Annotated in this window: 55 protein-coding genes and 1 pseudogene (2 of these 56 only partly in view); 22 read left to right on the top strand and 34 right to left on the bottom strand. The window is 63.5% G+C overall.

Annotated elements, in window-relative coordinates; genetic code table 11:
• A protein-coding gene (locus I3253_RS08820) for a pyridoxal-phosphate-dependent aminotransferase family protein (RefSeq protein WP_197917285.1) crosses the window boundary here: on the top strand, positions 1-445 show its 3' portion. Its footprint begins 752 nt before the window's first position; 445 of the gene's 1197 nt are visible here — the last part of the coding sequence; its start codon lies off the left edge, out of view; its stop codon occupies positions 443-445.
• A 32-nt stretch (positions 446-477) separates the two neighbouring features.
• On the opposite strand, the gene I3253_RS08815 is transcribed toward I3253_RS08820, so the two are convergent.
• Positions 478-672 (bottom strand): histidinol phosphate aminotransferase, encoded by a 195-nt coding sequence (locus I3253_RS08815; protein ID WP_197917284.1) that lies wholly within the window; start codon positions 670-672, stop codon positions 478-480.
• Positions 673-748: 76 nt separating this feature from the next.
• Positions 749-1852, bottom strand: coding sequence for a pyridoxal phosphate-dependent aminotransferase (locus I3253_RS08810; protein WP_197917283.1), 1104 nt, complete (start codon positions 1850-1852; stop codon positions 749-751).
• A 117-nt stretch (positions 1853-1969) separates the two neighbouring features.
• Here I3253_RS08810 and I3253_RS08805 point away from each other — a divergent pair, with 117 nt between their 5' ends.
• Positions 1970-2761, top strand: a complete 792-nt coding sequence (locus tag I3253_RS08805) for a crotonase/enoyl-CoA hydratase family protein (RefSeq protein WP_197917282.1) — start codon at positions 1970-1972, stop codon at positions 2759-2761.
• Positions 2762-3072: 311 nt separating this feature from the next.
• Here the strand turns inward: I3253_RS08805 and I3253_RS08800 are convergent, their stop codons facing one another.
• Entirely contained in the window at positions 3073-6210 is a 3138-nt protein-coding gene (locus tag I3253_RS08800) for a valine--tRNA ligase (protein WP_197917281.1), read from the bottom strand.
• 131 nt (positions 6211-6341) lie between these two features.
• Here I3253_RS08800 and I3253_RS08795 point away from each other — a divergent pair, with 131 nt between their 5' ends.
• Positions 6342-7271: a zinc transporter ZntB gene (locus I3253_RS08795; RefSeq protein WP_197917280.1), complete on the top strand. Its 930-nt coding sequence runs from the start codon at positions 6342-6344 to the stop codon at positions 7269-7271.
• 18 nt (positions 7272-7289) lie between these two features.
• On the opposite strand, the gene I3253_RS08790 is transcribed toward I3253_RS08795, so the two are convergent.
• Positions 7290-7727 (bottom strand): Lrp/AsnC family transcriptional regulator, encoded by a 438-nt coding sequence (locus I3253_RS08790; protein WP_197917279.1) that lies wholly within the window; start codon positions 7725-7727, stop codon positions 7290-7292.
• Positions 7728-7834: 107 nt separating this feature from the next.
• Between I3253_RS08790 and I3253_RS08785 the strand changes: the two genes are divergently transcribed.
• The 3 genes from I3253_RS08785 to I3253_RS08775 all read left to right on the top strand — a co-directional run bounded on the left by I3253_RS08785 (position 7835) and on the right by I3253_RS08775 (position 12398).
• Positions 7835-8965: a type III PLP-dependent enzyme gene (locus I3253_RS08785; protein ID WP_197917278.1), complete on the top strand. Its 1131-nt coding sequence runs from the start codon at positions 7835-7837 to the stop codon at positions 8963-8965.
• A 72-nt stretch (positions 8966-9037) separates the two neighbouring features.
• The gene (locus I3253_RS08780; RefSeq protein ID WP_197917277.1) at positions 9038-11335 is read left to right on the top strand and encodes a xanthine dehydrogenase family protein molybdopterin-binding subunit; all 2298 of its coding nucleotides are present in this window, start codon (positions 9038-9040) and stop codon (positions 11333-11335) included.
• Positions 11313-12398: a DUF2235 domain-containing protein gene (locus tag I3253_RS08775; RefSeq protein WP_197917276.1), complete on the top strand. Its 1086-nt coding sequence runs from the start codon at positions 11313-11315 to the stop codon at positions 12396-12398. Before I3253_RS08780 ends, I3253_RS08775 begins: the two co-directional genes overlap by 23 nt.
• Before the next feature lie 50 nt (positions 12399-12448).
• Here the strand turns inward: I3253_RS08775 and I3253_RS08770 are convergent, their stop codons facing one another.
• From I3253_RS08770 to I3253_RS08730, 9 genes are all read right to left on the bottom strand, one after another.
• Positions 12449-12814: a cupin domain-containing protein gene (locus tag I3253_RS08770; protein ID WP_197917275.1), complete on the bottom strand. Its 366-nt coding sequence runs from the start codon at positions 12812-12814 to the stop codon at positions 12449-12451.
• A 138-nt stretch (positions 12815-12952) separates the two neighbouring features.
• A complete protein-coding gene (locus I3253_RS08765) occupies positions 12953-13690 on the bottom strand; it encodes a nuclear transport factor 2 family protein (RefSeq protein WP_232236869.1) in 738 nt (245 codons plus the stop codon).
• A gap of 24 nt (positions 13691-13714) precedes the next feature.
• Positions 13715-14386 (bottom strand): nitroreductase, encoded by a 672-nt coding sequence (locus I3253_RS08760; protein ID WP_197917274.1) that lies wholly within the window; start codon positions 14384-14386, stop codon positions 13715-13717.
• An 18-nt stretch (positions 14387-14404) separates the two neighbouring features.
• Positions 14405-15511 carry a TFIIB-type zinc finger domain-containing protein gene (locus I3253_RS08755; RefSeq protein ID WP_197917273.1) on the bottom strand — a complete coding sequence of 369 codons (1107 nt, stop codon included), beginning with the start codon at positions 15509-15511 and terminating at the stop codon, positions 14405-14407.
• Between the two features lie 105 nt (positions 15512-15616).
• On the bottom strand, positions 15617-16735 hold the full coding sequence (locus I3253_RS08750) for an SPFH domain-containing protein (protein WP_197917272.1): 1119 nt from the start codon (positions 16733-16735) through the stop codon (positions 15617-15619).
• A gap of 31 nt (positions 16736-16766) precedes the next feature.
• Positions 16767-17687, bottom strand: a complete 921-nt coding sequence (locus I3253_RS08745) for a DUF2927 domain-containing protein (protein ID WP_332255666.1) — start codon at positions 17685-17687, stop codon at positions 16767-16769.
• A complete protein-coding gene (locus I3253_RS08740; protein WP_197917271.1) occupies positions 17684-18883 on the bottom strand; it encodes a toxic anion resistance protein in 1200 nt (399 codons plus the stop codon). The genes I3253_RS08745 and I3253_RS08740 overlap by 4 nt, the downstream gene beginning before the upstream one ends.
• Positions 18884-18906: 23 nt before the next feature.
• Complete coding sequence (locus I3253_RS08735; protein WP_197917270.1) at positions 18907-19776, bottom strand: 5-bromo-4-chloroindolyl phosphate hydrolysis family protein; 870 nt, start codon at positions 19774-19776, stop codon at positions 18907-18909.
• A gap of 192 nt (positions 19777-19968) precedes the next feature.
• Positions 19969-20163, bottom strand: a complete 195-nt coding sequence (locus I3253_RS08730) for a SlyX family protein (RefSeq protein ID WP_197917269.1) — start codon at positions 20161-20163, stop codon at positions 19969-19971.
• Between the two features lie 101 nt (positions 20164-20264).
• On the opposite strand from I3253_RS08730, the gene I3253_RS08725 reads away from it, so the two are divergent.
• From I3253_RS08725 to hisG, 4 genes are all read left to right on the top strand, one after another.
• A complete protein-coding gene (locus tag I3253_RS08725) occupies positions 20265-21068 on the top strand; it encodes a crotonase/enoyl-CoA hydratase family protein (RefSeq protein WP_197917268.1) in 804 nt (267 codons plus the stop codon).
• A gap of 206 nt (positions 21069-21274) precedes the next feature.
• A complete protein-coding gene (hisS, locus tag I3253_RS08720; protein WP_197917267.1) occupies positions 21275-22762 on the top strand; it encodes a histidine--tRNA ligase in 1488 nt (495 codons plus the stop codon).
• The gene (locus I3253_RS08715; protein WP_197917266.1) at positions 22762-23847 is read left to right on the top strand and encodes an ATP phosphoribosyltransferase regulatory subunit; all 1086 of its coding nucleotides are present in this window, start codon (positions 22762-22764) and stop codon (positions 23845-23847) included. Before hisS ends, I3253_RS08715 begins: the two co-directional genes overlap by 1 nt.
• Positions 23844-24533, top strand: a complete 690-nt coding sequence (gene hisG, locus I3253_RS08710) for an ATP phosphoribosyltransferase (RefSeq protein WP_197917265.1) — start codon at positions 23844-23846, stop codon at positions 24531-24533. The genes I3253_RS08715 and hisG overlap by 4 nt, the downstream gene beginning before the upstream one ends.
• 15 nt (positions 24534-24548) lie before the next feature.
• On the opposite strand, the gene I3253_RS08705 is transcribed toward hisG, so the two are convergent.
• The gene (locus tag I3253_RS08705; protein ID WP_197917264.1) at positions 24549-24980 is read right to left on the bottom strand and encodes a DUF1489 family protein; all 432 of its coding nucleotides are present in this window, start codon (positions 24978-24980) and stop codon (positions 24549-24551) included.
• Positions 24981-25114: 134 nt separating this feature from the next.
• On the opposite strand from I3253_RS08705, the gene I3253_RS08700 reads away from it, so the two are divergent.
• Together I3253_RS08700 and I3253_RS08695 are read left to right on the top strand one after the other, a co-directional pair.
• A complete protein-coding gene (locus tag I3253_RS08700; RefSeq protein ID WP_197917263.1) occupies positions 25115-27397 on the top strand; it encodes an adenosylcobalamin-dependent ribonucleoside-diphosphate reductase in 2283 nt (760 codons plus the stop codon).
• An 11-nt stretch (positions 27398-27408) separates the two neighbouring features.
• Positions 27409-27813, top strand: a complete 405-nt coding sequence (locus I3253_RS08695; RefSeq protein ID WP_197917262.1) for a (R)-mandelonitrile lyase — start codon at positions 27409-27411, stop codon at positions 27811-27813.
• 12 nt (positions 27814-27825) lie between these two features.
• On the opposite strand, the gene I3253_RS08690 is transcribed toward I3253_RS08695, so the two are convergent.
• The 6 genes from I3253_RS08690 to I3253_RS08665 all read right to left on the bottom strand — a co-directional run bounded on the left by I3253_RS08690 (position 27826) and on the right by I3253_RS08665 (position 32766).
• A complete protein-coding gene (locus I3253_RS08690; RefSeq protein WP_197917261.1) occupies positions 27826-28125 on the bottom strand; it encodes a hypothetical protein in 300 nt (99 codons plus the stop codon).
• Between the two features lie 176 nt (positions 28126-28301).
• Positions 28302-29246 carry a Gfo/Idh/MocA family oxidoreductase gene (locus I3253_RS08685; RefSeq protein ID WP_197917260.1) on the bottom strand — a complete coding sequence of 315 codons (945 nt, stop codon included), beginning with the start codon at positions 29244-29246 and terminating at the stop codon, positions 28302-28304.
• A gap of 10 nt (positions 29247-29256) precedes the next feature.
• Positions 29257-30111 (bottom strand): class III extradiol dioxygenase subunit beta, encoded by an 855-nt coding sequence (locus I3253_RS08680; RefSeq protein ID WP_197917259.1) that lies wholly within the window; start codon positions 30109-30111, stop codon positions 29257-29259.
• Positions 30111-30515 carry a protocatechuate 4,5-dioxygenase subunit alpha gene (gene ligA, locus I3253_RS08675; protein ID WP_232236867.1) on the bottom strand — a complete coding sequence of 135 codons (405 nt, stop codon included), beginning with the start codon at positions 30513-30515 and terminating at the stop codon, positions 30111-30113. Before ligA ends, I3253_RS08680 begins: the two co-directional genes overlap by 1 nt.
• Positions 30516-30532: 17 nt before the next feature.
• Positions 30533-31435, bottom strand: a complete 903-nt coding sequence (locus tag I3253_RS20695; protein WP_197917258.1) for an NAD(P)-dependent oxidoreductase — start codon at positions 31433-31435, stop codon at positions 30533-30535.
• Positions 31436-31551: 116 nt separating this feature from the next.
• The gene (locus I3253_RS08665; protein WP_197917257.1) at positions 31552-32766 is read right to left on the bottom strand and encodes a LysR family transcriptional regulator; all 1215 of its coding nucleotides are present in this window, start codon (positions 32764-32766) and stop codon (positions 31552-31554) included.
• A 128-nt stretch (positions 32767-32894) separates the two neighbouring features.
• Here I3253_RS08665 and I3253_RS08660 point away from each other — a divergent pair, with 128 nt between their 5' ends.
• The 6 genes from I3253_RS08660 (at position 32895) to I3253_RS08635 (ending at position 37566) form a co-directional block, all read left to right on the top strand.
• Positions 32895-33632: a PIG-L deacetylase family protein gene (locus tag I3253_RS08660; RefSeq protein WP_197917256.1), complete on the top strand. Its 738-nt coding sequence runs from the start codon at positions 32895-32897 to the stop codon at positions 33630-33632.
• On the top strand, positions 33629-34321 hold the full coding sequence (locus tag I3253_RS08655) for a 4-carboxy-4-hydroxy-2-oxoadipate aldolase/oxaloacetate decarboxylase (protein ID WP_197917255.1): 693 nt from the start codon (positions 33629-33631) through the stop codon (positions 34319-34321). Before I3253_RS08660 ends, I3253_RS08655 begins: the two co-directional genes overlap by 4 nt.
• Before the next feature lie 85 nt (positions 34322-34406).
• Positions 34407-35453 (top strand): 4-oxalomesaconate tautomerase, encoded by a 1047-nt coding sequence (locus tag I3253_RS08650; protein WP_197917254.1) that lies wholly within the window; start codon positions 34407-34409, stop codon positions 35451-35453.
• Complete coding sequence (locus I3253_RS08645; protein WP_232236865.1) at positions 35450-36337, top strand: amidohydrolase family protein; 888 nt, start codon at positions 35450-35452, stop codon at positions 36335-36337. Before I3253_RS08650 ends, I3253_RS08645 begins: the two co-directional genes overlap by 4 nt.
• Before the next feature lie 14 nt (positions 36338-36351).
• Positions 36352-36708 (top strand): protocatechuate 4,5-dioxygenase subunit alpha, encoded by a 357-nt coding sequence (locus I3253_RS08640; protein WP_197917253.1) that lies wholly within the window; start codon positions 36352-36354, stop codon positions 36706-36708.
• Positions 36709-36720: 12 nt separating this feature from the next.
• Positions 36721-37566 (top strand): class III extradiol dioxygenase family protein, encoded by an 846-nt coding sequence (locus tag I3253_RS08635; RefSeq protein ID WP_197917252.1) that lies wholly within the window; start codon positions 36721-36723, stop codon positions 37564-37566.
• Here I3253_RS08635 and I3253_RS08630 read toward each other — a convergent pair.
• On the bottom strand, positions 37563-38465 hold the full coding sequence (locus I3253_RS08630) for a helix-turn-helix domain-containing protein (RefSeq protein WP_197917251.1): 903 nt from the start codon (positions 38463-38465) through the stop codon (positions 37563-37565). The genes I3253_RS08635 and I3253_RS08630 overlap by 4 nt on opposite strands.
• Before the next feature lie 56 nt (positions 38466-38521).
• Here I3253_RS08630 and pobA point away from each other — a divergent pair, with 56 nt between their 5' ends.
• Positions 38522-39694 carry a 4-hydroxybenzoate 3-monooxygenase gene (gene pobA, locus I3253_RS08625; protein ID WP_197917250.1) on the top strand — a complete coding sequence of 391 codons (1173 nt, stop codon included), beginning with the start codon at positions 38522-38524 and terminating at the stop codon, positions 39692-39694.
• A 12-nt stretch (positions 39695-39706) separates the two neighbouring features.
• Here the strand turns inward: pobA and zapE are convergent, their stop codons facing one another.
• Complete coding sequence (zapE, locus tag I3253_RS08620) at positions 39707-40771, bottom strand: cell division protein ZapE (protein WP_197917249.1); 1065 nt, start codon at positions 40769-40771, stop codon at positions 39707-39709.
• A 140-nt stretch (positions 40772-40911) separates the two neighbouring features.
• Here zapE and I3253_RS08615 point away from each other — a divergent pair.
• Positions 40912-41715 (top strand): annotated as a pseudogene (locus I3253_RS08615) (MFS transporter); the annotation flags it as partial.
• A 190-nt stretch (positions 41716-41905) separates the two neighbouring features.
• Here I3253_RS08615 and I3253_RS08610 read toward each other — a convergent pair.
• The 7 genes from I3253_RS08610 to I3253_RS08580 form a co-directional block, all read right to left on the bottom strand.
• Complete coding sequence (locus tag I3253_RS08610; RefSeq protein ID WP_197917247.1) at positions 41906-42817, bottom strand: ornithine cyclodeaminase family protein; 912 nt, start codon at positions 42815-42817, stop codon at positions 41906-41908.
• Complete coding sequence (locus I3253_RS08605) at positions 42814-43437, bottom strand: HAD-IA family hydrolase (protein ID WP_197917246.1); 624 nt, start codon at positions 43435-43437, stop codon at positions 42814-42816. The genes I3253_RS08610 and I3253_RS08605 overlap by 4 nt, the downstream gene beginning before the upstream one ends.
• 74 nt (positions 43438-43511) lie before the next feature.
• Positions 43512-44465 carry a DMT family transporter gene (locus I3253_RS08600; protein WP_197917245.1) on the bottom strand — a complete coding sequence of 318 codons (954 nt, stop codon included), beginning with the start codon at positions 44463-44465 and terminating at the stop codon, positions 43512-43514.
• A gap of 142 nt (positions 44466-44607) precedes the next feature.
• Complete coding sequence (locus I3253_RS08595; RefSeq protein ID WP_197917244.1) at positions 44608-45066, bottom strand: YaiI/YqxD family protein; 459 nt, start codon at positions 45064-45066, stop codon at positions 44608-44610.
• Positions 45067-45100: 34 nt separating this feature from the next.
• On the bottom strand, positions 45101-45292 hold the full coding sequence (locus I3253_RS08590; protein ID WP_197917243.1) for a hypothetical protein: 192 nt from the start codon (positions 45290-45292) through the stop codon (positions 45101-45103).
• A gap of 60 nt (positions 45293-45352) precedes the next feature.
• Entirely contained in the window at positions 45353-46186 is an 834-nt protein-coding gene (fghA, locus tag I3253_RS08585; RefSeq protein WP_197917242.1) for an S-formylglutathione hydrolase, read from the bottom strand.
• 43 nt (positions 46187-46229) lie between these two features.
• Positions 46230-47159, bottom strand: coding sequence for an AEC family transporter (locus I3253_RS08580; protein ID WP_197917241.1), 930 nt, complete (start codon positions 47157-47159; stop codon positions 46230-46232).
• 378 nt (positions 47160-47537) lie between these two features.
• On the opposite strand from I3253_RS08580, the gene dnaE reads away from it, so the two are divergent.
• Positions 47538-51056, top strand: a complete 3519-nt coding sequence (dnaE, locus tag I3253_RS08575) for a DNA polymerase III subunit alpha (protein WP_197917240.1) — start codon at positions 47538-47540, stop codon at positions 51054-51056.
• Between the two features lie 245 nt (positions 51057-51301).
• Here the strand turns inward: dnaE and I3253_RS08570 are convergent, their stop codons facing one another.
• Complete coding sequence (locus tag I3253_RS08570) at positions 51302-52096, bottom strand: pseudouridine synthase (RefSeq protein ID WP_197917239.1); 795 nt, start codon at positions 52094-52096, stop codon at positions 51302-51304.
• A gap of 64 nt (positions 52097-52160) precedes the next feature.
• On the opposite strand from I3253_RS08570, the gene I3253_RS08565 reads away from it, so the two are divergent.
• Positions 52161-52616: a nucleoside deaminase gene (locus I3253_RS08565; protein ID WP_197917238.1), complete on the top strand. Its 456-nt coding sequence runs from the start codon at positions 52161-52163 to the stop codon at positions 52614-52616.
• Positions 52617-52629: 13 nt separating this feature from the next.
• Here I3253_RS08565 and I3253_RS08560 read toward each other — a convergent pair whose 3' ends face one another.
• The 4 genes from I3253_RS08560 to I3253_RS08545 all read right to left on the bottom strand — a co-directional run.
• A complete protein-coding gene (locus tag I3253_RS08560) occupies positions 52630-53805 on the bottom strand; it encodes a M24 family metallopeptidase (protein ID WP_197917237.1) in 1176 nt (391 codons plus the stop codon).
• 11 nt (positions 53806-53816) lie between these two features.
• On the bottom strand, positions 53817-54779 hold the full coding sequence (locus I3253_RS08555) for a nuclear transport factor 2 family protein (protein ID WP_197917236.1): 963 nt from the start codon (positions 54777-54779) through the stop codon (positions 53817-53819).
• A complete protein-coding gene (locus I3253_RS20430; RefSeq protein WP_332255665.1) occupies positions 54776-55441 on the bottom strand; it encodes an adenylate/guanylate cyclase domain-containing protein in 666 nt (221 codons plus the stop codon). Before I3253_RS20430 ends, I3253_RS08555 begins: the two co-directional genes overlap by 4 nt.
• A gap of 298 nt (positions 55442-55739) precedes the next feature.
• On the bottom strand, positions 55740-56059 hold the final stretch of the coding sequence (locus I3253_RS08545; protein ID WP_197917235.1) for an adenylate/guanylate cyclase domain-containing protein. The gene runs 655 nt beyond the window's last position; only the last 320 of its 975 coding nucleotides appear in the window; the start codon falls outside the window, past its right edge; its stop codon occupies positions 55740-55742.

Raw genomic sequence — 56059 nt, 5'->3', positions numbered from 1 at the left:
TCATCTTTACGGGTTGCGCGTGGCGCTGGACATGATCCGCGACGAAGGGCTGAGCCATGTCTGGGCCCGTCATGAACGGCTGGCGCGGGCCATCTGGGCTGCGGTGGATGCCTGGGGGCAGGGTGGACCGTTGCGGCTCAATATCGCAGACCCGGCGCATCGCAGCCATGCCGTGACTTCGCTGTCGATCGGTGCGCCCCATGGCACGGCGCTGCGCCGCTGGTGTCAGGATGACGCCGGGCTGACCCTGGGTATCGGGCTGGGCATGGAGACAGAGAGCGATCCCGGGAGCGACGGATTTTTCCGGTTCGGCCATATGGGGCACGTGAATGCGCAGATGATCCTGGGGCTGTTGGCGACGGTGCAGACAGGCATGGTTGCACAGGGCATACCGCACGGGCCGGGCGGGATCGAGGCGGCGGCCAAAGTGATTGCGGGGGCGTGACGCGAACCGCGCGGCGGGGCGTAAGCCCGGTATCAGGTTCGTGGACGGTGCGATTTCCGGCCTGGATCGATCCGGTTGATCCCGGCATTCAGGATCACGGCGATCACCATGATGGCGGGCAGACCCAGAAATACCCAGATGACGGCGAAAATCCACAAGAGATTGACCAGCCCCATCACGAGGCAGGTGTTGGTATAGTCCTCGACGCGTTGAATGGGACGAGACATGGCAATGACCTCCTGGCGAACAGGATAGCCGCGAATCACGCCCCCCAAGGCAAAATTTTCGTGAGCCGCCGTGAAATCAGCCAAGTTCCGCCAGCACGTCGCCAAGGGCGGCGTCGAACAGGGCCAGTTCCCTTTCGGGACCACAGCTGATCCGGATGCAACGGTTTTGCGGTTCGACAAAGGGCATCCGTACGAAGATGCCACGCGCCACAAGCCCGTCCAGAACGGCCTTGGCAAACTGGCCGTCACGGCCACAGTCGATGGCCACGAAATTGGTGGCCGAGGGCAGCGCGGCCAGGCCGTGTCTGGCGGCAATGTCGGAGATGCTTTCTTGCGCCGCGGCCACGTTTGTGCGGGTCCGGGCGAGCCAATCGGTGTCTGCCAAAGCCGCCAGCGCCCCGGCCTGCGCGGCGCGGTTCATGCCAAAATGGTTGCGGATCTTTTCAAAGGCGCGGATGAATTGCGCCTGTCCCAGCGCATAGCCCACGCGCGCGCCGGCCATGCCGTAGCCCTTGGAAAAGGTGCGCATACGGATCACGCGGGGATCGTTGATGTCGACCGGGGCGGCGGTGCCTTCGGGGGCCAGCTCGACATAGGCTTCGTCCAGAACCAGAACGCAGCCTTCGGGAATGGCATCAAGTTCGGACAGGATGTCGGCGCCTGTGCGCCAACTGCCCATCGGATTGTCCGGATTGGCGAAATAGACCAGCTTGGCGTTCACCTCGGCGGCTTTTGCCAAAAGGGCGGGCAGGTCTTCGCAATCGTCCCGGTAGGGCACGGTATGCAATGCGCCGCCAAAGCCCGCCACGTGGTAGTTGAATGTCGGGTAGGCGCCAAGCGAGGTGACGACCGCGTCGCCCGGTTCGATCAGGAGGCGGACGAGATAGCCCAGAAGGCCATCGATCCCTTCGCCCACGACGATGTTTTCGGGGGCGACCGCGTGGAAATCCGCCAGCGCGTGGCGCAGGTCGTGGTTTTCGGGATCGCCATACATCCAGATGCCGGTGGCCGCCGCCTGCATTGCGGCAATCGCCTTGGGGGATGGTCCAAAGATGTTCTCGTTGGCGCCCAGCCGGGCGTCGAACGGGTGGCCCATTGCGCGCTCCTGTGCTTCGGGGCCGACAAACGGGACGGTGGCGGGCAGGCTTTGGGCGAGTTTGGTGAATCTGGGTCCGGTCATGGGGGGAATGTGGCCGAAGGCCGGAGGGGCGGCAAGCAGGAATTGCCCCCACGTCAAAGTGGATTTTGCGCCCGCCCCCTGTGAGACTGAGGGCACCGCGATTGAAGGAGGCACCCCATGGCCCGCGTATCGGTCGAGATCGAAAACCACGTTGCCCGCGTAACGCTGACGCGGGGGAACAAGATGAATGCGCTGGACCCTGCCATGATGCAGGCGATTGTCGAGGCCGGCGAGGGCCTGATGGGCGATGAGGATGTGCGCGCCGTGGTGCTGGCGGGCGAAGGCAGGGCGTTCTGCGCGGGCCTGGACGTGATGTCGTTCGCGGCGATGGCGCAGGGCGACCCGGCGCAATTGCTGGAGCCGCGCACGTATGGCAATGCCAACCTGTTCCAGCAGGTGGTGATGGTGTGGCGCAAGCTGCCGGTGCCGGTGATCTGCGCCTTGCAGGGGGTGGCCTATGGCGGCGGTTGCCAGATCGCGCTGGGCGCGGATGTCCGGTTTGCCGCGCCCGGCACGAAGATGGCGGTGATGGAAATGAAATGGGGCATCGTGCCCGACATGGGCGGCATGGCGCTGTTGCCGCATCTGACGCGCAGCGACGTGATCCGGCGGCTGACCTATACGGCGACGCCGTTCGACGCGGAGCAGGCGCTGGGCTGGGGGCTGGTGAGCGAGATTGTGGAGGATCCGCTGGCGGCCGCGATGGATCTGGCGGAAGACATTGCCGGGAAGAGCCCGTCGGCGATACGGGCAGCCAAAACGCTGATCGGGTTTGCCGAAGATCACCCGGATGATCCGGACGCGGTATTGCTGGAAGAAAGCCGGGTGCAGGCAACGCTGATCGGCAAGCCGCATCAGATGGAAGTGATCGCGGCGAATTTGCAGAAGCGGAAGCCGGATTTCGGATAAGGGAGGGGGCCAGCCCCCTCGTTTGAAAATGCGGGCATTTTCAAACTTCACCCCCGGAGTACTTTTGGCAAAATGAAGAATTACGGGTTCCGCGCGGGGGCTCTTTTGGGGTTCTTGGGGCGGTCGTGGCGGCAAGTACCAGCTTCGCGATGCGGCGGACTGGTGTCTTGTTTTCAAGGACATGGCTTCAACTGGTGCGGGTGTTGCCCTGGTGCTCTGTGGCTTTGGTTTTCGTGATCAGCCGCCTGATCAGGATTTGAAAACGCGCATCACGCCTTGAACACTGGCATGATGCGCTGTTTTTCAAAGGCTCAGTCGAGCTCGGCGAGCTTGGCGAGCGCGGCCCTGAGCCTGGTTTCCTCTTCCTCGCGTGCGGCGAGGTTTTCGCGGGCCTCTTCCACCACGTCTTCGGGGGCGGAGGCGACGAAATTCGGGTTGTCGAGGCGGCCCCGAAGCCCCCCGAGCTCCTTGGCGAGTTTGCCGAGGGTTTTTTCCAGCCGGGCCTTTTCCGCGCCGATGTCGATGATATCGGCGAGAGGCAGGCCGAAACTTCCGCCCTCGACCGCAACGGTGATCGAGCCTTTGGGGAATTCGGGCGCTTCGGTCAGGCTGTCGATGCGGGCAAGTTTCATGATCAGCGCCTCGTTGCGCGCCCAGGCCGCCTTGCCGGACGCGTCCAGTTCGCTGACCAGCATGGGGATTTTCAACCCGGCGGGCACATGCATCTGGGCGCGGGCGGAGCGCACGTTGTCGATCACGGAGATCACCCAGTTCATTTCACGATCCGCTTTTTCATCAACGAAATCAGCGGCCTGGTAAGTGGGCCAGTCGGTGTGGACCAGCATCTTGTCGCGGGTTCCAAGGCTGCCCCACAGCTCTTCGGTGATGAAGGGCATGATCGGGTGCAGCAGGATCAGACACTGGTCGATCACCCAGCGCATGGTGGATTTGGTTTCGGCCACCACGGCGGGGTCGTCGGAGGCGAAGAGGGGTTTGGAGAATTCCACGTACCAGTCACAGACCTTGCCCCAGACAAAGGCGTACAGCGCATTCGCGGCATCGTTGAAGCGGTAATTCTCCAGCGCGTCATCGACGGTTTCGCGCAGTTTCGCGGTCTCGCCGATGATCCATTTGTTCGCGGTTTGGACCGTATCGGCATCCCGTCGGTATTGCGTCGGTATCACGTCGGCCTCAAAGACGCCGTTCATCTCGGCAAAGCGCGCGGCGTTCCACAGCTTGGTGCCGAAATTGCGGTAGCCCGCGATCCTTGCCATGTCGAGTTTCAGCACGCCCCCGAGAGCGGCCATGGCCGCCGAGGAAAAGCGCAGCGCGTCGGCGCCGTATTCGTCGATGATTTCAAGCGGGTCCATCACGTTGCCGGTGGATTTGGACATCTTCTTGCCCTTGGCGTCGCGCACCAGCCCGTGCAGGTAGACCGTGTCAAACGGGATGTCGTCGACCACGGCCAGTTGCATCATCATCATGCGCGCTACCCAGAAGAACAGGATGTCCTGCCCGGTGACGAGGGTGGATGTCGGGAAGTATTTTGCCAGTTCCGGCGTTTCGTCGGGCCAGCCCAGCGTGCCGATGGGCCAGAGACCCGAGGAGAACCAGGTGTCCAGTACATCCGGGTCGTGCCAGACCGGGTAAACCAGCCTGGTCGGGTCTTGTGTCATTTCGTATTCGGCGAGACCGGCGGCAAATGCGTGCACCGCGGCAGCGCGGTCTTCGACCTCGATCACTTGCGCGTGGTTGAGCGGTGTGGGCAGCGCGGCCTCGACATCGTCGAACTGTGCCTTGACCTCTTCAAAGCTGGCTGCGCAATGGTGGCGTTCGTCACCCAGCAGCAGCTTTTGCCGGGACAGCAGACGGCCCATTTCCACAAGATCAAGCGCGCCGTCGCCCTCGTCATCGACAAAGCCGTTGGCCGACAGATCGAACCCGTACCAGACCGGGATCTGGTGGCCCCACCAAAGCTGGCGCGAGATGCACCAGGGTTCGATGTTTTCCAGCCAGTGGTAGTAGGTTTTCTCGCCCGACTCGGGAAGGATCTTTACCGTGCCGTTGCGCACGGCATCCAGCGCGGGGCCGACAACCTTTTTGGCATCGACAAACCACTGGTCGGTCAGCATCGGTTCGATCACCACCTTGGAGCGGTCGCCAAAAGGCTGCATGATCGGCTTGTTGTCCACCAGCGGGATTTCCTCGGGTTCACCTTCGGCCCCGGCGGCGGGGTTGGGAACCATCACGGCAAGGCCTTCTTCGGTGATCTGGGTGATCACGGCGGTGCGCGCGTCAAACCGGTCCAGCCCGCGCAGATCATCGGGTACCAGATTGATCGCGTCGGCCTCGTTTTCCGAGAGTGTCCTCTCGCCCCTGGCAACGGCCATCGCGGTGGCGGCCTCTTGGGCGTAGGGTTTTCCGTCGGCGCGCATATGGCCCTTGGTGTCCATCAGGCGGTACATCGGGATGCCGCCCCGGCGCGCGACCTGGTAGTCGTTGAAATCATGCGCGCCGGTGATCTTGACCGCGCCCGAGCCGAAATCGGGATCGGGGTATTCATCGGTGATGATTGGGATCAGGCGGCGGTGTTCTTTCGGCCCCACAGGGATTTCGCACAGCTTGCCGACAATGGGCGCATAACGCTCGTCCGAGGGATGCACCGCGACCGCGCCGTCACCCAGCATTGTTTCGGGGCGGGTGGTGGCGATGGAGATATAGTCGCGCTCCTCGGTCAGGATCACGTTGCCGTCTTCGTCCTTTTCGACATAGGTGTAGGTCGCGCCACCGGCGAGCGGGTATTTGAAATGCCACATATGGCCGTGCACTTCGATATTCTCGACTTCAAGATCGGAAATCGCGGTTTCGAAATGCGGATCCCAGTTCACGAGGCGTTTGCCGCGATAGATCAGGCCCTTGTCGTACATGTCGACAAAGACCTTGAGCACGGCATCATGGAAATTGCCGCCAGCCACGTCTTTGGGCGCGCCGGGCGCGCCGGACATGGTGAAGGCCTCGCGCGACCAGTCACAGGAGGCGCCAAGACGCTTGAGCTGGTTGACGATCGTGCCGCCCGATTGCGCCTTCCATTCCCAGACCTTTTCAAGGAACTTCTCGCGGCCCAGGTCGCGGCGCGAGGGCTGGTTTTCTTCGGCGAGCCTGCGTTCGACAACCATTTGCGTGGCGATGCCCGCGTGATCCGTGCCCGGTTGCCAAAGCGTGTCATAGCCCTGCATCCGTTTCCAGCGGATCAGAATGTCCTGCAACGTGTTGTTGAAGGCGTGGCCCATATGCAGCACGCCGGTTACGTTGGGCGGCGGGATCATGATGCAATAGGTCGAGGCGCCCGGCTTGGCATTGGCCCCGGCGGTAAAGCACCCGGCCTTTTCCCAGGCCGCGTAAAGGCGGCTTTCGGCATCGGCCGCGTTGAAGGTTTTTTCCATAGCCATCGACTTGATCCCACATGATCCCTGAGTTGATGACCCATTATAGAATGGGGGGCGCAAGGAAAAGGTGGCGCGCCAATTTTCTTGACCAGAAGGGCAAGCTGGCGCCTAAAGTTGAAAAAACGGGGGCGGACATGACGACAGCGGCGATACGGGAATGGCGGGGCGGGCCGGGCGGCTTTCGCTGGCGGCACTTTGATCTTTCCCAGGACGAGGGGCGCGCCGGTCTGCAAGCCGTGGGTCTGGACGGGATGGTGCATCTTGCCCTGGTGGCCGAGGAGACAAGACCCAGATGCACGGTGCATGGCGACGGGGTGATCATCAACCTGCGGGGTGTGAACCTGAATCCGGGGGCCGAACCGGAGGATATGGTGTCCATCCGGCTTTGGGTGACAGAGCGTGAAGTTGTGAGTGCGCAGTTCCGCCGTCTGATGGCGGTGAGCGACGTGATGGAAGCGATGGACAGGGGCGGCGGAGCGGGGCGCGCGGCAGAATTGGTGGCGCAATTGGCGTTGCGGCTCGCGGATCGGGCCGAGCCGGTTGTGGCGGCGCTGAACGAAGACATTGACGCGCTGGAAAATGACGTTTCGGAGGGTGCCGAGGCGGGGGTGCGGGCAAAGCTGGCGGACCTGCGGCTCAGGGCGACAGTACTGCGACGCTATATGTTCCCGCAGCGCGATGCCTTGAGCACGTTGGAGATCGAGGCGCTGGGCTGGGTTGGACCGGCTGACCGGCCCCGGCTGCGCGAAGCGACAGAGCGGGTGACACGGTTGGCCGAGGAACTGGATGCCATCCGGGACCGGGCCGGGCTGGTGCAGGAGCGGATCGCGGATGCGCGGGCCGAGCGGATGAACCGCCAGATGCTGGTTCTGTCAGTGGTGGCAGCGTTTTTCCTGCCGCTGGGATTGCTGACCGGGTTGCTGGGCATCAACGTGGCGGGGATGCCGGGCACAGAAACATCATGGGCGTTTTGGGCGGTGAGCGGGCTGTTGGTCTTGCTGAGCGGATTTCAGGCCTGGCTGTTCTGGTGGATCGGGCTGATCGGACGGCGGCACGCAAAGTGATCCGCCATTGCGCACGGGTCAGGCTCTGTTGCGGGCAAGTTTTGTGCTGAGGTGGATCAGGCTTTCGGAGTTTCTCACGCCACGTGTCTCGCCGATCCGGTCCAGCGTGTCGTCCAGTTCGGCAGTGCTGTCGGCGGCGATGCCGACGATCAGATCCACCCGGCCCGAGCAGGTATGCACGGTTTCGACGGCGGGCAGCGAGCGCAGCCGTTGCAGGACGGACGGGCCAGCGCGCAATTCGATCGACACAAGTGCCGTAGCGCGGATCCGGGGGCGGGCGGTTTCGCCAAGGCGCAGGGTGTAGCCGGCAATGGCGCCGTTGGTTTCCAAACGGTCGATCCGCGCCTGCACGGTGGTGCGTGCCAGCCCCAGCTTGCGTGCCAGCGTGGCGACCGGTGCGCGGGCGTTTTCCGACAGCAGGGAGAGCAGGGTGCGGTCAGTTTCGTCTAATTGCATTCCACTTTCGTCATATTGAGTAAAGTCTTTTGCAGTATTACCAGATCGACACATGAAATCGACCAAAAAAGCCATGATCCTGAGCAAAACAGGACATGAGGTAGGAAATGCGCAATCAACCGGCCCTTTGGCCGTCGCCAGTTTGGCATCTGACCAAGTTTCAACCCGACGCGCCGGTACTGTATTTCGCGCCGGATGTCTTGCAGGCCACCGCAAGGCGGTTTCAGGACGGGTTTGGCGGGCTTGTGTCCTATGCGGTCAAGGCCAATGACGATACGGCGGTGCTGGACAATCTGGTCAGCGCCGGGATTACCGCGTTTGACGTGGCCTCGTTGCCGGAAATGGAGCGGGTGCGGGCGGCGTCCCCTGATGCCGTGCTGCATTACCACAATCCGGTACGCTCGGTTGCCGAGATTGCGGGGGCGGTGGGTCATGGCATTGCAAGCTGGTCGGTGGATTGTCCACGTGAGCTGGACAAGCTGGCGGATGTGCCGCGCGCCGGAACCGAGATCGCGGTGCGGCTGCGGATGCCGGTGTCCGGGGCGGCCTATGATTTTGGCGAGAAATTCGGCGCCGACCCGGATCACGCGGTCGCCCTGTTGCAAAAGGCCCGAGCGATGGGGTTTGCCACATCGCTGACCTTTCATCCAGGCACGCAATGCGCCGATCCCCAGGCCTGGGCGGTGTATATCATCGAGGCGGCGGATGTGGCGCGCCGCGCGGCTGTCACGCTGAACCGGATCAACGTTGGCGGTGGTTTCGCGGCGCATCGCAGCGGGGCGGCGCCCGATCTGGGTGCCATTTTTGACCGGATCGCGTTTGAAACCGAGCGTGCCTTTGGCCCGGATCACCCGGGACTGGTATGTGAACCGGGCCGCGCGATGGTGGCCGAGGCCTTTACGCTGGCGGTTCGGGTCAAGGCGGTGCGCGGCGACGCGATCTTTCTGAATGATGGGGTCTATGGCGCGTTGACGGAATTGCGCGACATCGGATTGCCCGACCGGGTTCAGGTGATGCGCGCGGATGGCACAGAGCTGACCGGCACGACACGGCCCCGCGTGGTATTCGGGCCGACCTGTGACAGCATCGACCGGCTGCCCCAGAAGATGCCGCTGCCGGACTCCACCGAAGAGGGCGACTATGTGCTGATCCGGGCGATGGGCGCCTATTCCGCGTCGATCTCGACCGGGTTCAACGGCTATGGAGATCAGGAAATCGTGACGGTCGCACGGTTGTAGGGCGCGGCCTATGGACTTCGCCTTGTGGGCGGTTACATTCCCCCTGAACGATCTGGCGCGAGGGAATGGTTCATGGACAAATTCGGCAAGGCCCAGTCGATACGGCGGGTGGAAGATTCGCGGTTTTTGACCGGGCAGGGGCGGTATGTGGACGACATCGCCCCCGAGGGTGCGCTGTATGCCTATTTCCTGCGCTCTCCGGTGGCCCATGCCGTGATCACCGAGTTGGACATTAGCGACGCCAGCGCGGCCGAGGGCGTGCATTGTGTGCTGACACAGGCCGATCTTGAGGCGGCGGGGATGGATGCCAGCCTGCCGGGGACGCAGGTCAAGAACCGGGACGGGTCGACGGGGGCGGGCCCCAAGCGGCCCGTGCTGGCCGAGGGACGCGTGCGTTATGTGGGCGAACCGGTGGCGGTTGTCGTGGCCGACACGCTGGCGCAGGCCCGCGATGCGGCCGAAATGATCCTTTTTGATTTTGACGATCTGCCCGCGCATATGGACCTGGCGCCGGGGGGCGAGGCGCTGCACGGCTCGGTTCCCGACAACCGTGCGTTTGACTGGGGCATGGGTGACGAGGCGGCGACCGAGGCGCGGTTTGCCAGTGCCGCGCATGTGGTGCGGCTGGAGGTGGGCGACAACCGGATCATCGTCAATTCGATGGAACCACGCGGGTGTTACGCCGAATGGGACGGGGGCCGGGTGCATCTGGCCACCAATGCCCAGGGGGTCTGGGTGCCCAAGGACCAGATGGCACGGGTTTTCAACATGTCGGCGGATCTGATCCGCGTCACCAACCCCGATACCGGGGGCGGGTTCGGCATGAAGGGCATGGTTTATAACGAGCCTTTCGCCGTGGCCCAGGCCGCGCGTGTTGTGGGCAGGCCGGTGCGCTGGATGGGCGAGCGCACGGAATCGATGCTCTCGGACAATGCCGGGCGGGATCTGACCTCGGTTGTCGAGATGGCATTTGACGAAGACCTCAGGGCCACGGCCTATCGGGTGCGCTCTGTATGCAATCTGGGTGCCTATAATTCGATGTTTGCCCAGGCGATCCAGACCCAGCTTTTCAGCCGCGTGCTGATGGGGGTGTATGACGTGCAGGACACCTGGTTGCAGGTGGATGGCATCTATACCAACACCACGCCGGTGGATGCCTATCGTGGCGCCGGGCGGCCCGAGGCGATTTATGTGCTGGAGCGGCTGATGGACCGGGCCGCGCGTGAACTTGGGGTTGATCCGCTGGAGTTGCGGCGGCGCAATTTCGTTCCGGCAACCGCGTTCCCCTACAAGAGCGCGACCGGGGAGACCTATGATGTGGGCGATTTCGACCGGGTTCTGACACGGGCGGCAGAGTTTGCCGATTGGGACGGGTTTGCCGCGCGCAGGGCCGCAAGCGCCGCGCGGGGCAAGCTGCGCGGGATCGGGCTGTGCTATTACATCGAGAGCATTCTGGGCGATCCGTCCGAAAGCGCGAAGGTGGAATTCAACGACGACGGCACCGTGTCGATTTACGTGGGCACGCAATCGAACGGTCAGGGGCATGAAACGGTCTATGCGCAGTTCCTGTCGGATCAGACGGGCATTCCGGCGGATCTGATCGAAGTGGTACAGGGGGACAGCGACCGGATTTCCCAGGGCGGCGGCACCGGCGGGTCGCGCTCGGTCACGGTGCAGAACACCGCGACACTGGCCACGGTGGACAGGATGATCGCCGCCTTCACGCCCTATCTGGCCGAGAAGATGGGCGTCGACGCGGGCGCGGTGCGTTTTGATGACGAACAGTTCCGCGCCGAGGGATCGAACCTGCATCCGACAATGATGGAAGCGGCCGAAATGGCGCGGCAGGACGGGCGGAGCGACTTGTTGAGGCACGAGGCGCGCACCACCCTTCCGGCGCGGTCATTCCCGAATGGCGCGCATGTCGCCGAGGTGGAAATCGATCCGGAGACCGGGCAGGTCACGCTGGACCGGTACAATGTGGTGGATGATTTCGGCAACCTGATCAACCCGATGCTGGCCGAAGGGCAGGTGCATGGCGGTGTGGCGCAGGGTGCCGGGCAGGCCCTGATGGAGCATGTGGTTTTCGACGAGGACGGGCAGCTTTTGACAGCGACTTTCATGGATTACGCCATGCCGCGCGCCGCCGATCTGCCGATGATCGGATTCACCACAGAGGCTGTGCCGTCAACGGCAAACGCGATGGGCATGAAGGGCTGTGGCGAGGCGGGAACCGTCGGGTCGATGGCGGCGGTGGCCAACGCGGTGCAGGATGCGTTGTGGGAGCGCGGTGTGCGGCAGGCGGACATGCCGTTCACGCCGCACAGGGTTTGGGAAATGTTGAAGGATGCCTCTGAAGCGGCTGCATGAACGGATACTGGGCTGGCTTGGCCGGGGGCTGAGCAGCGACCATTCCAAGGCTGTTGCCCGCCGTGGCCCGTTGACCCATGTGATCATTCTGGACGGCACCATGTCGACGCTGGAGCCGGGGCAGGAAACCAACGCGGGCCTGACGTTTCGGCTGTTGCAGGAGATGGGCGCGGAAATTTCGGTCTATTACGAGGCTGGCGTGCAGTGGCCGGGCTGGGGCAAGACGCTGGACGTGATGATGGGGCGCGGGATCAACCGGCAGATCCGGCGCGCCTATGGTTATCTGGCGTCGCGCTATCGTCCCGGAGACCGGATCGTGCTGATGGGCTATTCGCGCGGCGCCTTCGCGGTGCGCTCACTGGCCGGGGCGATTGACCGGGTGGGGCTGTTGCGGGCGCCTTGCGCGACCGAGCGCAATATCCGCACCCTGTACCGGCATTACGAAAGGACGCCGGACAGCGAGGCGGCAAGGGTCTTTGCGCGAAATTTCTGCCACGCGGATGTGAAGATCGAGATGGTCGGGGTGTGGGACACGGTCAAGGCGCTGGGCCTGCGGCTGCCGCTGCTGTGGCGGCTGACCGAGGAGCGGCACAGCCACCATAACCATCATCTGAGCCCGATCGTGAAGCGCGGGTTTCATGCGCTGGGGCTGGATGAAACCCGCGAAGTGTTCGCGCCGGTGTTGTGGGAATGTTCCGAAAGCTGGGACGGGCGTGTCGAACAGATGTGGTTTCGCGGTGCGCATGGCGATGTGGGCGGGATGCTGGGCGGGTTTGGCGCGGCGCGGCCGCTGTCGAATATTCCGCTGGTCTGGATGCTGGAAAAACTGGAGAGCTGCGACGTGGCGCTGCCGAGGGGATGGCGTGCCCGGTTCGAAACCAACCCCGAAGCGCCGATGGTGGGCACCTGGCAGGGCTGGGGCAAGATGTTCCTGTTCCGCAGACGGCGGGTGGTCGGGCTGGACCGGTCAGAGCGCATTCACGAAAGCGCGCTGGCCTTTGTGGAAAGCGGGGAGATCAAGGGCGTTCTGTCGTCCCCTGGCAGGGCGGGCCCGCGCGCGTGAGCACGCAGGCGGCCGTTGTGCCGCCCGGGGATGGCCGACCCGCGCGGCCTTCAGGCCAGTTGGGTAATGACCATCGTGGCCGGAACATCGCCTTCGGCCGATGAGATATGTCCGGCGCCGGTGGTGTCTTCCATCCAGAACAGATCGCCGGCGGTAAAGTCGCGTATTTCGCCCGATCCGGCCTCGACCCGGAACCGGCCTGACAGGATCGCCGCGATCTGGCGATTCGGCGAGCGATGCCGGATGCCTTTCCAACCGGCGGGCAGGGTCAGGAACACAAACCCGGTTGCCGCCAGCGGATCCGACATGTTCAGCGGCGCAGCGGGTGGAACGAAATTCACAAGCGGAAGATCGGCCACTCTGTCCTCGAAATAGGATATGCCGTCGGAGTCTTCGAGAAGAATGGAATACTGCATGTGCGACACTTTCGGATTCTTTCAGGTCGGGCCAGAATATCAGAACCTGCCGACGGCAGCGCGGGTTTTCTGATTGGCCGGCTTGATGCCGCGCCAATGGGGCGTTGGATCGGATTGTCAGGGTCCGGGCGCGCGTTCTCAGAACTTGCCGTTGTCGTTCTTCCATTCGCTTCGGGGCGGAATGGTTTCGATCGTGCCCCAGTGTTCGACGATCCGCCCGGTTTCAAAACGAAACAGATCGTAAAGGCTGGAATGCACGCTGTCGCGATACCCCTCGCTGACACAGAGCACAAAATTGCCCTCGGCCAGGACGCGGTGCAAATGGGTGTAGGAGAGAGACAGCGGGCCGGGGGCCGCGTCGGTCAGGGCTGCGTACAGGGCATCGGCACCGTCGGACAGATCGGGGTTGTGTTGAACGAGGGTCGCGGCGGCGCGGGCCTTCAGTTGGCCTTCATCCGCCGGAATGAGGGCGCGCAACAAAAAGTCACGGGCAAGCGACCGGTTTGCCTCGGTCCTGTCGAGATCGGAGATTGCGGTTTCGCCATCCAGCATACCGCGCCCGGCGGGGTTTGGCCCGCGCAGGGGCTGGATATTGTCCCAATGTTCGACCGCCTGCCCGTCTTCGAAGCGAAACACTTCGAAGGCGGCGCGCAGGCTGGAGAAATCGTAGAGGTTGTGGGCAAAGGCATAGTCGCCGTCCTCGAACACCCGGCAGAACGTGACCTTGGGCGAGGTTCTGGACAGCCGCGCGAACAGGGCGGCAATACCTTCGCGGCCCTCGTGGGTCTGGGGGTTGTGTTGTATGTATTTGTCTTCGTTCACAACCGCCGCCGCCATGGCGTCGCCGGTTTCGATGCCTTTGAGAAACCTGCGCAAAAGGTCTTTTTCGATGCCATGCCGTCAATCCAGCCAGGTGACGAATTCTTCCAGCGCCGCGCGTTCGGTGCGAAAGGCGTTGGCGGGATTGTCAGTGTCCGGGTAGCCAAACGAGATCGCGGCGAGGATTTTCTCGTCTGCGGGGATGGCGAAATGGGCGCGGACCTCATTCGCGTAAAAGGCCAGCGCGGCCTGGGGAACGGTGGCGACACCCTGTGCCGTCGCGCTGAGGCAGAAAGCGGTGATGAAGCCGCCGCAATCGAGCGCGCCATAGGTGCCCAGTTCGGCGGCGGTGGTGATCATCGCCAGATGCGGCGCGCCGAACAGCCGGTAGTTTTCGCGCATTTGCGCAGCGCGGCCCGCCCGGTCGCCGCGTTCGATGCCCACCGCCTGGTAAAGTTGCAGCCCGCAGGTGCGGCGCCGGGCCTGACGCGGGCCGGTATAGCCCGAGGGCGGTTCGAAATCACAACTGGACGCGGCGTTGTCGAAGGCGTCGAGCATCGCCGCGCGGAATGCGTTGGTGGCGGCGCCGGAAGTCACGCGCACCTGCCAGGGCTGGGCGTTGCACCAGGACGGCACGCGCCCCGCATCGCGCAGGATCTGTGCAATCACGTCGCGCGGCACCGGATCCGGGCGGAAGGCGCGGCAGGAGTGACGGGCGCTCAGAAGCTCTTGCAGAGCGGAGTGGGTGGTCATCGCGTGTTTCCGGTTCTTTTATTGCGTCTGGGCGATGATATAGCCGATTCCGGCGGCGACAATGGCCCCGAGCACAACCGCGGCCGCAATTTTCCAGGCCGACCACGGACGTTCGCCCTGAACCCGCCCGGTCTGGCCGTTGACCACGAAGCGGTAGGTCTTGCCCCGGTATTTGTAGGCGGCCAGCCAGACAGGCAGCAGGATATGCTTGAACGTGACATCGCTGACCGTGGTGGACACCCTGTGAATGCGCTGGCGATCGCCGCCGATGTCAAAGGCCACGTCGCGCCGGATCACGGCGTCCATATGCGCGCGCGCCTGATCGTAGCCGTCTTCGAGCGTGACGGTATAGCCTTCGGCCTGGAACCCGGCGAGGTATTCGGGGGCGTAAGGTTCCAGCGCTGACAGATCCCAGGGTTCCAATGCGTCGGTATATTTCTTGGGCAGGGCGCGGGAGGCCAGGACAAGCACATCGTCAAACCAGCGTTTGACCCGTCCGGATGCGGGGGACCAGCGGATTTTCTGGACTTGTTTCTGCACCTGCTTGCCATCCTGCATCACGGTTTGGGTGACATAGTAGATGGTGCCGCGTTCGCCCGAATAGCTGGACCGGGTGTCGGCGTCATAGGTCCAGTAAGGGACGTAGATGCCGTTCATCCTGCGCCCCTTGCGGGCATAGTCCTGCAAGCCGGAGGGCGCGAACCAGAGCCGTCCCAGCCAATCGTTCATGGCCTTGTGGGCGGTGCGTTCGTCCAGTTGAAAGGGCAATACCGCGCGGGGTTTGATCAGGCGGTGCAAACCGGTATCGACCACCACGGGCGTGGCGCAGAACGGGCATTCGGTGGCATGGGTATCGCCGTCGAAGGTGATTTGCGCGGCGCAGTTCGGGCAGGTCGTGACGCGTGTCTCGACGATTTCGGCCTGGGGCAGTTGATCGGTCAGGGCGGATTTGAAATCCAGTTCGGAGATCGCGGCGCTGCGGTCGCCCTGGTCGATCGGTTCTTCATAGCCGCAATGGTCGCAGATCAGTTTGCCCTGCCGGGGGGCAAAGCGGATGTCGGCGCCGCATTGCGGGCAGGGAAAGCCGTGGGTTTCCTGAGGGGCGGGGGGCGGTGTGGCCGACATGTTGGATGCCTCCGGCGGGAGTATTTGCGGGAACAATGAAAGCGGGGCCGCGGGTTGTGCGGCGGGGGTGGTTCCGGCTTGGGCCTGTGGGTTGCGGATGGTCGATCAGGCGCCGGGTGGCGGCGGCGGCAGGATGGTGAACAGCCGGGCCAGTTCGGCAACGTCTTCGGCACGCTTCCAGCCGTCCTGACCGGCGGTCCAGACATAGGTTTCGCGGGTGATTTCGCCCTGCGATGCCATGCGGCCCAGCGCCGCCTTGGAAAATGGTCCCCTGGTGGCGCCGTTTTCGGCAATGTGCCAGACATGTTCGACCGGCGGCGGGGGCGGGGCGGGCTGGGCGGTGGCGGGGCGGGCGCCCCAGGGGCCGGGATTGTGGCCGGGATTGGCCATTTGCTGGGCCATGGCCATACCCATGCCGGCACCCAGCCCGGCGGCCATGCCGGAATTGGGGGTCTGGGCCGCGGCGGTCATGGCTTCGGCGGCGGAGAATTGCGTATATTTGCCCAGATCCCCGACAATGCCCATGGAGGTGCGTTTGTCCATCGCTCGTTCGACGGCGGGGGGGAGGGAAATGTTCTCGATATAGAGTTCCGGCATCGTGAGACCGTATTCGGCCAGGGTGGGGGCGATTTCCGCCACGACCAGCTTGCCCAGATCGGAGGTATTGGCGGCCATGTCCAGAACGGGAATGCCCGAGCCTGAGATCACGCGGGAGAATTCCTGCACGATGATGTTGCGGATCTGGAAGCTGATCTCGTCCATGGTGAATTCGCCATCGGTGCCGACGATCTCGGTCAGGAAGCGGGCCGGATCGATGACGCGAATGGCATAGGTGCCGTAGGCGCGCAGACGCACGGGGCCGAATTCAGGGTCGCGCGCCATGATCGGGTTCTTGGTGCCCCATTTCAGATCGGTAAAGCGGGTGGTGTTGACGAAGTAGATTTCCGATTTGAACGGGCTTTTGAAACCGTGATCCCAGCTTTGCAGGGTGGTCATCACCGGCATGTTGTTGGTTTCGAGCATGTAGAGACCGGGGGTGAAGACATCGGCCAGCTGGCCTTCGTGCACGAACACGGCGGACTGGCCCTCGCGAACGGTGAGCTTGGCGCCGTACTTGATTTCGTGCCCTTCACGTTCGAAGCGCCAGACCAGGGTGTCGCGGGTGTCGTCGACCCAGTGAATGACGTCGATGAATTCGCCGGTGAGAAAATCGAAAATGCCCATGGGATCGGTTCCTTTCGGGGTGTCTTTGGACTTAGTAGATGCGGCCCGTCTGTTCGCGGGCCAGGATGCGGATGACGGGGCGGGCCTGTTCCAGTGACATGCCGGGCGCAAGGCGGTCGTCATACAGGATCGACAGCAGTTTTTCGTCATGGGTGGTCAGCAGGGCGAATTCGTCGTCATCATTGAAGATCGACGGGCGCGCGTCGGGGCTGTCATTGGCAAGGCCCAATCCCTGGGCGATTTCCTCGTGGATGCAGGATTCGCGCAGCAGGTCGGGATGTTCGGCGCGTATGAGCGCGATGGCGCTGGTGTAGTGGTTGACGTTGGTTGGCGACGAAAAGGCGGCCACGAAACAGTGGATGTTGCGCGGGACGTCGCGGAACAGGTTGAGCGTGGCGCTGCTGGCGCCGGGCACCAGTTCGCGGACACGGGTTTCAAGGGCGTCCCGGTCATCTTCGCCCATGATCAGGACGAAAAAATTCGCCCGTTGCGATGTCATCGTGACAGGATGGCCGGTGGCCGCGGCGAGCCGGGGGACATAGGCGGCAATGGTCTCGCGGTCTTTGTTGCGCTGGGTTTTGGGAACGGAGGGGCCGAACTCTACCGCCACCCGCACCGGGCCGGGCCAGCGGCGCAACTGGCCGGCTTGTCCCGATGCGGCGCGCAAACCGCGATCCAGTTCGTATTCGTCATAAAAGGCGATGCGTTCAAAGTTGCGGGCCAGCATGTCGGGTGTGAACGGGGTGTCCGGCCCGCCGCCATCGGTGCGCATCAGCCCGCGTGCAAGGAGATCGTTCTGAACGCGGGCATAATAGGTGCGCAATGCCTGGCTTTGCGCCGAGGGCGCGCGGGCCTCGGGCGCGGGCGCGCGCGTGGTGCCGGTGTCCGTGCTGACACAGGATGCCAGCACCACCAGCGCCAGCGCCGTCAGGATGCCGCCCGTGTGCCTCACGCCGGGGGAACGGATGTGGCGGCGGTATCGCCCAGCCCGGTCTTGCGTGCCTTGGCGGCGGCCAGCGTGTCGCGCAGTTCGGCCTCCATCTTCTTCATCTCCGCTTCGGCGGCGGCGCGGCGCGCCTTGCCTTCGTCGGCGATCTGAAGGCTTTCGTTGATGGTGGCGATCAGATCTGCGTTCGCCTGTTTCACGGCCTCGATATCGAACACGCCCCGTTCCATTTCCTCGCGCACCACCTTGTTGCTGTCGCGCAGGTTCCTGGCGTTGGCAGTCAACAATTCGTTGGTCAGATCATTGGCATCGCGCACGGCGGCGGCGGCCTCGGCGCTGCGCTGGATCGTGACCGCCTGTGCCAGCTGGGTTTCCCAGAGCGGCACGGTATTGACCAGCGTCGAGTTGATCTTGGTCACGAGCGACTTGTCGTTTTCCTGCACCAGCCGGATCGAGGGCAGGGATTGCATCGTCACCTGGCGCGTCAGCTTGAGATCATGCACGCGGCGTTCCAGATCATCCCGCGCGGCGCGCAGATCGCGCAGTTCCTGGGCCTTCATCACCTGGGCGGTTTCGTCCGCCGCCTGAACCTCGGCCTCTTTCGCGGGGATGTCGCTGGCATCCAGTTCGGCGATCCTGGCCTCGCCCGCCGCGATGTAAAGCGCCAGTTCATCGTAGAAATTCAATGTCTTGTCATACAGCAGGTCCAGCGATTTGATATCTTTCAGCAGCTTGTGTTCGTGGCTGAGCAGGTTGTCTGTGATCTTGTCGATCTGGCCCTGAACGTCTTCGAAACGGGCGGTGAACTTGGCAAACGGCGCGGCACGGCCCAACAGCCTTTCCCAGAGCGAGCGTTCGCGGCGCACGTCCAGCTCGGACACGGAAAACCCGCGAATGGTGGTGACGATATCGCGCAGGGAATCCCCTGCGGGGCCGACATCCTTGTTGCGCACATCCTGCAACATGGCCTGGCTGATCTCTTGCAATTCGGCCTGGGCGGCGGATCCAAAGGACACGATCGAATTGGAATCGCTCATGTCCAGCTCGGCCATGCGGCGGGTGATTTCCGCCGATACGGGCGCATCGGCCTGTTCCAGCGGCACGATGGCCGCGGCATCGGCGGGTTCGGGCAATTCCACGGCGGTCACGTTTTCCAGTTCGGTGATGACGGCCTCGGCCTTTTGGCGGGTGGTCTGGGACATGATGGGTTCCTTTCTGAAGGGCGTTAACGCACACCTTCGCGCTGCAAACGTTCGCGCAGAACGTCGATTTCAATGGTCAGGTCGCTGCGGTCGTCCAGCAACAGTTTCTGGTTTCTGGTGGCAAAATTCTGTTCAAGATCATCCAGTAACGCCGCGTAATCGGCACGCGCTTCGGCGTTGCGGGTGCGCGAATAGATATCGGCGAACTTGACGGTCGCGTCGCGCGCCCCCAGCAGGTAGACGCCAAGATAACGCCGGGCCGCGGTCAGATCGCGCGGATCGTTTTCGACGGTGCGGAACAAGGCGCGGGCGGCCTGCTGAAACTGCCCGACCCGGGTTTCAAGCGTGCGGTCGCCGGCGCGTTTGATGGCCTCGGACATGGCGCGCAGATGCTCTTCGGCCTCGTCCACGGCGCGGGCGACACGATCGGTCTGAAACAGGTCCACGCCTTCCAGCCCCTTGTTTTGCAGCGGGTCCGGGCCAAAGGCGAGAAAATGCAGAACGGTGCCGACCACGGCATAGGCGATCGGCGCAAGGATGTCGCCACCGGCGGCAAAACCGGCCACGGCCAGACCGGCGCCGGTCAGGACCGATCCAAGCATCTTGCGTGGCAACGCCGGGCGGCGGGCCACGGTGCGCGCGTCATAGGCTTCCTGTGCCAGCAGCCCCTCGCGGGTCAGCCACGCCGCCAAAAGCAGGGTGCCAAGCGCGGCAAGGTTCAGCACAAGCGCGCCGGGACCATTGCCAAAGGCCTGCCAGATCAACGGCAGTGGCGCAAGGAACAGCAGGTTCACACGTCCGCCCACACGGCTGCGGCGCGCGCCCTGAAATGCCCCGACAGGCGGCGTATCACCATTGCCGGGGCTGAATTTGCCGCCAAATTTCCGTGCCATCACACGCCTCCCGCGATGGAAACGTACAGGATCAGGATGACAAGAAGAACAAATGACAGCTTTTGCAATCCGGAACCGGACATGGCGTATCGTCTCCGCTAACCCTTGGGAAATCTAGGAACAAAGCCCGCCCAAAGCTAGGGGGAAGTTTGCCGCAATCACGCCACAGGCGCGCCCTTGCCGGTGGCCCGATCAGTAATGCGGTGGCCGCTCGTCGCCCAGCACAATGCCGCCGCCGCCGTCGGATTCGCGGGTGGCTTCGCGCTCCATCAGCATGTGCACGCGCCGGGTGAGCACGGCAATCTCGCTGTCCTGGCGGGCGACAACCTCGCTCAACTCCTCGACAGAGCGGGTCAGGTGGGCGATCTGTTCTTCAAGGTTTTCCATGGTCCCCGCCTACTGCGCCGCGGCGGTCCGGTCAAGCGACGCCGCGTTCCGATTGCCGCAACGGGCCATGGCGTGCTGATGTCGCTGCGGGAGGGACGAGAATGGCAGTACGGCTTGACACGACAGGGCGCACACGCGTGGTGACGATCGCGCGCCCGGCTTCGCGTAATGCGGTTGACCCGCCAACCGCACGCGCCCTGTTCGAAGCCTTCCTTGCCTTTGACGGGGATGACTCTGTGGATGTGGCGATCCTGACCGGCGAGGCAGGCGCGTTCTGCGCCGGGTTCGATCTCAAGGCCGCTTCGGCGGGTGTCGGGCAGGACTGGCTGAACGCGGTCGATATCCCTGCGGAATGGCGGGACGCGCGCGCCCAGCCAATCATGGGCCCGATGGGGCCCTCGCGCCTGATGCTGTCCAAACCGGTGATCGCGGCGATCGAGGGCCACGCGGTGGCCGGCGGGCTTGAACTGGCGGCCTGGTGCGACATGCGCGTGGCGGCGCGCAGCGCCGTGTTCGGTGTGTTCTGCCGCCGCTGGGGCGTGCCGCTGATTGATGGCGGCACGGTGCGCCTGCCCCGGATCGTCGGACAAGGGCGCGCCAATGACATGATCCTCACCGGCCGCGCCGTGGACGCCCGGGACGCCTTCGCCATGGGGCTGGCCGACAGGCTGTGCGACACCGGCCGCGCCCTGGCCACGGCGCATGAACTGGCCGCCAGTCTCAGCGGGTTTCCACAAGCCTGCCTGCGGGCCGATTTCCTTTCCGCGCGCCCGACCGGGCAGGATCTGGCCGCGGCCCTGCGCCGCGAATGGCGATCATTCAGCACTTTCGCCAAGGAAGGCACCTCAGGGGCCGCCCGCTTTGCCGCGGGCAAGGGGCGCGGCGGCAGCTTCACCGATATCTGATCCCCGGATATTCTTTTGGCCGGAAATATCCCGGGGGAGTCGCCAAAGGCGACGGGGGCTGGCCCCCTTCAGGCTCGGCTCTGCCGAGCCACGCCCAACGCGCCCGCGCGCGGCGGGAGGCCTCCCCGCGCCGGGAGCGTCTTGCCGCCAAGCAGGTCATGCGGTAGATGCCTCGCCAACCGCAGTTGCCACGGACACAGACCATCATGGCCAAGCAGAAAAAAGCCCCCCGCCCCAAGGCGATCACGCCAAAGGGCTTTCGCGACTATTTCGGCGCCGAGGTAAGCGAACGTGCCGAAATGCTGCACCGGATTGCCGGGGTCTATCATCGCTACGGGTTCGAGGCGCTGGAATCGAGCGCCGTGGAGACGGTCGAGGCGCTGGGCAAATTCCTGCCCGACGTGGACCGGCCCAATGAGGGCGTGTTCGCCTGGCAGGAATCCGACGAGGATGGCAAGGGCGACTGGATGGCCCTGCGCTATGATCTGACCGCGCCGCTGGCCCGCGTCTATGCCCAGCACCGCAATGACCTGCCCACCCCATATCGCCGCTACGCGATGGGGCCGGTCTGGCGCAATGAAAAGCCGGGCCCCGGAAGGTATCGCCAGTTCTACCAATGTGATGCCGACACGGTGGGTACGGCCAGCATGGCGGCGGATGCCGAGATTTGCGCGATGCTGTCGGATACGCTGGAAACCGTCGGCATCGAGCGCGGGGATTACCTTGTGCGGGTCAACAACCGCAAGGTTCTCAACGGTGTGCTGGAGACCATGGGACTGTCCGATGAAAGCCAGCGCGATGCCGTCCTGCGCACCATCGACAAGTTCGACAAGGTAGGCGAAGCGGGTGTGCGCGCGCTTCTGACCGGGGGTCGTCTGGATGCCTCTGGTGCATTCATCGATGGCGTGGGATTGAGCGACGATCAGGCCGAGCCGGTGATCGCGTTCCTGACATCCAGGGCCGATGACGTGGCCAAAACGTTTGACAACCTGCGCAGCGCGGTCGGCGCCTCGACCATCGGGGCCGAGGGGATCGCCGAACTGGAACAGATCAACGAGTTGTTGGCCGCCGGTGGATATGGCGCGGATCGGATTGTCATTGACCCAAGTGTTGTACGCGGCCTGGGCTATTACACCGGGCCGGTTTACGAGGCCGAACTGACCTTCGAGATCTTCGACGAGAAAGGGCGCAAGCGGCAGTTTGGCTCGGTTGCTGGCGGCGGGCGGTACGACGATCTTGTCAAACGCTTTACCGGACAGGCGGTGCCTGCCACCGGCGTGTCGATCGGTGTTGACCGTCTGTTGGCGGCGCTGCGTGAAAAGGGCCGGATCGGTGGCACGGTCGCGGGGCCGGTTGTTGTCACGGTGATGGATCGTGACCGGATGGCAGATTACCAGGCGATGGTGGCGGAACTGCGCAACGCGGGCATCCGCGCCGAGGTGTATCTCGGCAACCCCAAGAACTTTGGCAACCAGCTCAAATATGCCGACAAGCGCAACGCGCCGGTCGCGATCATCGAGGGTGGTGACGAAAAGGAAAAGGGCGTCGTGCAGATCAAGGATCTGATCCTTGGTGCGCGGATCGCCCAAAGCGCCACGCTTGAAGAGTGGAAAGAGCGCCCCAGCCAGTTCGAAGTGGCGCGCGGCGATCTGGTGGCCAGGGTGCGCGAAATCCTGGCGGGGCAGGAAAGCTGATGCCGCTGAAATCCGAGATCCGGGCGCGCGCGTCGGCGCTGCGCGATGTGTTCGCCAATGCCGGGGCGCTGCCTGTGGAAACCGATATCCTGCAACCGGCCGAAGTGTTGCTGGACCTTTACGGCGAAGACATCCGGGCGCGGGCCTATGTGACAAGCGATGCGCTGCGCGGCGAACAGATGCTGCGCCCGGACTTCACGGTGCCGGTTGTACAGATGCACATGAAGGGCGGCGCGGAACCGGCGCGTTATACCTATGCTGGCGAGGTGTTCCGCCGTCAGGAGGATGATCCGGCGCGGGCCAATGAATACATGCAGGTCGGGTTCGAGCTGTTTGCGCGCGACAATGCGGCGGCGGCCGATGCCGAGGTGTTCGCCACCATCCAGGCGGCGCTGGGCGATGTGCATCTTCGGGCCGCGACGGGGGATATCGGTATCCTGACGGCGGCGGTGCGCGGGCTGGATACGACAGAGCGGCGCAAGCGCGCCTTGCTGCGCCATGTCTGGCGGCCCCGGCGGTTTCGTGCGCTGCTGGATCGTTTTGCCGGGCGCAGCCCGATGCCGCCCAGCCGGGCCGCCCTGCTGGCCGATGCCGATCCGCTGGCGCATGGCTTCCCGGATATCGGGATGCGCGGACAGGCCGAGGTGGCGGCGCGGATCGAAGCCTTGCGCGAAGATGCCGGTGCGCCGCCGATCTCTGCCCGGGAGGTGGATCTGATCGACGCCTTGCTGAACGTGCGTGAAACCCTGCCCTTCGCGCTGGAGCATATCCGTGATCTGGCCGTCGACATGCCCGCCATCACCGAGGCGACGTTCCGCTTGCAGGAACGCATCGCGGCGCTCCAGGCGCGCGGCATTGACGTGGCCAGGCTGGAGTTCGAGGCCAGTTATGGACGCACGTCGATGGAATACTATGACGGGTTTGTCTTTGGGTTCTATGTCCCGGGGCGGCCAGATCTGCCGCCATTGGCCAGCGGCGGGCGCTATGATGCGCTGACCCGCGTTCTGGGACAGGGGCGCGAGATTCCGGCGGTGGGCGGGGTGATCCGTCCGGGATTGCTGGTGCAGGTGGAGGCCGGGGCATGAGCATCAAGCTGGGCGTGCCGTCCAAGGGGCGGCTGATGGACAAGACGTTCGACTGGTTCCAGGCGCGCGGCGTGGCGCTGTCGCGCACCGGTTCGGAGCGGGAATATGCCGGCGCGGTCGACGGGATCGACGGGGTGGACCTGGTGTTGCTGTCAGCAGGGGAAATCCCGCGCGAGCTGGCTGCCGGGCGTATTCACCTGGGCGTGACCGGCACAGACCTCGTGCGTGAAAAGCTGGGGCTTTGGGAACAGCAGGTCGAAGAAGTTGCGCCGCTGGGATTCGGGCAGGCGGATCTGATAATCGCGGTGCCGGGATGCTGGGTGGATGTGGACACGCTGGACGATCTGGACGCGGCGGCGGCGGCGTTTCGCGCGCGCCACGGGTTCCGGCTGCGGATTGCCACAAAATACCATCGGCTGGTGCGGGAGTATCTGCGCGACAATGGCGTGGCGGATTATCAACTGGTTGACAGCCAGGGCGCCACGGAAGGCACCATCAAGAACCTGACGGCAGAGGCGGTGGCGGATATCACGTCGACAGGCGAAACGCTGCGGGCCAACCATCTCAAGATCCTGTCGGACGGGCCGATCCTGAAGTCGCAGGCAACTTTGTGGCGCAGCCGCGTGGCGGATGTGACCGAAGCGGAGCAGGCAACGCTGCGGGAATTGCTGGTTCGGCTGGGGTAGGGTGGCCCTTCGGCTTCAGAGCACCCCGATTTCGGCCAATGCCCGGTTCAGATCGTCGGGCAGGGTATCGTCGTTGTCACGGTTTTTTGGCAGGTCGGCGGGGCTGTCACCGGGGTTGAGGTAGCGCCAGCCCTGAAACGGGCGTTTGAGGGCGGATACGGTGCGATGAATTTCCGGGTCCAGCACGATGGCGCAGCGGCGGATGCCGTCCGCCCCGAACACCTCGTCCAGTCGCAGGATGCGCTGACGGCACTGGATGGCGCCCTTGATGACCCAGAAGATCGAGCCGCCGGCGAGAATTTCGGCCTCGCGTTTGGGCCACATGCGGGTGACGTGGCGGGGCAGGCCATCCGGCGTCTGGGCCGCGCGGGTCGCTTGCCAGTCGGCCAATGTCTCGACGCTTTCCGAGCCAACCGACAATTTCACAAGATTCACGAAGTTATCCACAGAGTCCCCCACAGGATAGGGCGTATATGGTAGTGGATTCGGACTGGCATTCAAGGTATTGTGTATCTCCGCGCCCTTGGGCGCGTGTCCCGCCTGCCACCAAATCTGCCCGAATACCGACCGAGGAGTCCCGCATGAGCCGTTTCGCTGCCCCGATTGCCGAAAGTATCTGGGACATGAAGTACCGTTTCAAACAAGCGGATGGCACCCCGATCGACCAGAGCGTCGAAGACACCTGGCGCCGGATCGCCCGGGATCTGGCAAAGGTCGAAAAAGAGCCGGATGTCTGGGAAGAGCGATTCTATGGCGCGCTGGAGGATTTCAAATATCTGCCGGCGGGGCGGATCACGGCGGGCGCCGGGACGGCGCGCAACGTAACGCTGTTCAACTGTTTCGTGATGGGCACGATCCCCGACAGCATGGGCGGGATTTTCGACATGCTGAAAGAGGCCGCGCTGACCATGCAGCAGGGCGGCGGGATCGGATATGATTTCAGCACGATCCGCCCGCGCGGGGCGGATGTGATGGGCGTGGCGGCGGATGCCAGTGGACCGCTGTCATTCATGGATGTGTGGGACGCGATGTGCCGCACCATCATGAGTGCCGGAAGCCGTCGGGGCGCGATGATGGCCACGATGCGCTGCGATCACCCCGACATCGAACAGTTCATCACCGCCAAGAGCGATCCGGCGCGGTTGCGCATGTTCAACATGTCGGTGCTGGTCACGGATGCCTTCATGGAGGCGGTCAAGGCGGACGGGCCGTGGGAGCTCAAGTTCGGGGACAAGGTGTATCACACGGTTCAGGCGCGCGATCTGTGGAACCGGATCATGCAATCGACCTATGATTACGCCGAGCCGGGGGTGATTTTCATCGACCGGATCAACGCGCTGAACAATCTGAACTATGTCGAGACCATCGCCGCGACCAACCCTTGCGGCGAACAGCCTTTGCCGCCCTATGGCGCCTGTCTGCTTGGCTCGATCAACCTTGCGCGGCTGGTCAAGACCCCGTTCACCGCGGACGCGGCGCTGGATCTGGCGGAACTGTCCGATCTGGTCGCCACGGCGGTGCGGATGATGGACAATGTGGTGGATGCGTCGCGTTTCCCGTTGCCGGAACAGGCTGCCGAGGCGCAGGCCAAGCGCCGGATCGGTCTGGGTGTGACCGGGCTGGCCGATGCGTTGCTGATGCTGGGCTTGCGCTATGGCAGCGAAGCGGCGGCGGCGCAGACCGAGGCGTGGATGAAAGAGATCGCGCGCGCGTCTTATCTGGCGTCGGTGGATCTGGCCCGCGAAAAGGGGGCGTTCCCGTTGTTTGACAAGGAGAAATACCTGTCGGGCGGGTTGGTCTCGCAGATGGATGAGGATGTGAAGGCGGCGATTGCGGAACATGGCATCCGCAACGCCTTGCTCACGTCGATTGCGCCCACGGGGACGATCTCGCTTTATGCCGGGAACGTGTCGAGCGGGATCGAACCGGTCTTCGCCTATGCCTATACCCGCAAGGTGCTGCAAAAGGACGGATCGCGCACCGAGGAAGAGGTGGTCGATTACGCGGTGCAGATGTGGCGCGACAGGTTCGGCGATGCGGAATTGCCCGATTACTTTGTGAACGCGCAGACGCTGGAGCCGTCGGCCCATGTGCGGATGCAGGCCGCGGCGCAGAAATGGATCGATTCGAGCATTTCCAAGACGATCAACTGCCCCGAGGATATCGGCTTTGACGCGTTCAAGGATGTCTACATGCAGGCGTGGGACACGGGCTGCAAGGGGTGCACCACCTACCGTCCCAACGATGTGACCGGGTCAGTTCTGGCTGTCAGTGAGACAGAGGATCAGGCACCGGGCGAGAACCCGGCCGATCACGTCGCGGATTCGGGCGAAGTGATCTACATGTCCGAGCCATTGGAGCGGCCGCAATCGCTGGAAGGGGCGACCTACAAGCTGAAATGGCCCGACAGTGAGCACGCGATCTACCTTACGGTGAATGATGTGATCATCAACGGCCACCGCCGCCCGTTCGAGGTGTTCATCAACTCCAAGAACATGGAGCATTACGCCTGGACGCTGGCGCTGACCCGGATGATTTCGGCGGTGTTCCGACGCGGCGGGGATGTGTCTTTTGTGGTCGAGGAACTGAAGGCCGTGTTTGACCCGCGCGGCGGGGCGTGGATGCAGGGCAAATACATTCCGTCCATTCTGGCGGCGATCGGCGGTGTGATCGAGCGGCACATGATTTCCATCGGGTTCATCGAGGGCGAGGGCATGGGGCTGAAATCAGACCCAAGGGCACAGGTGATGGCTGTGGGCGAAACCCCGCGCGGCAAGGCGTGCCCCAGCTGTGGGCAATTTGATTTGCAGATGGTCGAAGGCTGCATGACCTGTATGAGCTGTGGGTATTCAAAATGTGGGTAAGAGGCTGATTTATGGATATTTTCCCGGTTGGGTCACGGCCCGGCAAGCAAGCGGACGCCGCCTATTTCACGGGAACTGTCTGGCAGGATCCGGTGATTGACGCACCGGGCCCGGCGCGGGTGATGGCGTTGCGGGTGGGGTTTGAACCCGGCGCGCGGACCGCGTGGCACACCCACCCTTTGGGCCAGACTTTGCATGTGCTGTCAGGCGTCGGGCTTGTCGGGCGACGCGGAGAAGCGCCACGCATGATCCGGGCCGGCGATACGGTGTGGATCGCGCCGGGAGAAGAGCATTGGCACGGCGCAGCGCCGGAAGCCGGCATGGTGCATCTGGCGATTCAGGAAAAGCTGGACGGATCGGCCGCAACTTGGCTGGACCATGTCAGCGACGCGGATTACCTGCGCGCGCCGGAATAGGCGCGGCGCGTATCAGGGCATGTAGGCGATTGCCAGAACCCGCCGGGACCGCTGGCGCGCCAGCAGGCGGCGGCGAGCCAGGTCAAACTTCAGACAGGCCACCTGCATCCGCTCAAGCGCGCGGTGGCGTTCGTCGTACAGGCGGCGAATGCGGGATCCGGGGTGGCCAATGCGCCAGATGCTGTGGTCAATCACGTCGGGCACAAGTGTGCGCGCGTCTTCGAGCGCGCGCCGCAGGGACAGATCGGCGGCCACATAGGCGCGCGATGTGTGCATCACCATGCGGCGGCGGGCTTTCAGATCGGGATGCATATCAGACCTCTGTTTTCACGTTGTTGATCTGCGTCGGATTTGTGAAAACCTTACGAAACGCGGCGACGGCGGGTCAAGAAACGGTTGCGTGACAGGGCGCTGCGCGCCGATATCCGCCGGTTGCCAAGAGCCGGGCGCGGGCCGCACCTGGCTGGTGCCAAAGGCGTTCGCGGCCCTCAGACGAAGCTTTGCTCGATACGGTCCAGCGTGCGCATGGCATCCAGCACGTCATGAACGGTGCCATTGGGCTGGCGCTTTTCGCTGATCGCGGAGATGAACTCGCGGTCGATCAGTTCGATACCGTTGTCGGAAACGGCCACATCCGACAGGTCAATCGGGTTCTCGTTGCCGTCAAAAAGATCGTCATAACGCGCGATATAGGTGCCGTTGTCACAGATATAGCGAAAGAACGTGCCCAGTGGCCCGTCATTGTTGAAGGACAGGGACAGGGTGCAGATCGCGCCCGAGGGTGTTTTCATGCCGATGGCCATGTCCATGGCGATGCCCAGCTCCGGGTGGTGCGGGCCTTCGAGGCCGAACGCCTGAGAGGCAACCTCGCCGGTCTGGTACTGGAACAGGTCAACCGTGTGGCAGGCGTGGTGCCATAGCAGGTGATCTGTCCAACTGCGCGGTTCGCCCTTGGCGTTCATGTTGGAGCGGCGGAAGAAATAGGTTTGTACATCCATCTGCTGAATCTTCAGCTCTCCGGCCATGACCTTGTTGTGAATCCACTGATGCGACGGGTTGAAGCGGCGCACCTGACCGGCCATGGCCAGCACCCCGGTTTCCTTTTGCACGCGGCAGATTTCCTCGCTGTCTGTCAGCGAGTCCGCCATCGGGATTTCGATCAGCACCGGCTTGCCTGCCTTCATGCAGGCAATGGCCTGTTCGGCGTGAACTTGTGTGGGCGTGGCCAGGATCACCGCGTCCACGTCATCGCGAGCGAGGCATTCGTCCAGCGTGGTCGCGGCGTGGGGAATGCCGCGTTCGGCGGCCAGCGCCGCGATCTTGGACCGGGTTGGACCCATCACCGATGTGACGGTGACGCCTTCGATGGCGGCCAGCGCATCAAGGTGTTTGATCCCGAACGCGCCATAGGCGCCTGCTACGCAAATTCTCATGGGGCTGTCCTCAGCTTGCTTTGTTTTCAAGAATGATATGGCCCACGGCCGTGTTGGAGGCCGGGACATGGTAATGGCGGTGCACTTCTGTCACGTCATCGTCCAGCGCGCCGCGCATGACGTGCCACATGACCATTTCAACGCCTTCGGACCCGGCTTCGCGCAGGTAGTCCACATGGGGCATCTGCGACAGGCCGACCGGATCGGACGTGAGCCGGTCAAGGAAGGATTTGTCCCAGTCCGGGTTGATCAGCCCGGCGCGTTTGTATTGCAACTGATGGCTCATCCCGCCGGTGCCGAAGATCACCACGTTCAGGTCTTCGTCATAGCTTTCGATGGCGCGGCGGATGGCCTTGCCCAGGTTGTAGCAGCGATTGCCGGTGGGGGCGGGGTATTGCACCACATTGACACACAGCGGGATCACCAGCGCCGGCCATTCGTCATCCGGCCCCTTGTCGCCATACATGACCGACAGCGGCACGGTCAGCCCGTGATCGACCTCCATCTCGTTCATGATGGTCAGGTCGAACTCGTCCAGGATCAGACACTGGGCGATGTGGCTGGCCATTTTCTGATGGTTCCTGACCACCGGAACGGGGCGGGGGCCCCAGCCTTCATCCGCCGGTTGGAATTCGGCGGCGCAGCCAAGTGCGAAAGTGGGAATGCAGGAGGCGTCAAAGGCGGTGCAGTGGTCGTTGTAGACCAGAAAAATAACGTCAGGATTGTTTTCCCTGATCCACGCGCGCGACTTTTCAAAGCCCTTGAAGACGGGTTGCCAATAGGGTTGGTCGGTGATCCCGGTGTCCATCGCGACACCGATGGCGGGCACGTGGCTGCACCCCACGCCGGCTGAGATACGAGCCATCAGTCGTTTTCCTTTTCGTCCCATTCGGATTGGAAGCGGTTGCCCTCGGGCGAGCGGCCGCCATTGAGCATCATGTCGCGATACGCCTCGCGGCCCATGCCGGTCATGATACCTGCCAGATCCTGAAAATTGATGCCGTCATTGGCGGCCAGTTTGCTGGTGTAGTAAATGTTGCCACCCAGTTCCAACATGCGGTTCCATTGGCGTTCGAGAACTGCCTCGCGCTGCTCTGGCGTCATTGGATAGGCGTCAAGATAGGCCGTTTCGCTTGCATTGAACGCGTCGCGGTTCTTTTGCAGGCGCAGCGAGATGCAGAACTGGTTGAGGTGATAGCCCTCGCGCCCCCGATCGGCATCGAAGACGAACGTGCCGGGGATGTCTTCGTAATCCTTCTTGATGGCCATGGCGGGCCTCCTGTTGGCTAGGTCGGGGCGGCGTCGAGCGCGGCGAGTATGGCATCGGCAAGGGCGCCCGGATCATCGGTGCAGATGGCGGCGGCATCAAGCTGCAAGGCGCCGATCTGGTGCTGGCGCGCGGCGGTGGCCGTGGCCATGAGCGGATCAAGGCCCAGATCGGCCTGGGTTTGGGCCACTTCGCGCATTTCGGCGGCGCGGCGGAGGCCGTGGGTCAGGCTGCGTTCCATCATGTAGGGCGCGCGCCTGGCCCAGTCAAAGCCGGGAAAGCTGGACTCCAGCGAGGCGAGGATATCGCCCTCGATCCCGGCCGTGCGGGCAGCCAGGAAGCATTCCAGCGTCAACGCCTCCAGCCCCTTGATCATGATCGAGCGGATCATCTTGCGGGTCGAGGCGTCACCGATTTCCGCCCCGGCGACGGTGGTGTTCATGCCAAGGGTGGTGGTGATGGCCTGCACGCATGGCGCGTCGGGGCCGGAAAGCAGGCAGGGCGTTTTGTGCCGGGCCGGGTGGATCGGGGCCATGATCGCCATGTCCACATAGCGCCCTCCGGCGGCGGTGACGTGTTGCGCGGCGCGGCGTTTGGCATCCGGTGCGCAGCTGTTGCCGTCCAGATAGAACGCGCCGTTGAACGGCGTGCGGGACGCCTCTTCAGCCGCTGACTCGGCTTCATCGGCCGTGACGAGCGAAAACACCAGATCGGCCCCGCCGGTTGCGGCAGCAACGGTATCGGCGGCGGTGACATTGGCGGCGGCATAATCGGCGCGCTTGGCGGCGGCCTCGGCCCCGTTCGTCTTGATGTCAAAGGCAGACATGGCCAGCCCCGGATCGTCGGTGCGCAATCCTGCCGCAATGGCCTGTGCGGCCTCGCCAAAGCCGACAAAGGCAAGTTCAGGGCGGTTTGTCGACACTGGGCGGGTCTCCTTGAAGCTGTGCTTTATGTGTTAGCATCGCGACCCGCGCGGGAGCCAATTCAAATGGCCCGACCTGCATTGAAAAAAGCTATGCGGGTGTGAGCCTGTGCTGGTCATGGATCGGAAAGGCGGCTGAAGCGATGCAGGTATTCAATATAGCGCGCCTGCATTTGCGTGGCCCGCCAGCCCTTGCGCGTGGTCAGCCCGATATCGCGGAAATGGCCTTCCAGCGGCAGGTCGAGTTCGGTGATCACGCCCAGTTCGGCATCAACGCTGATCTGATGGCGGGATACGATGGAGATATAGGGCCCCTGGGCCAGGATGCCGCGCAGCATGACCAGCGAGGACGTGACCAGCCGCACCGGGGTCTGGTCTCGTTCATGGATGCGCAGCGTGTCGAACAGGTAACCACCTGCCGGTGTTTCGCGGGGCGGCGCCACCCAGGGATAGGCAAGCGTGTCTTCGATCGACAGGCCGCGCCGTCCGGCAAGCGGGTGGCTGGGATGGGCGACGATGGTCAGTGCGTCGCGAAACAGAAATTCCTGCGTGACGTCGTCGGCGGGGGGCGGATAGCGCAGCGCCCCGATCAGGCAATCCAGATCGCCTTCGCGAAGTGAGCGCAGCAGTTCCGGGTAGCGCCCGTCGACGACGCGCACCTGCACCCCGTGTGTGCCGGAAATCAGCGCATGGGTGGCGCGGGGCACGATGGATGTGCGCGCGAGCGGCAGGCTGCCCAGCACGAAGGTGCCGCGCCCCTCGCCCAGCTCCTGACTGATTTCTTCGATCCCTTGCCGGATTTCGGCCTGCGCCAGCTTGGCCCCCAGCACGAAGGATTCGGCAGCCGGCGTCAGCGCCACGCCCGAGGGACGGGCCGTGAAAAGGGCAACGCCCGCAAGCGCTTCGAGGCTGCGCGCCGCGCGGTGCACGGTGGGTTGCGACAGGCCGAGATTGCGCGCGGCGACGGTAAAGCTGCCGCTATTGGCGATGGCGATCAGGGTGCGCAGCTGGGCGGCTGTGACGGCGCGGTCAAAGCTGGGGCGGCGAACGCCATCGCCCTGTCCGCGCCGCGCCGCGCGCGCGCCCTCTTGCAGGTGGCGCAGGGCGGCGGCGGCGCGCGGTTCGAATGCCGTGCCGCAGGCGGTGAGCGCGAATTGCTGGCGCCGCCGGATCAGCAGCGGTGCGCCGAGATCGGATTCCAGACGTGAAATGGCCTGGGTGGCGGCGGGCTGGGACAGGTGACAGCGATCTGCCGCCAGGGATACCGAGCCCGATCGCGCCGCTTCAAGAAAGACGCGCATGTGGCGAATATTGGGAAATCCGTTCTGCATCAGGCACCCTATAGCATGTGCTTATATTGGGAACCGATTTCGAAATAGGCAAGCCGTGATGGGGAGCGGTAAGATGTGGCGAACGGTCCGGACCATGCGGGCCATGGACCAAAACGGAGCAACTGGCCATGTCCGACGAGAAAACCGCCCTGGTCATCAGCGCGCATTCCGCCGATTTTGTCTGGCGGGCGGGGGGCGCGATCGCGCTGCATCAGCAAAAGGGGTATGAGGTCACGGTTGTGTGCCTGTCCTATGGCGAGCGCGGCGAGAGCGCCAAGCTGTGGAAGCAGGAAGGCATGACGCTGGAGCGGGTCAAGGCCGCGCGCCGGGAGGAGGCCGAAAATGCCGCCGCCGCGCTGGGGGTGAAGGACATCCGCTTCTTTGACGTGGGGGATTATCCGCTGGATCTGGGGCGTGAGACGCAGGACCGGATGGTGGATGTGATCCGCGAGGTGCAGCCAAACTTCATGATGAGTCATTCCAGGTGGGATCCCTACAACACCGATCATATGAACACGACGCAGTTCGCGCTGGAATGCCGGATGATCGCGCAGGCCTGGGGGCACAATCCGGGGCAGAAGGTGCTGGGCGCGCCGCAGCTTTACCTGTTTGAGCCGCACCAGACCGAGCAGATGGACTGGAAGCCCAGCGTGTTTCTGGACATCACGGAAGTGTGGGACAGGAAATGGGCCGCGATCCAGTGCATGCGGGGGCAGGAGCATCTGTGGGATTTCTACAGGAACGTGGCCGAGAACCGGGCCAACCATTTCCGGCGAAACTCGGGCGGTCAGGCGGGCGGGCGCGCGGCGCAGTATGCCGAAGGGTTCCAGACGGTTTTCCCGCGCACGGTGGATGAACTGGAATGAGCTATCAGCCGGGAACAACGGGCGTTGTCGTCCAGACCATGGAACGGGCTGATCAATCGGTGATTGACGGGCTGGCGGAATGCGGTGTGGCCACCGTGCATGAGGCGCAGGGGCGCAAGGGGCTGATGGCGGAGTACATGCGTCCGATTTATGCGGGTGCGCGGATTGCCGGATCGGCGGTGACGATCCTGGCGCCGCCCTGTGACAACTGGATGATCCATGTCGCTATCGAGCAGTTGCAGGAAGGCGACGTGATGGTGCTGGGCACGATCTCGCCGTCAAATGCCGGGTATTTCGGGGATCTTCTGGCGACTTCGGCCAAGGCGCGGGGCTGTCGCGGGCTGATCATCGATGCCGGTGTGCGCGATGTGCGTGACCTGAGCGAGATGGGTTTTCCGGTCTGGTCCAGGGCGGTGTTCGCGCAAGGCACGATCAAGGAAACGCTGGGGTCGGTGAATGTGCCGGTGGTGTGTGCCGATGCGCTCGTGAACCCGGGGGATATCGTTGTGGCGGATGATGACGGGGTGTGTGTGGTGCGCCGCGAGGAGGCCGCCGAGGTTCTGGAAAAGGCGCGTGCGCGGGAGGCCAATGAAGCCGCCAAGCGGGCGCGGTTCGAGGCCGGGGAACTGGGGCTGGACGTTTACGGGATGCGCGAACGGCTGGCGGCGAAAGGGCTGAAATACGTCTGAGGGAGTGTTGGTGGCGCGCCGGGGGGCTGTCTGCCCCCCAGACCCCCCGAGAGTATTTCCGGCAAAATGAAGCGAGGGCTTAGGGATGAGCAGGGGCGTGCGGTGTATGTGGATGCGCGGGGGAACTTCAAAGGGGGGGTATTTCCTGGCCGACGATTTGCCCAAGGAACGTGATGCGTTCCTGATGCGCATCATGGGCGCGCCCGATCTGCGCCAGATTGACGGGATGGGTGGGGCCGATCCGTTGACCTCGAAAGTGGCGGTGGTGAAACGGTCGGAACGCGAGGGCGTGGATGTGGATTACCTGTTCTTGCAGGTTTTCGTCGATCAGCCGGTTGTTTCGGATGCGCAGAATTGCGGGAATATTCTGGCCGGGGTCGGGCCGTTTGCGATCGAGCGCGGGCTGGTGGCCGCACGGGACGGGGAAACGCCGGTGACGATATATATGGAGAATACGGGGCAGGTGGCGGTGGCGCGCGTGACGACGCCGGGGGGCGCCGTGTCCTATGCCGGGGCGGCGCGGATTGATGGCGTGCCGGGCAGCGCGGCGGCGGTGCCGGTGGCGTTCAGGGACACTGCCGGGTCGTCTTGTGGGGCTTTGCTGCCGACGGGGAATGTGGTGGATGAGGTGGATGGCGTGGCCGTGACCATGATCGACAACGGGATGCCGTGTGTTGTGATGCGGGCGGAGGATCTTGGGATTGTGGGGGACGAGGCGCCCGGGGATCTGGAAGATGACGCGGCCTTGCGCGAGAGGCTGGAGGCGATCCGGCTGGCCTGTGGGCCGTTGATGAATCTTGGGGATGTGTCCGGCAAATCCGTGCCGAAGATGACCCTGGTGAGTGCGCCGCGCGCGGGCGGGGCGATTGCGACGCGCACCTTCATTCCGCATCGTTGCCACAAGGCGATAGGCGTGTTGGGCGCGGTGAGCGTGGCGACGGCCTGTCTGATCGAGGGATCGGTGGCGTTTGATCTGGCCGCGCGTGGCGAGGGGCGCGCGCGCAGCCTGTCGATTGAGCATCCGGGCGGGGAAATGACGGTGGTGGCGACGGTGGATGAAACCGGGACAGTACGTGAGGCCGCGATTTTGCGGACGGCGCGCAAGCTGATGGATGGGGAGGTGTTCGCATGACTGTGCAGAGGATGGATGCGGATTGGCTTGAGTTCCACCCCGATCCGAAAAAGCCGGAATTTGTGCCGCCCGAGGGGGCGGTGGATGCGCATTGTCATGTGTTCGGGCCAAGCCCCGAGTTTCCGTTTGCGCCGGAGCGGAAGTATACGCCCTGCAACGCGGGCAAGGACAAGCTGTTTGAATTGCGCGATTTTCTTGGGTTTTCGCGCAATGTGATCGTGCAGGCAACCTGCCATGGCAAGGACAACCGGGCGATGGTGGATGCCTGCCGCGCGGCGGGGGACCGGGCGCGGGGCGTGGCCAGTGTGGGGGCGGACATTACCCGCGAAGACCTGGCGGGGATGCATGAGGCCGGGGTGCGCGGGGTGCGGTTCAACTTTGTCAAACGGCTGGTGGATGCGACGCCGCGAGATGTGTTCATCGCGATTGCCGAGAAGATCCAGGAATTTGGCTGGTCGATCGTGGTGTATTTCGAGGCCGCCGATTTGCAGGAGCTGGAGCCGTTTCTGAAACAGCTTCCGGGGATCATCGTAGTGGATCATATGGGGCGTCCGGATGTGGCAAAAGGCGTGGATCACCCGGATTTTTATCGCTTTATCAAGTTGATGGAGGAAAACGAAAACATCTGGACCAAGGTGACATGCCCTGAACGGCTTACCGTGGCAGGGCCGCCTTATGACGATGTGATCCCGTTTTACCGTGCCATCGTCGAGCGGTTCGAGGATCGCGTGCTATGGGGCACGGATTGGCCGCATCCGAACATGAAATCGCACATGCCCGATGACGGGGCGCTGGTGGATTACATTCCGGAAATCGCGCGAACGCCCGAACAGCAACGAAAGCTGCTCGTGGATAATCCCATGCGTCTTTACTGGGCGCGCTGAGAAAGGAGAGACCCATGGATCAGCCGGGCTATGACTATCACATCGACATTCCGGGGACGACGATCTTTGACGGCAAACAGGCCATGAAGGGCTATGCGCTCAACAAGATGTGCTACTCGTTCAACAAGAAAGAGAACCGCGATGCCTTTGCCGCGGATGAAGAGGGTTACATGGCGGCATTCGGGCTGACCGACCCGCAGAAAGAGGCGATCCGCAGCCGCGATATCCTGGGCATGATCGAGGCGGGAGGGAACATCTATTACCTTGCCAAGCTGGCCGGGATTTTCAAGCTGTCGGTGCAGGATGTGGGCGGGCTTCAGACCGGGCGCAGTACCGAGGAATTCAAGGATTTTCTGAAAAGTCAGGCCTGAGGAGGGCGTATCATGGCCAAGATTTTGGGCGGGATCACCACCTCGCATATTCCGGCGGTGGGCAACGCGATCCAGAACGAATTGTATGACGATCCCTATTGGAAGCCGTTTTTTGACGGCTATCCCAAGGTGCATGAGTGGGTGAAGGCGAACAAACCCGACTATGTGATCAACATCTACAATGATCACGGTTTGGGGTTTTTCCTGGACCAAATGCCGACCTTTGCGATTGGCGCGGCGCATGAATATCGCAACGAGGATGAGGGTTGGGGGTTGCCCGAATTGCCGCCCTTTCCCGGTGCGCCGGAGTTGAGCTGGCATATCATCGAGTCGATGGTGGCGGATGAATTCGACATCACGTCGTGTCAGGAATTGCCGGTGGATCACGGGTTCGTCGTGCCGATGCAGCTGTTCTGGCCGGGGGCGCCGAACAACCCGGACATGCCGCGCGCGGTGCCGATCAGCGCCAACACGGTGCAGCACCCGATCCCGACGCTGAAACGGGCGCTGGATTTTGGCAAGGCGTTGCGCAAGGCGCTGCTGAGTTTTCCCGAGGATGCGAAGATTGTCGTGCTGGGCACAGGCGGGTTGAGCCATCAGCTGGACGGCGAGCGGGCCGGGTTCATCAACCGTGAATTTGACGAATATTGCCTGAACAATATCGTGCATAATCCCGAGGAGCTGACCAGGATCAGCCGGATGGAACTGGTGGAAAAGGCGGGGGCGCAGGGGACCGAATTCCTGATGTGGATGATGATGCGCGGGGCGCTGGGCGATGATGTGACCGAGCTGACGCGGAACTATCACATCCCGATTTCCAATACCGGGGCGGGCACGTTGTTGATCGAATGCGGCTAGGCAGGGGGCGCGGCGCGGCGGCGAAAGTCGCGCGGGCTCAGGCCGGTCGCACGGGAAAAGACGCGGCTGAAATAGGCCGGGTCTTCGAAGCCCAGCGTGTAGGCAATGGTTGAGACCGGCAGGTTCGTGTAGACCAGATTGCGCCGGGCCTCGCGGATGATGCGTTCCTCGATCAGCCGAGTGGCCGGACGCCCGGTGGCGGCGCGGGTGACGCGGCTGAGATGGGTGGGACTGACAGCAAGGGCGTTGGCATAATCCGCCACCCTCCAGTGATCGGGGAAATGGGAGTCTAGCAGGGTTTCGAAGCGGGTCAGAAGACCGGGCTTTGCGGCGGCGTCGGGCTTGTCCGTGTTTTGCGCCAGTGCGTGTGCGATATGTCCAAGCAAAAGTGCGCACTGTGCTCGCAGGATATGGGCGCGTGCAAAGGCGCGACCGGCAAAGGCAGTTGAGATTTCCAGGATCGTCCGGGTGATCTCGGGCCGGGCGGGATGCACGGTTGGGCGGGACAGGATCTGCGCCAACCCTTCCGAGGGGCGCAGGGTCTCGTCCAGGATCTCGGCGGCCAGTGTAATGACGTGACCGCGCGTGTCGGGATCAAAGGCGAACCCATGCACGATACCCGTTGGAACATTGACAAGTGAGCCGGGTGAGATCAGGTGCGGTTCGCCGTCGAGCGTTACCCGTCCGGCCCCGTTTTCCAACAGCAGAACCTGATGCAGGCGGGCATGGCGATGGGGGGCGAATTCCCAGTCATGCAAGCGCGACCGGGCCTCGATGGTTTCGCAATGCACCACATCGGGCAGGTCGCCGGTCTCTCCGAAAAGGTTGTAGTTCAGAATGGGGCTGCCGCGCGGATCGCTCATGTTCGAATTGTACCAGTTGTGGGCGCTCTGGTCCATTCAATCCGGGCAAAATCCGGGCCACACTTCCCCATTCTCAGGAGGAGGACGGGAGAATGAAGACCCAAGTCTGTATCATTGGCGGCGGGCCGTCGGGGCTGATGCTGTCGCAGTTGTTGCACCTGAAGGGCATCGATACCGTGGTTCTGGAACGCCAGAGCCGGGAATACGTGCTGGGACGGATTCGCGCCGGGGTATTGGAGCACGGGTTTGCCGAACTGATGCGTGAGGCCCAGTGCGGCGAACGCATGGACAGGGAGGGCGAGATTCACGAAGGGTTCTATATCGCCAACGAAGGTGAGATGAACCGGGTGGATCTGCACAAGTATTCAGGTGGCAATTCGGTGGTTGTGTATGGGCAGACCGAACTGACCCGTGATCTTTATGAAGCGCGCGACAAGATGAACGGCACCGTCATCCACAATGTCGAGGACGTGAAGCTGCATGATCTGAAAGCCGAAAAACCCCATGTGACCTATCGCGACGGGGACAATATCGTGCGTATTGATTGCGATTTCGTTATCGGGGCGGATGGGTTTCACGGGGTCAGCCGGAAATCGATCCCGTCGGATGTGTTGAAGGAATACGAAAAGGTGTACCCGTTTGGCTGGCTGGGGGTGCTGAGCCGCACCAAGCCCGTTTCGCCAGAACTGATCTATGCCAAACACGCGCGCGGATTTGCGCTTTGCTCGCTGCGCAGCCAGGTGCTGAGCCGGTATTACATTCAGGTGCCGCTGACCGATACGGTCGAGGATTGGTCTGACGATGCTTTCTGGGCCGAACTGAAGCGGCGCTTGCCCGATGAGGTGTCAGACAAGCTGGAAACCGGCGACTCGATCGAGAAATCCATCGCTCCGTTGCGGAGTTTTGTTGCGGAACCAATGCGTTACGGGAATCTGTTCCTGGCGGGCGACGCGGCGCATATTGTGCCGCCGACGGGCGCGCGGGGGCTGAATTCGGCGGCCTCCGACATCTATTACCTGTATCACGCCATGCTGGGGCATTACCTGAACGGGGATGACAGCGGGCTGGAAGCCTATTCGCAAAAAGCGCTGGCGCGGGTGTGGAAGGCGCAGCGGTTCAGTTGGTGGATGACATCGATGCTGCACAATTTCCCGGACAATATCGCCTATGACCAGCGGCTTCAGCAGATCGAGATGGAATACCTGTTTTCCTCCGAGGCGGCGATGAGCTCGCTGGCGGAAAATTATGTGGGGCTACCGTTTTAGGCGCCTGCGGGGTCAGCCTTGCTGACCCCATTGTGCATCCTGCATCTCGCGCAGACGGCTGGCGGTGCGTTCAAACTCGAACGTGCCCTCGCCCTCGACATAGAGCATTTCCGGTTCCGCGGCAGCCGAACAGATCAGCCGCACGCGGGCCTCGTACAGCGCGTCAATCAGGGTGACAAAGCGTTTGGCCTCGTTGAAATTGTGCCGGGATAACCTTGGAATATCTTCCAGAATCAATACCTTGACGGCATTTGCGATGGCCAGGTAATCGCCTGGCCCCAGCATTCTTGAACACAGGTCAAAGAAGGTCGCGCGGGCGATGCCGTTGCGGTAGGCGGGCAGTTCGATCTGCCGCCCCTTGACGGTAAGAATAAGCGGTTGCGCGGCGCCGCCGGTCAGATCGGTCCAGATGCCGCGGATCTGGGAGCGGGCCTCGGTGCCGGCCTGAACAAAGTAAACCGGGCTGCCAGACAGGCGGTTCTGGCGGTAGTCATGCGGGCTGACCAACTCCCAGACGCGCAGATGTTGCTTGATCAGGTCGATGAAAGGCAGGAACAGCTGGCGATTGAGCCCGTTCTTGTACAGATCGCCCGGCACGCGGTTGGAGGTGGTGACGATGACGGTGCCCGCCTGAAACAGCTGTTCGAACAGGCGCCCGACAATCATCGCGTCGGTGATGTCGGTGATCTGCATTTCGTCAAAGGCCAGAAGGCGCACATTGTCGGACACCGCCCTGGCGACGGGTTGAATTGCATCCTCGACCCCGCGTTGACGGGCCTGATGCATGGCCTCGTGTATCTCCTGCATGAAGGCATGGAAATGCACGCGCCGCACAGGCACGTCCAGCGACTCGACAAACAGGTCCATCAGCATGGACTTGCCGCGCCCGACACCCCCCCAAAGATAAAGTCCCTGGATAGGATCAGGAGCGGATTTGCGGAACCAGCCCTTTTTCACCGGCTTGGCCAATTCCGCGCGGATGCGTTCGAATTGCGGCAGGACCGCCTCTTGCGCCGCGTCGGCGTGCAGGTCACCGGCGGCGATTTTGGCGGCGTATATCTGTGGCAGGGTGCTCATGCCCCTGACTTAGCCAATGCTGAGAGCAAGGGGAAGATACGCTATGTCATGACAGGATGTTATGTATTGATGAACAAATGCTGAATTGACCGGCAAAAGGCGCGCGGGCATCGTGATCAGAGCGCAACAGGAGCCCGGACATGGCGCAGAAGGCCCCTCTTTTCACACCGGTCCTGCTGGTCGGGTGCATCATTGTTCTGGTGTCGTTTGGCATCCGGGCAAGCTTTGGCGTGTTCCAGATCCCGATTGCCGCCGAGTTCGGCTGGCTGCGCAGCGAATTCTCGATGGCGATTGCGATACAGAATCTGGCCTGGGGGATCGGACAGCCGGTTTTCGGGGCGCTGGCCGAAAGGATCGGGGATCGGCGCGCGATCGTCATTGGCGCGTTCGTCTATGCGGCAGGGCTGGTGCTGTCGTCCTGGGCGGTCAGCCCGGAGGCCCATCAACTCTATGAAATTCTTGTGGGTTTCGGGATTGCCGGAACCGGATTCGGTGTGGTTCTGGCGGTTGTGGGGCGTGCCAGCACGGACGAAAACCGGTCCATGGCGCTGGCCATGGTCACGGTTGCCGGCTCGGTCGGGCAGATTGTTGGTCCGCCGTTGGCCGAGTGGATGCTGTCTTTTGCCAGTTGGCAAACCACGTTCCTGGTGTTTGCCGCGACGGTGCTGGCAACCCTGCTGCTTTTGCCGATGATGCGCGCGCCCGCGGTCAGCCGGGCCGAACTGGAAGAGAGCATGGCGGCGATCCCTGGACGGGCGTTTCGTGATCCGTCCTACACGCTGATCTTTCTGGGGTTTTTCAGCTGCGGCTATCAGCTGGGGTTCATCACGGCGCATTTCCCGGCGATGATCACCAAGGCGAGCGCCGCGATTGACCCCTTGGGTTTGCTGGCCCGCCTTGGGCTGACGACACCATCCGCGGTGGGTGTGCTGAGTGTGATCCTGCATTTGCCGATCCGGGAGCGGCGGGAATTGGCCGGGGGGATCTGACGCGCGGGCGAATCGGGGTTAACGCGTTGGGATCGCGTTAAAAAGCGGCTTCGGCAATGCGTCGGTATCACGTCGGTATTACGTCGGTCTTGAATCGCGGATCGGCCCGGTTGACGTTGCGCGCGTTGCGCGGGGACCGGGCAGCCTACGGGGGGGTGAACCGGTCGAGGATGAAGCGGGCCGTCATCAGGTCGAGATGGGCGCCGCCGCCATTCTTGAAGAGGGTGATTTCGTCGTCCGATCCGCGCCGGAAGTCATCGAGCGCATAGTAATCGGCCAACACGTGATCGCGGGCGATGGCGCCGGATGCCAGCGGGATCCTGAGCTCGCCAATATGGTCGAGCGTGGTGTCGAAGCTGTCGACAAACACCCGCGCCCGGCGCAGCGCGGTGTCGTCGGCCTCGCGCATGTCGGGACGGTAGGCGCCGATCAGATCGACATGCTGGCCCGGTTGCAGCCAGTCGCCGCGCAATGTGGGCTCGGTGGACATGGTGGCGCAGGTGATGATGTCGGCCCGGCGCATGGCGGTTTGCAGATCGGTGGCCACCGACATCCCCTTGATTTCGGACGCCATTTTCTCGGCATTTGCGGGGGTCCGGTTCCACACGGCAAAGGATGCGTCCGGGAAGGCGGCGCAATAGGCGGCGTGCAGGTTGCGCCCCACGGTGCCCGCGCCGACGATCAGGATATTGCGGCTGTCGGGCCGGGCAAGCCGGCGCGCGGCCAGAAGGCTGTCACCGGCGGTCTTCCACTTGGTGACGAGGTGGAAGTCCAGCAGCGCCTCCAGCCGCCCGTGGGTGTCGTCAAACAGGGTGACGGCGCCGTGGATCATGGGCACGTTCCGGGCCGGGTTGCCGGGAAAGACGGTGGCGGATTTCACCGCGATGCCCAACCCGTCAATCCAGGCCTGGCGTTGCAGCAGCGTATCCTTGCCACGATAGAGGAAGCTGTCGGAAATTTCGGCCCGGGGCAGGGCATGACCGGCCGCAAGCGCGTCGGTGAGATCCAGCCAGTCGAGATTTCTTTCGCCTTGGGCAAAGGGGATGATCGTGGTCATTGGGCCTCTTCCTCGCTAAGCAGCCCCTCGGCCACGAGGCGGTCGGCCCAGCCCTGGGGATTGGTGAAATGGTGCGTCTGCCAACCCCGCGCGGCGGCGGCGGCGATGTTGTCGGCGCGGTCGTCGGCAAAGAGGAGCCGGTCAGGGGACAGGCCGCAATCGCGTTCGACATGTTCGAAGATCGCCGGGTCGGGTTTGATCAGCTTCAGGCGGCCCGAGACATATTCGCGGTCAAACAGCGTCAGGAAGGGGAACGCCTGTTGCGAGAGCGGAAAATTGTCATGGCCGAAATTGGTCAGGGTAAAAACCGCCACGCCGTTGCGTTTGAGCGCCTCAAGCAGGCGCACGGAATGGGGGATGGCGGGGGCGGCGAGGTCGTTCCAGTTGTCGTGCCACATGCGCAGTTCGGCCTGCCATTCGGGATAGCGCGGGATCAGGCGCCGGATCATGCCGGGCAGGGAGGCGCCCCGGTCGATTTCCTCGTGATGGCGGTGCATGTCGGTGGCGGCAAAGAAGGCGCGGCGGCGATCCGGCCCGATGGCGCGATCATAGAAGTTTTCGGGCTGCCATTCGATCAGCACATTGCCGATGTCGAAGATTACCGCGTCGATCTGGGGCATTGGGGCTCCGGTGGTGGCGCTGTTCGCTGTGCAGATTAGGCGGCGGATGGCCCGGGGGAAAGTGGCAATTCCCGTCAGCGGCGGGTGCGGGGGTGTTGTGCGCCGGCCACGGGGCTGACACGGCTTTCACGCCAGAACACGAACAGGCCCGCGCCGATGATCAGCGCCATGCCGGCCCATGTCTGAGGCTGGGGCCATTCGCCGAACACGATCACGCCAAAGGCCACGGCCATGGGCATGGCGGCATATTCCAGAGGCGCGATCAGGCTGGCTTCGGAGATACGGTAGGCCTGGCTGATGAAGAAGCCGCCACAGGCGCTGGCAAGGCCAAGCAGGGCCAGCAGGGGCCAGTCCGGTGCGGCGGGCCAGAACCAGCCGCGCAGCAGGAAATCGAACATGCTTGCGCCACCGGACTCGTAGGCGCCATGCCCCAGGGTAAGGCCGACAGCGCCGGACATCACGATGAACACAAGCTGGATATAGACCGACATGGTGGCGGCGCTTTCGGTCACGCCGATCTTGCGGGTCATGATGTGCAGCGCGGCATAGGCCACGGCGGCGGCGATGGGAAAGAGAAGCGCGGCATTGAAGCTGTCACCGCCGGGGCGGACCATGATCAGAACGCCGAGCAGACCGGCAAGAACGGCGAAGATGCGGCGTGGCCCGATCTTTTCCCCGAGGAAAATGGCGGAAAACAGGGTGATGATCAGGGGCGAGACAAAGAAGACGGCCACCGCGTCGGCCAGCGGCAGAACCGAGAGGCCAAGAAAGAAGGTGGTGTTGGCGAACACCACGCAGGCACCGCGCATCAGGTGCATTCCAAGGCGGCGGGTGCGCAGCACCCTGAAACCGCCGTCCAGCGGCACGATGATCAGCAACAGCAGGGACAGCCCGATCAAAGAGCGGATCAGGACGATTTCATGCAGGGCGTAATCGCCGGAAAGGAACTTGATCGTAACGTCGTTGATCGAAAAGAAAAACGTGGCGAGCAGCGCCGAAAGCGGGCCAAGGGGAAAGCGATTGGTCATGGGCGCAGTTGGCCCGCCGCCCAGGATGCGGTCTAGCGAAAAAACGACAGGGATCGCAGAAATCCGGGGCAGCGCCGTCCCCCCTGGCCACGCCCACCCGCCCACCCCGTGGCCAGGGGGAACGGCGGTGGTGTGCCCGGTGTCAGGCCGTGCCGCGGGACGCGGCGCGCATTTCGCGTTCGAGCGCGTCCAGGAAGCGGGAGCGGTCGGCCTTGGAGAAAGGTTTGCCACCGCCCTGCCGAAACGGGTCGGCGGCGCGCAGATCGGTCATCAGGTCGCGGGTGGCAAGGGCATTGCCGACATTGGCCGCCGTCAGCGATTCGCCATTGGGTTTCAGCACCCGCGCGCCGTTTTCGACGCAGCGCGCGGCCAGCGGGATGTCGGCGGTGATTACCACGTCACCCGGCCCGGCGCGGTCGGCGATCCACATGTCGGCCACGTCCGGCCCGTCGGGCACGATCACGTTTTCCACCAGCGGATTGGGCGAGGGGCGCAGGCCGCCGTTGGAAACCACGAACATCGGCGCACGGTGGCGGGTGGCGACACGTTCGGCCTCGGCCCGCACCGGGCAGGCATCGGCATCGACATAAACTTTGATCATCTGCGCACCACTCGCGTCTGAGCCGGTGTGCCGGTCAGACGGCGCAGGTCATGTCTTCGCCACAGCACATGGGCGATTTGATCTTGCCCTCGCATTTGGGGCATTTCGAGATCTGCACCGACGTGCCGTCATCCTTGGTCAGGGTGTCGTTGACGAGCGGCTCGTGACAGTCTGCGCATTCGGCGTTCACGCCCATTCCGCAGGAACTGCAGCGATATGTTGCCATGGATAATCCTCCTGTTCGTTGAGGTGATCTTGCGTGTGAACCGATGTCGGATCAAGAGGGCTAGTCCGCATAAAGCGCCTCGGCATGGAAGGCGACGTGGTCTTCCATGAAGGTCGACACAAAGAAATAGCTGTGGTCATAGCCCTTGTGCAGCCGGAAGGTGGCGGGCTGGCGGCGTTCGGCAATGGCGGCGGCGAGCGCTTCGGGGCGGAGCATGTCGATATACGGATCGGCGGCGCCGGTGTCGATCAGCATTGGTCCGTCAAAGCCGCGCTCGCGCATCAGCGCGGTGCTGTCATGGGCGGCCCAGTCCGCCGGGTTGTCGCCCAGATAGGCGCGCAACTGTTTGGTGCCCCAGTCGGTGGCGGTGGGGTTGGCGATGGGCGCCAGCGCCGAAACCGAGCGGTAGCGGCCGGGCAGGGACATGGCCAGCGTCAGCGCGCCATGTCCGCCCATGGAGTGGCCCATGATCGACTGGCGCGTCATGTCGAGCGGGAATTTTTCCTGCACCATCGAGGGCAGGTCTTCGGCGATGTAATCCCACATGTTGTAATGCGGCGCCCAGGGTTTGCGGGTGGCATTCACATAGAACCCGGCGCCCTGGCCAAGATCGTATTCGGGATCGTCTGCCACCTTGTCGCCGCGCGGCGAGGTGTCGGGAAAAATCAATGCAATGCCCTGTTCGGCGGCCCATTGCTGGGCCCCGGCCTTGACCATGGCGTTTTCGTGGGTGCAGGTCAGGCCTGAAAGATACCACAAGAGCGGCACCGGGCCGAACTGGGCTTCTTCCGGCAGGAAAAGGCCAAAGGTCATCTCGCAGCGGCAGGTTTGCGACAGGTGGGAATACACGCCCTGAATGCCGCCGAAGGCACGGTTTTCCGAAATGGTTTCCATGGCTGCTATTCCCCTGTCATTCGCGAATTTCAGAGGCACGATGTCAGGTTTGGCTGACCCATGCAATGACAACCGAAACCGTGGCCACGGAGAACAGAGTGGAGAAGAGGATCGCCGCCGAAACCCGGTGGGGCGCCACGCCGTAATGCTGGGCAAGGATATAGACGTTGCCCGCCACGGGCAGCGCGGCGGCGGCGATCACCACGCCGGCGGAATAGGCATCGATCGGGAACAGCCAGAGCACGGCGATGGCGACGAACAAAGGATGCAGCACCAGCTTGCACCCCGAAAGCCAAAGCGCGATCTGCACGCGCTCAGCGGATTTGGAGGCCAGTGACGCGCCGATGGCAAACAGCGCGCCGGGTGTGGCCGCGCCCCCGAGAATGCCGAGAAATTCGTTCATCGGCCCGGGAATGGGGATTTCCAGCGCCGACCAGATCAGCCCCGACGAGATCGCGACGATCATGGGGTTCCTTATCAGGCCCAGACCGACGGTGCGCAGGATGCCAAGGCTCATCCGCCCGTCGCGCGCCCCGGTGATCAGGATGACGATCAGGCTGGAAAACACGATAAGATCGACCGCCAGCACCAGCATGACCGGGCCGATGGCCTGTTCGCCCAGCAGCAGCACCAGCATGGGCACGCCCAGAAAGCCGACATTGCCGATCACCGCGCATTGTGCCTCGATCGCGGCCGTTTGCACGTCGAGCCTGCGCAGGAAGGCCACGCCAGAGGCGATGGCATAGACCACCGCCGTGCCCCAGAGATAGGCGCCCACCAGTTTCCAGTTCAGGATGTCGCCCATGCTGAGATTGGCGGCAAAGCGGAACAACATCGCCGAAAGTGCAAAGTAGAACACGAACTTGGTAAGATAGGCGGTGGCCTCTTCGCTGAAAAACCGGGTGCGCCCGGCCCAGTAGCCCAGCCCGATCAGCGCAAAGAAGGGAATGGTCTTCAGAAAGATCGCTAACATGTGAACTTGGTAGCAGGATACACGACATGGTCAATGGATTAGGGTCAGGACCCATTAATCCTGCGCCACTGGTTTGACTGATTTGCTGTCTGACTACGTACAATGCCGCAGGAATAGTGGTTCTATTTCAAGGCATTGAAAGGACGTCAGGCGGCAAATCCGTCAAATCCGCAGGACGCCAAATCCACTTCATTTCAGCGGCTTGGCACGCTTGGAAATAGAGCCACTATGTCCGGCGCGCGCCAAACCCCCGAGATTTCGTGGATTTGGCGCCAGTGGTGCAGGATTAATGAGTCCTGACCCTAGGAGCGAGGCTTTTTCGGGCTGTTCGGCGTTCGGGGGATTTCCCCGCCACACGGGCTGGGATAGCGTGGCGGCATGAGCAGTGACCCCCGATTCATTCACCTGAGAACCCATACCGAATACTCTTTGCTGGAGGGCGCGGTGCGGTTGAAGAAACTGCCCGGCATCTGCGCCGACATGGACATGCCGGCGGTGGCCGTGACGGACACGAACAGCCTGTTTGGCGCGCTGGAGTTTTCCGTTGCGGCCAGCGGCGCGGGTATTCAGCCGATCATCGGCTGCCAGGTGGATGTGGCCATGCCCGACCCGGATCAGTCCGGGCGCAATCAGGCGCCTGCACCGGCGGCGGTGGTTCTGTTGGCGCAGACCGAAGCCGGGTATGAACATCTGATGAAGCTGTCGTCTTGTCTGTATGTGGACAAGGGCGGGCAGTTGCCGCAGGTCACGCTGGAAGAGCTGGAGGCGCATTCGCAGGGGCTGATCTGTCTGAGCGGCGGGCCGGACGGGCCGGTGGGGCGGCTGTTGCGGCAAGGCCAGCGCGGGGCGGCGGAGGCATTCATGCGCCGGTTGCACGGGATCTATGGCGACCGGCTTTATGTGGAATTGCAACGTCATCCGGGCGAGACCGGCCAGCCCGAGGCGGAACGGCTGACCGAACGCGGCTTTGTCGAAATGGCCTATGGGATGGACATTCCGCTGGTGGCCACGAATGACGTGTATTTCCCGCAAACCGGGATGTACGAGGCGCATGACGCGCTGATCTGTATCGCGGAAGGCGCCTATGTGGACCAGCAGGAGGGCCGTCGCCGCCTGACGCCGCAGCACTATTTCAAGAGCCAGCAGGAGATGGCAACGCTGTTTGCGGATCTGCCTGAAGCAATTGAAAACACGGTGGAAATTGCGCGTCGCTGTGCGTTCATGGCCTATCGGCGTGATCCGATCCTGCCGAAATTCGCCGATGACGAGGTGGCCGAGTTGCGGCGCATGGCCAATGAGGGCCTGAAGGCGCGGCTGGCGGTGATCCCGCATGCGGTGAGCGTGGAGGAGTACCAGCAACGGCTGGATTTCGAGCTGGATATCATCGAGGGGATGGGGTTTCCGGGCTATTTCCTGATTGTGGCGGATTTCATCCAGTGGGCCAAGGATCATGATATTCCGGTGGGGCCGGGGCGGGGCTCGGGGGCCGGGTCGCTGGTGGCCTATGCGCTGACCATCACCGATCTTGACCCGCTGCGCTATAACCTTCTGTTCGAACGGTTTTTGAACCCGGAACGGGTGTCGATGCCGGATTTTGACATCGATTTCTGCATGGATCGCCGGGAAGAGGTGATCCGTTATGTGCAAGAGAAATACGGGCGCGACAGGGTGGGGCAGATCATCACCTTTGGTGCGTTGCTGTCCAAGGCGGCGGTGCGCGATATCGGACGGGTGTTGCAGATGCCTTATGGGCAGGTGGACCGGCTGTCCAAGATGATCCCGGTGGAGGGGGTGAAGCCGGTCAGCATCAAGGAGGCGCTGGAGCAGGAGCCGCGTCTGCGCGAAGAAGCGCGCAACGAAGAGGTTGTGGACCGGTTGCTGACCTATGGCCAGCAGGTGGAGGGGCTGTTGCGCAATGCCTCGACCCATGCCGCCGGGGTGGTGATCGGCGACCGGCCGCTGGATGCGCTGGTGCCGCTGTATCAGGATCCGCGCTCGGACATGCCCGCGACCCAGTTCAACATGAAATGGGTCGAGCAGGCCGGGCTGGTGAAGTTCGACTTTCTGGGCCTGAAAACCCTGACGGTGATCCAGAACGCGATCGAGCAGATCCACGCCAGCGGGCGGCCGCTGCATGTGGCGGCGGATGGCCGGCAGTTATACGAGCCGGCGGAGGGGGCGGAGAACCAGATCAACGCCATCCCGCTGGACGACGAGGCGACCTATGGTCTTTATGCCTCGGCCAAGACGGTGGCCGTGTTTCAGGTGGAATCGACGGGCATGATGGATGCGCTCAAGCGCATGAAGCCCACCTGTATCGAGGACATCGTGGCGCTGGTGGCGCTGTATCGCCCGGGGCCGATGGAGAACATCCCGACCTATTGCGAGGTCAAGAACGGGCAGCGCGAGATTGAATCGGTGCACCCGCTGATCGACCATATTCTTGAGGAAACCCAAGGCATTATCGTCTATCAGGAACAGGTGATGCAGATCGCGCAGGTCATGGCCGGGTATTCGCTTGGCGGTGCGGACCTGTTGCGTCGGGCGATGGGCAAGAAGATCAAGGAGGCGATGGACGCCGAGCGGCCCAAGTTCGAGAAGGGCGCGGCGGAAAACGGTGTGCCGGCGAAAAAGGCGTCGGAGGTCTTCGACCTGTTGGAGAAATTCGCCAATTACGGGTTCAACAAGTCGCACGCGGCGGCCTATGCGGTGGTGTCTTATCAGACGGCGTGGCTGAAGGCGAACCACCCTGTCGAGTTCATGGCCGGGGTGATGAACTGCGATATTCACCTGACGGACAAGCTGGCCGTGTATTTCGAAGAGGTGAAAAAGGCGCTGAAGCTGCCCTATGTGCCGCCCTGCGTGAACCGGTCGGACGCGACGTTCCGGGTGGTGGACGGGGCGCTGGTTTATGCGCTGGGGGCGCTCAAGAATGTGGGCGTCGAGGCGATGAGGCTGGTGGTTGCGGGGCGCAGCGTGGACGGGGTGGACAAGCCTTTTGCCACGCTGTTCGATTTCGCGCGCCGGGTGGATCTGAAGAAGGTGGGCAAGCGCCCGCTGGAGATGCTGGCGCGGTCAGGGGCGTTTGACGGGCTGGATCCGAACCGGCGGCGCGTGCTGGAAAGCCTGGATGCGCTGGTCGCCTATTCGGCGGCGATCCACGAGCAGAAGGACAGCAACCAGGTATCGCTGTTTGGCGAGGCCGGGGACGATCTGCCCGAGCCGCGCCTGTCGCCCGTGGGGGATTGGCTGCCCGCTGAGAAGCTGGATGAAGAGGCCAAGGCAATCGGATTTTTCCTTTCAGGTCATCCACTTGAGGATTATCTGCCGGCGCTTCGGCGCAAGAAGGTGCCAACGCTGGACGAGCTGATGGAGAAGGCGCGGGGCGGGGCCTGTATCGAAAAACTGGCCGGGCGTGTCTCGGGGCGGCAAGAGCGCAAGTCGCAGCGCGGCAACCGGTTTGCCTTTGCCCAGATGAGCGACACGACCGGCGCCTTCGAGGTGACGATCTTCAGCGACACGCTTGAAAAATGCCGCGAACATCTGGAGACCGGATCAAAGGTTGTGGTGACGGTCAAGGCCGAGGTGGAGGCGGATCAGCTCAAGCTGTTGGCGCAGAATATCGTGCCGCTGGATCAGTTTGTGGCGGATGCGGGCTCGGCGGGGTTGAAGATATTCCTGGAGGATGCCGGGGCGGTCAGACCGGTGGCCAACGTGTTGCAGGGCGCGGCGGAAAGCCTGAAGGGAAGCCCGCGCGGGCCGGTGATGCTGTGCCTGCTGGACCCGGAACTGCCCGGCGAGGTGGAGATGGATCTGAAGGCGAAATTCCCGGTGAACCCGCAGATCAAGGGCGCGCTGAAATCGCTGGAAGGGGTGATGGCGGTCGAGGAATACTGAGCCGCGCCCCGGAGTTTCGGCCCTACCTGTGATTCGATGGTTAACGGCCTTGTTTTGCAAGGGTCGGGGGATCGGCCTTGCGTCGGTATCACGTCGGTATTGCGACGGTATCGCCCGCGTGCGGGGCCTGAAAAGCCATGTGTTAACGCGGCGGGCGCAAGGGTTTGTTCATATGTCCCGCTTGATACCCGAGGCCGCGACAGGGCGGGCCGCCGCGTAAGGTATCGGCGTTGCCGGGCGCTGGCTTACCGCCGGCGGCGCACGGGTTTCCTGCGGGTCTCGGGGGGCCTGGCACCATCCAGGCCAAGCTGGTCGCGCACGATGCGGCGGCGCACTTCCTCGACTTCGCCCGGTTTGAGATTGCCCAGCTGGAACGGGCCGTAGGATACGCGGATCAGGCGGTTGACGGTCAGGCCGATCGCCTCCATCGCGCGGCGGATCTCGCGGTTCTTGCCCTCGCGCAGGCCGATCGTGGCCCAGGCATTGGCGCCTTGCTGCCGGTCAAGCGTGATTTCCATGGGCTGGAAATGCTCGCGGTCGATCACGATGCCCTCGCGCAGCGGGGCAAAGGTGGACTCGGTCGGGCGGCCATTGATACGCACGCGATACCGGCGCAGCCAGCCGGTGGCGGGCAGTTCCAGCTTGCGCTTGACGCCGCCATCATTGGTCAGCAGCAGGAGCCCTTCGGAATTGATGTCGAGCCGCCCCACTGTCATGACGCGCGGCAGCGTGTCGGGCAGGCGGTCAAAGATCGTTTCGCGGCCCTTCTCATCCTTGTTGGATGTCACCAGCCCGATCGGCTTGTGATAAAGCCAGATCCGTTCCGGTTCGGGTTCGGCGATCGGTTTGCCGTCTACCGTGATGCGGTCGCTGGCGGTTACGTTCAGCGCCGGGCTGGTCTGTTTGCGGCCATTCACGGACACGCGCCCGGCCTCGATCATGCGTTCGGCCTCGCGGCGCGAGGCGACCCCGGCACGGGCCAGGACCTTGGCGATGCGATCACCGGCGGGGGTATCGGATTTCGGGCTGTTCTGGGTCATGCCCTTCCCTCTAGCGGGGTTTGGGGGATTGCGAAAGGGGGCAAGGCGGGGCAGTGATGGGGGCATGGTGTTCAAGAGCTACATGGACCTGGCGCTGGAAGAGGCGCGCGCGGCGGCGGGACGCGGCGAGGTGCCGGTGGGCGCGGTGATCGTGTCGCCCGAAGGCGAAGTGGTTGCGGCGGCGGGCAACCGGACGCGGGAATGGTGTGATCCCACGGCCCATGCCGAGATCGTGGCGCTGCGCGCGGCGTGCCGGGCGCTGGGCAGCGAGCGTCTTGCGGACCATGATCTGTATGTCACGCTGGAGCCGTGCCCGATGTGCGCCAGCGCCATCAGCCAGGCACGAATCGCGCGGCTGTATTATGGTGCCGCCGATCCCAAATCGGGGGGCTTGGCGCAGGGGCCACGGGTGTTTGCCCATCCCCAAAGCCACCACGTGCCCGAGCTGTATGACGGGATTGGCGCGCGCGAGTCAGAGGCGCTGCTCCGGGCGTTCTTCGCGGCGCGCCGCGCAGAGTAGGAGCAGAACAGGATCAGGCGGGCAGCACGAAAATTTCGCGCGGGACATCGGCCAGCGGCTGGCCGCCCTCGGGCGTGACCACGAAAGTTTCGGTGATCGCCACGCCCCAGTCCGGGGTCCACAGCCCCGGCATCAGGTGGAAGGTCATGTTTTCCCGGATCGGCGTGGTGTCGCCCGGGCGCAGGCTCATGGTGCGTTCGCCCCAGTCGGGCGGGTAGCTGAGCCCGACCGGATAGCCGGTGCGGTTGCCTTTGACATAGCCCGCGCGGGCAAAGCTTTCATAGACTCGGGCGGCCACCTCTTCGCAGGTGGCGCCGGGGCGCGCGGCGGCGAATGTGTCGGTGATGGCGGTGAGAATCGCCTCTTCGGCGCGGCGGATATCGGCGGGGGGGTCCCCAAGGTAGAGCGTGCGGCTGACCGGGCAGTGATAGCGGTGATAACAGCCCGAGATTTCGAAATAGGTGGCTTCGCCCGCGACAAGGTGACGATCGTTCCAGGTGATATGCGAGGCCGATGCCTCGGTGCCCGAAGGGGCAATTGGGGCTATGGCCGCATAGTCGCCGGCGATGCCGGGCAGGCCCGAGACGCCTGCGGCCTGTACCTCGGCCACCAGTTCGTGTTTGGGGCGCCCGGGATGGAACCCGGCGCGCAGGGTGGTGTGCATATGGGCGGTGAGTTGCCCGGCCTTGCGCATCATGTCGAGTTCGGCCGGGCTTTTGACCGCGCGCTGCCAGTTCACGAGGCCGGTGGCGTCGGTGATCCGGTCGGCGCCAAAGGCATCCAGCAACACCTGATGCGATCTGGCGGAATAGTAATAATTGTCCATCTCGACGCCGATGGCGCGGGTCCAGCCACGGGCCCGCAGATGATCGGCCAGTGACTCGTAGGGGTGGTGATCGGGGTGCTGGACATGCTCTTCGGGCCAGTCGAGCAGGTTGTCGGCGGGCAGCCGGGTGGTTTGCGCGGCACCGGGGCGGTCCTGGGTGCGGCCCCACCAGAGCGGTTCGCCCGACAGGTGCAGGATGACGGCCTGGGGAACATAGAAGCTCCACCCGTCATAGCCGGTGAGCCAGGCCATGTTGGACGGATCCGCGACGATCAGCGTATCGATGCCTTGCGCGGCCATGGCGGCGCGGGTCCTGGCGAGGCGGGTGGCGTATTCCGCAGGGGTGAAATCGCTGGCGGGCATGGGCGCTCCTTTCAGGGGGGTGTCAGGCGATAGGTGAGATGGGTTCCCGGCAGGCCCCGGAGCGGGCGGTTGTCGGGATCGGTGAAGTGCAGGCTGGCGTCCTCCCCGGCGATCAGGCGCGCGGCGTCGGTGACGCGGATTTCACCGGGCGCGGCGGAATCGGCCACGCGGGCGGCCTTGTTGACGACGGTGCCGAAGAAATCGTCGCTGGCGCGGATCACCTCGCCGGTATGGATGCCGATGCGCAGCGCCAGGGCGGGCTCTTCGGGCGCGGCGGCGACCCGCGCCTGAAGGTCAAGCGCCGCCGTCAGCGCGTTGCGGGCCGAGGGGAAGGCGCTCATCGTGCCGTCGCCCAGCGATTTGACAAGTTCGCCGCCGTGATCGGACAGGCAGGCGCGGATGATCCCCATGTGCCGGTCAAGCACCTGCATCCACATCCTGTCGCCGACCATGGCGGCCAGTCGGGTGGACCCGGCGATGTCGGTGAACATGATCGAGGCAAGACCCTCGGTGCCAAAATCGTGGTTGGCCGCCTGAGCGGCTGTGAGAAGCGCCTGAAAGGCGGTGTGTTCGATGCCCAGCTTTGGCATGTTCCGGGTCGCTTCGGAGATGTGATGCTGGATCATTTTCCAGCTGCCCTGCTGGAGGACGAAAACAAAGGTGGCGCGGTGGGAGCCGGTGGCGCCGGTCCGGGCAAAGTGAAACCTGCTGCTGTAATGCGCCCAGCCGGTTTCGCCGTTTTCAAAGGCGGCGATGTCCACGTCGGTTTCGGTGAAGTCGGGAATCTCGGCCATATGGGCGGAGATGCCGTCGCGTATGATCGGGCCCTGCCAGATTTCGCCGTCGGCGGTGCCGATATAGACCACCGCCTCGTCCTGGCTGAAGTAATGCGGCAGGTCGGCCACGGCATGGGTGCGGATGGCGCTGGTAAAGCGGCGCACGATGGCGGCGATCTCGGGCGAGGGACGGATCATGGCGCCCAGTCCAGCGCATGTGTGGCATGGTCGCCGTCGAACCCCTTGAGCCTGACGACCCGCGGGGCGGTGAAGGCAAGATCGCCGCAGCCGCCGACCATGGCGCGGGTGGTGTCGGAGACCCGGATCGTGCCCGGCTCGGCCATGGCGGTGATGCGGGCGGCCTTGTTCACGACGTTGCCGAAGAATTCGTCATCCGATTGCACCACGTCGCCGGTGTGCAGGCCGATGCGCAGGTGCAGCACCGGTTCTTCGGCCCGCGCGGCCATGGCGCGCTGGATCTCCACCGCCGCCGAAAGCGCGGCGCGGGCGGAGGAAAAGCTGGACATGGTGCCGTCGCCCAGCGATTTCACGAACTGCCCGCCATGGGTTTCGATGATCCGGCGGATTTCGGCGAAATGCGCGCCCATGCGCGACGACCAGGCGCGATCCCCCAGCGCATTGGCCAATGTGGTACTGTCGACAACATCGGTGAACATGACCGAGGCCAGCCCCTCGCGCTGGCCCAGCGAGAAGCCCTGTAGCGCCGCATCGACCAGCGCCTGGATCGCCGCGTGTTCGTGCCCGGTGGTGTCCTTGTTGGGTGCAGGCACCGAGGCATGACGCAGGACGATTTTCCAGGCGTTGTCTTCCAGAACAAACACCAGCGTAGAGTGAAACACGATCGGGTCGGCGCGGGTTTCGAACCAGAACCTGTTGACAAAGAACGTCCAGCCGATTCCGTCTTTTCATGGGCCTCGGCAAATATCTCTTCGTATTTCAGAACGTTCGGGATCTCGGCGAAATGGGCGTCAATGGCCTTGCGCACGGCGGGGCCCGACCATGTTTCGCCCTGGGCAGAGCCGACAAAGCGCAGCACGTCGCCCCTGGACATAAAATGCTTTAGCTGGCCGTCCTGCCGTTCGATCACCGCCCGGAACCAGCGCCGCGCCACGGCCAGCAATTCGGGGGATGGCCGGATCATGCGCGCCACTCCAGCCGAAAGGTCGTGTGATCGCCGTCGAAACCCTTGAGGACCGTGGCAATGGGGAGCGAAAAGGCAAGGCCGGCACCGGGCTCGACAAGGTCGCGGGTTGCATCCGACACCCGGATTTCGCCCGGTTCCGCGACCGAAGTGATGCGGGCCGCCTTGTTCACGACGTTTCCGAAGAAATCGGCGTCGGTCTGGACGACGGGGCCGGTATGAATACCGATGCGCAGCGCGATGGACGGCCCGTCGGAACCGGCGACAGCGGTCAGGATCGCTTGCGCAGCACGCAGGGCATGGACCGGATCGGGAA

This window comes from Thiosulfatihalobacter marinus, from assembly GCF_016019955.1.
In the GTDB taxonomy this organism is placed as follows: Bacteria; Pseudomonadota; Alphaproteobacteria; order Rhodobacterales; family Rhodobacteraceae; genus Shimia; species Shimia marinus_A.
This window is presented reverse-complemented; position numbering and strand designations above follow the sequence as displayed.

Bases quoted from the DNA above. Each gene is read 5' to 3' on its own strand.
- I3253_RS08790 (WP_197917279.1), bottom strand. From the start codon at position 7,727: ATGCAATTAGACGAAACTGACCGCACCCTGCTCTCCCTGCTGTCGGAA.
- I3253_RS08755 (WP_197917273.1), bottom strand. From the start codon at position 15,511: ATGTCGGCCACACCGCCCCCCGCCCCTCAGGAAACCCACGGCTTTCCC.
- I3253_RS08640 (WP_197917253.1), top strand. From the start codon at position 36,352: ATGGATCAGCCGGGCTATGACTATCACATCGACATTCCGGGGACGACG.
- I3253_RS08605 (WP_197917246.1), bottom strand. From the start codon at position 43,437: ATGCCCCAGATCGACGCGGTAATCTTCGACATCGGCAATGTGCTGATC.
- I3253_RS08600 (WP_197917245.1), bottom strand. From the start codon at position 44,465: ATGACCAATCGCTTTCCCCTTGGCCCGCTTTCGGCGCTGCTCGCCACG.
- I3253_RS08565 (WP_197917238.1), top strand. From the start codon at position 52,161: ATGGTGTTCAAGAGCTACATGGACCTGGCGCTGGAAGAGGCGCGCGCG.
- I3253_RS08775 (WP_197917276.1), top strand. From the start codon at position 11,313: ATGCCTCTGAAGCGGCTGCATGAACGGATACTGGGCTGGCTTGGCCGG.
- I3253_RS08630 (WP_197917251.1), bottom strand. From the start codon at position 38,465: ATGGACCAGAGCGCCCACAACTGGTACAATTCGAACATGAGCGATCCG.
- hisG (WP_197917265.1), top strand. From the start codon at position 23,844: ATGAGCATCAAGCTGGGCGTGCCGTCCAAGGGGCGGCTGATGGACAAG.
- I3253_RS08685 (WP_197917260.1), bottom strand. From the start codon at position 29,246: ATGAGAATTTGCGTAGCAGGCGCCTATGGCGCGTTCGGGATCAAACAC.
- I3253_RS08805 (WP_197917282.1), top strand. From the start codon at position 1,970: ATGGCCCGCGTATCGGTCGAGATCGAAAACCACGTTGCCCGCGTAACG.
- I3253_RS08780 (WP_197917277.1), top strand. From the start codon at position 9,038: ATGGACAAATTCGGCAAGGCCCAGTCGATACGGCGGGTGGAAGATTCG.
- I3253_RS08695 (WP_197917262.1), top strand. From the start codon at position 27,409: ATGGATATTTTCCCGGTTGGGTCACGGCCCGGCAAGCAAGCGGACGCC.
- fghA (WP_197917242.1), bottom strand. From the start codon at position 46,186: ATGGAAACCATTTCGGAAAACCGTGCCTTCGGCGGCATTCAGGGCGTG.
- ligA (WP_232236867.1), bottom strand. From the start codon at position 30,515: ATGGCCATCAAGAAGGATTACGAAGACATCCCCGGCACGTTCGTCTTC.
- I3253_RS08760 (WP_197917274.1), bottom strand. From the start codon at position 14,386: ATGACCACCCACTCCGCTCTGCAAGAGCTTCTGAGCGCCCGTCACTCC.
- I3253_RS08660 (WP_197917256.1), top strand. From the start codon at position 32,895: ATGTCCGACGAGAAAACCGCCCTGGTCATCAGCGCGCATTCCGCCGAT.
- I3253_RS08590 (WP_197917243.1), bottom strand. From the start codon at position 45,292: ATGGCAACATATCGCTGCAGTTCCTGCGGAATGGGCGTGAACGCCGAA.
- I3253_RS08595 (WP_197917244.1), bottom strand. From the start codon at position 45,066: ATGATCAAAGTTTATGTCGATGCCGATGCCTGCCCGGTGCGGGCCGAG.
- I3253_RS08570 (WP_197917239.1), bottom strand. From the start codon at position 52,096: ATGACCCAGAACAGCCCGAAATCCGATACCCCCGCCGGTGATCGCATC.
- I3253_RS08680 (WP_197917259.1), bottom strand. From the start codon at position 30,111: ATGGCTCGTATCTCAGCCGGCGTGGGGTGCAGCCACGTGCCCGCCATC.
- I3253_RS08635 (WP_197917252.1), top strand. From the start codon at position 36,721: ATGGCCAAGATTTTGGGCGGGATCACCACCTCGCATATTCCGGCGGTG.
- I3253_RS08785 (WP_197917278.1), top strand. From the start codon at position 7,835: ATGCGCAATCAACCGGCCCTTTGGCCGTCGCCAGTTTGGCATCTGACC.
- pobA (WP_197917250.1), top strand. From the start codon at position 38,522: ATGAAGACCCAAGTCTGTATCATTGGCGGCGGGCCGTCGGGGCTGATG.
- I3253_RS08800 (WP_197917281.1), bottom strand. From the start codon at position 6,210: ATGGCTATGGAAAAAACCTTCAACGCGGCCGATGCCGAAAGCCGCCTT.
- I3253_RS08815 (WP_197917284.1), bottom strand. From the start codon at position 672: ATGTCTCGTCCCATTCAACGCGTCGAGGACTATACCAACACCTGCCTC.
- I3253_RS08645 (WP_232236865.1), top strand. From the start codon at position 35,450: ATGACTGTGCAGAGGATGGATGCGGATTGGCTTGAGTTCCACCCCGAT.
- I3253_RS08770 (WP_197917275.1), bottom strand. From the start codon at position 12,814: ATGCAGTATTCCATTCTTCTCGAAGACTCCGACGGCATATCCTATTTC.
- I3253_RS08735 (WP_197917270.1), bottom strand. From the start codon at position 19,776: ATGGCACGGAAATTTGGCGGCAAATTCAGCCCCGGCAATGGTGATACG.
- I3253_RS08580 (WP_197917241.1), bottom strand. From the start codon at position 47,159: ATGTTAGCGATCTTTCTGAAGACCATTCCCTTCTTTGCGCTGATCGGG.
- I3253_RS08730 (WP_197917269.1), bottom strand. From the start codon at position 20,163: ATGGAAAACCTTGAAGAACAGATCGCCCACCTGACCCGCTCTGTCGAG.
- I3253_RS08740 (WP_197917271.1), bottom strand. From the start codon at position 18,883: ATGTCCCAGACCACCCGCCAAAAGGCCGAGGCCGTCATCACCGAACTG.
- I3253_RS08715 (WP_197917266.1), top strand. From the start codon at position 22,762: ATGCCGCTGAAATCCGAGATCCGGGCGCGCGCGTCGGCGCTGCGCGAT.
- I3253_RS08610 (WP_197917247.1), bottom strand. From the start codon at position 42,817: ATGACCACGATCATCCCCTTTGCCCAAGGCGAAAGAAATCTCGACTGG.
- dnaE (WP_197917240.1), top strand. From the start codon at position 47,538: ATGAGCAGTGACCCCCGATTCATTCACCTGAGAACCCATACCGAATAC.
- I3253_RS08750 (WP_197917272.1), bottom strand. From the start codon at position 16,735: ATGGGCATTTTCGATTTTCTCACCGGCGAATTCATCGACGTCATTCAC.
- I3253_RS08650 (WP_197917254.1), top strand. From the start codon at position 34,407: ATGAGCAGGGGCGTGCGGTGTATGTGGATGCGCGGGGGAACTTCAAAG.
- I3253_RS08690 (WP_197917261.1), bottom strand. From the start codon at position 28,125: ATGCATCCCGATCTGAAAGCCCGCCGCCGCATGGTGATGCACACATCG.
- I3253_RS08700 (WP_197917263.1), top strand. From the start codon at position 25,115: ATGAGCCGTTTCGCTGCCCCGATTGCCGAAAGTATCTGGGACATGAAG.
- I3253_RS08795 (WP_197917280.1), top strand. From the start codon at position 6,342: ATGACGACAGCGGCGATACGGGAATGGCGGGGCGGGCCGGGCGGCTTT.
- I3253_RS08725 (WP_197917268.1), top strand. From the start codon at position 20,265: ATGGCAGTACGGCTTGACACGACAGGGCGCACACGCGTGGTGACGATC.
- zapE (WP_197917249.1), bottom strand. From the start codon at position 40,771: ATGAGCACCCTGCCACAGATATACGCCGCCAAAATCGCCGCCGGTGAC.
- hisS (WP_197917267.1), top strand. From the start codon at position 21,275: ATGGCCAAGCAGAAAAAAGCCCCCCGCCCCAAGGCGATCACGCCAAAG.
- I3253_RS08665 (WP_197917257.1), bottom strand. From the start codon at position 32,766: ATGCAGAACGGATTTCCCAATATTCGCCACATGCGCGTCTTTCTTGAA.
- I3253_RS08560 (WP_197917237.1), bottom strand. From the start codon at position 53,805: ATGCCCGCCAGCGATTTCACCCCTGCGGAATACGCCACCCGCCTCGCC.
- I3253_RS08810 (WP_197917283.1), bottom strand. From the start codon at position 1,852: ATGACCGGACCCAGATTCACCAAACTCGCCCAAAGCCTGCCCGCCACC.
- I3253_RS08655 (WP_197917255.1), top strand. From the start codon at position 33,629: ATGAGCTATCAGCCGGGAACAACGGGCGTTGTCGTCCAGACCATGGAA.
- I3253_RS08555 (WP_197917236.1), bottom strand. From the start codon at position 54,779: ATGATCCGTCCCTCGCCCGAGATCGCCGCCATCGTGCGCCGCTTTACC.